The organism is Archangium sp. (assembly GCF_057119385.1).
The window spans coordinates 1-43,967 of the sequence record NZ_DBNGVP010000209.1; the positions used below are offsets into that span (position 1 = coordinate 1).

Below are 43,967 nucleotides of genomic sequence, written 5' to 3' on the forward strand. Positions count from 1 at the left end.
AAGCTGCTGGTGTCGGCCGGCCCGGACGATGTGCGCTCGCTGGTGAGCGACAAGGAGCGGCTGCGCGTGTGCTCGCACCCGCAGAACGATCTGGTCCTCGTGGAGGACCGCACCGCCAGCCGCCACCACTTCGAGATCCAGTACACCGAGCGCGGCCACCTGCTGGTGGACCTCAACTCCACCAACGGCACCTTCCTGGACGGGCGCCGGATTGAGCGGGCCTACCTCTCGCCCGGCTCGCAGATCCGCGCCGGCTCCAGCGTCGTCACCTTCTCGCCCATCGACGAGGAGGTGACCATCGAGCCCGACCGCGACAGCGAGCTGGGCGGCATGGTGGGGCAGAGCGTGAAGATGCGGCAGATCTTCGGGCTCATCAAGCGCATCGCCCCCATGGACGTGTCGGTCATCATCCAGGGAGAGACGGGCACCGGGAAGGAGCTGGTGGCGCGCGCCGTCCACGAGCTGTCCAGCCGCAGCTCGCCCAGCTCGTCCAGGAAGATGGTGCCCCCTTGCGCGCGCTCGAAGGCGCCGGGGCGGCTGGTCATCGCGCCGGTGAAGGCGCCCTTCTCGTGGCCGAACAGCTCGCTCTCGATGAGCTCGTGCGGCACCGCCGCGCAGTTGAGCTTCACGAAGGGCCCGCTCTTGCGCTTGGAGTTCTGGTGCAGCGCCCGGGCGATGAGCTCCTTGCCGGTGCCGTTCTCGCCGGTGATGAGCACCCGGCCCTCGGAGGGCGCCGTGCGCTGGATGAGCGAGAAGATGCGCTGCATGGCCGGGCCGCTGCCCACCATGTCGTAGCGGCCCACCTCCGCGCGCAGGGCCTGCAGCTCCTCGAGCATCGCCTGCTGCTTGAGCGCGTTGCGCAGCGCCACCAGCAGCCTGTCCCGGGCGATGGGCTTCTCCAGGAAGTCGCGTGCCCCCAGCTGCGTGGCCTTCACCGCCGTGTCGATGGTGCCGTGCCCGGACATCATGATGACGGGCAGCTCTGGTTTGAGCTCCATCAACCGGGCCAGGGCCGTCAGCCCGTCCATGTCCGGCATCTTCACGTCCATCAGCACCGCGTCCACCGGGCGCGCGGACACCACGTCCAGGGCCACCTGCCCGCTGGCCGCCAGCTCCGTGCGGTAGCCCGCCAGCTGCAGCGACGTCTGGAGCGTCAGGAGGATGTTCTTCTCGTCATCGACGATGAGCACGGTGGAAGGCATGTCGAAGCACCTGGGGGCAGGGGCCACTGTGGCCGCCGGGCCGCACCGTCCCGGAAATCCTCCGTTCGTTCAAGCTCCAAGCGCCGTGGAGTTTCCTGACTTCTGAGAGCGCGGCACTTCTCGCGACGCCTGGCTGCCAGGCTGCTCTGCTCAAGCCTTTTCTTTGCGTGTCAAAAGGATTGACCTTCAATCAATGGCTTGCATTGTCCGCTTCTTGTCAGTCTTTGCAGGAGTGTGATATTTCATCAGACTCCGGTGGTGGGTAGCGGGCGGGTAACTCCGGCGTTCGCAGGGGACGTTGCCGACAGCGGAGCAGCCACCGGACTTCACCGGGCGGAGCCATGGAAGCAGGCGTGGCCCGCTCGTCGTTCAAGGGGCAAGACCCATGAAGGAATCGGCGTACCGGACTGCCGGTATGCGCGCTCGTGGTGTGTCCACGAGAGTGCTGGGAGTGGCATGGCTCACGACGGCGCTGGCGTGCGGAGGCTCGGGCAACGAGTCCGGACAGCGGCTCGAGGGCTATCGTTCAGATGCGCCGTTCCACAAGGTCCAGCTCAGTGCGCAGAAGGCGGCGGAGCTGGAGAAGCAGGGCGCCAGGGTCCTCGGGGACTATGGCTCCTTCAAGCTGGTGCAGGTGGACACCGCCACGCTGGAGTCGTTGCCGGCCGCGCCGGGCGTGGAGCTGCGTGACGACTATGATCACATCCTGCTGAACGCGGGGAAGATCGACACCACGACCGCGAGCGCGACGTCCCTGCGCGGCATGCGGAAGACGGCGTTCGTGGGCAAGCGCTTCCACCTGGTGCACTTCTCCGGCCCGGTGCGTGCCGAGTGGCTCGCGGAGCTGGAGGCCACGGGCGTCAAGGTGGTGACGTACGTCCCCAACAACGCCTACCTCGTCTATGGAGATGGGGCCGCGCTGAACAGCCTGCAGCGGCACATCACCGCCTCCCCGGCCATCCAGTGGGATGGCGAGTACCTGGAGGACTACAAGCTGGATCCCTCGATCCAGACGATCGACACGCCCACCTACTCCATCCAGCTCATCAAGGATGACGAGGCGAACGCGGAGACGCTGGCGCTCATCCGCGGGCTGCAGGCGCGCGAGGGCGTGGTCCAGGAGGCGATGGACTACGTGAACGTGGTGGCGTGGGTGGACCGGAAGGCGTTGGATCAGATCGTCCAGCGCCCGGATGTGCTGTCCATCCAGCCGCGCCCGCAGCGCAAGAAGTTCGACGAGCGGCAGGACATGATCCTCGCCGGGCAGCTCACCGGCACCGGTCCGACGGGGCCGGGCTACCTGGCGTGGCTGGCGTCCAAGGGCTTCACCCAGGAGCAGTTCACCGCGTCCGGCTTCGGCGTGGACGTGAGTGACAGCGGCCTGGACAACGGCACTCCGGTGCCCAACCACTTCGGCTTGTACGTCAAGGGAGATGTCGGGGCCGCCAGCCGCGTCGTCTACAACCGGCTGGAGGGCACGGCGAACACGGGCAGCACCCTCCAGGGCTGCGATGGCCACGGCAACCTGAACACCCACATCGTGGCGGGTTACGTCAACCTGAGCGGCGCTCCCCACGCGGACACGGCGGGCTTCCTCCATGGCCTGGGCGTGGCGCCCTTCGTGAAGGTGGGCTCCTCGGTGGTGTTCGACCCGAGCAACTTCACGGATCCGGACTACGAGGATCTGCAGTCGCGCGCGTACCGGGACGGCATGCGCATCAGCTCCAACAGCTGGGGCGCCTCCACCGACCTGTACGACGCGGACGCGCAGCGGTTCGACGCGCTGGTGCGCGACGCGCAGCCCGCGGACGCGGCGGTGCCGAACCCGGGCAACCAGGAGATGTTCATCGCCGTCGCGGCGGGTAACGACGGGCCGACCGCGGGCTCCATCGGCTCTCCGGCCACGGCGAAGAACGTCATCGCCGTGGGAGCCTCGGAGAACGTCCGGCCCTTCGGGGGCGATGACGGCTGCGCGACCCCCGACAGCGAGGCCAACAGCCTCTACGACGTGGCGTCGTTCTCCAGCCGCGGTCCCACCGCCGATGGCCGCAAGAAGCCGGACATCCAGGCTCCGGGCACGCACGTGGGAGGCGGCGTGGCCCAGGCCGCGGGCCAGCGCTCCTCCACGCCGGCCAACCCCACTGGCGCGGCGCTCTCCTGCTTCACCAGTCTTGGCGATGGCGTCTGTGGCGGCACCGGCGGCAGCCTCTTCTACCCGTCGTCGGGCCAGCAGTGGTACTCGGCCTCCTCCGGCACCAGCCACTCCACGCCCGCGGTGGCGGGTGCGGCGGCGCTCGTCCGCCAATACTTCATCAACCAGGGCCGCACTCCGCCCAGCCCGGCGATGATGAAGGCCTTCCTGATGGGCTCCACCCGTTACATGACGGGGACGGGGGCCAACGACTCGCTCTACTCCAACAGCCAGGGCACCGGTCTGATGGACCTGGGCATGGCGTTCGACGGGGTCCAACGCCTGCTGGAGGACCAGCGGCCGGACAACCTGCTGCGCACCACGGGCGAGACGCGCACCTTCACCAACCGGGTGGTGGATGCGACCCGGCCCTTCCGTGTGACGCTGGCCTGGACGGACGCTCCGGGCTCCACCACCGGCAGCGCCTGGAAGAACAACCTGGACCTCACCGTGACGGTGGGGGGCAACACGTACAAGGGCAACGTCTTCAGCGGTGGCACGTCCGTGACGGGCGGCAGCGCGGACACCCAGAACAACGTGGAGAGCGTCTTCCTGCCGGCGGGCATCACGGGTCCCTTCACCGTGACGGTGACGGCCACCAACCTCAACTCGGACGGTGTGCCCAACAACGGCGTGGCGGTGGATCAGGACTTCGCGCTCGTCGTCTACAACGTCTGCGGTACTCCGGGTGGCACGCTCTCCGGGGTGACGGCCACCCCGAGTGGCACCAGCCGCGTCGACGTGGATTGGGCGCCCAATGGCGCGACCTCGTACAACGTCTACCGGGCCACGACGCGGGGCGGGCCGTATACGCGCGTGGGCTCCGTGGCGGCGCCGCCGTTCACGGACGCCGGCCTGTCGGGCGGGACGACGTATTACTACGTGGTGCGTGCGGTGGACTGTGTCGAGTCACCGGACTCCAACGAGGCCTCGGTGGTGAGCACGGGCGTGTGCACGCTGCCGCCCACGTTCGCGGGGCTCACCTCCGTCAACAGCGGCGTCTCCAGCACCTGCACCAACACCCTGGCCTGGTCCGCGGCCACGCCGCTGTGCGGTGGCACCCTCAGCTACTCGGTGTACCGGAGCACCACGCCGGGCTTCACCCCCTCGGCGGCCAACCGGATCGCCACCGGGGTGACGGGCACTTCGTTCTCGGATGATTTGAACCTGGCGCAAGGCACCCCGTACTACTACGTGGTGCGCGCCACCGAGACGAGCACGGCCACGTTCGAGGAGACCAACTCGGTGCAGCAGGGGACCACGGTGACCGGCACCGTGACGCCGGGCGTGCGCTACTTCGATGACTTCGACGCCAACCGCCCGGCCAGCGCGTCCGCGTACTGGCTCCCCACGGTCATCACCGGCAGCGCGTCCACCATGAAGATCTTCTCCGGCTGCCACTACCAGTCGGCCACGAACGCGTACCGGATGGCCTCGACGGGCACCACGTGTGGCGGCACCTACTCCAACACCCAGGATCACCTGCTGGTGCTGGGAGGCAACGGCTCGGTGTCGTCCGACATCAACGGCTTCGCCATTCCGTCCAGCCCCCTCAGCCCCCAGATGACGTTCAACGTCTGGTACAACCTGGAGTCCAGGTTCGACGGCGTCTACCTCGTCTACAGCACCACGGGCGCGAGCGGTCCCTGGACCGAGGTGTCCGACACGGTGTCCTCGACGCAGCCGTACCTCTCGGCGGGCCTCTACGACAACCTGCTCAGCGGCACGTCGACCCGCATCTGGACCTACCAGAGCATCAACGCCAACGGCTCGCTCAAGCCAGTGACCGTCAACCTGGGCGCGCTCGCCGGGCAGAAGGTGTGGTTCGGGTTCCGCTTCCACAGTGACGGCTCCAACAGCTACGAGGGCTTCTACGTGGACGATGTGCGCGTCACGGCGGACTCGGTGGTCCGCTGCACCACGAACGTTCCGCCTCCGGGACCGGCCGTGGCCTACAAGGTGACCGGGCTCCCGGCCTCGGTGGCCGCGGGCACGGAGTCGGCCGTGAGCGTGACGGCGTATGACGCCGTGGGCCAGGTGGCCACCGGCTACAATGGCAGCGCGGCGCTCACCAGCTCGGATCCCCGCGCGGTGGTGCTCTCCACCGCGCTCTTCACCGCGGGCGTGGCGAGCGGCCTGCCCGTCACCTTCGGTACCGTGGGCGCGCAGTCCGTCACCGCGACGGACACGGCGAACCCGGGCATCACCGCCGGTGCCAGCACCACCGTCACCCCCGGCCCCGCGGCCCGCCTGGGCTTCACCGTGCAGCCCACCAACGCGGTGGCCGGTGCCTCCCTCTCGCCCGCCGTGAAGGTGGGCCTGACGGATGTGTATGGCAACACGGTGTCCACGGGCTCGTACCTCGTCACCCTGGTGATCGGTGACAACGTGGGCGGTGGCTCGCTGTCCGGCACCGCGAAGGTGGCCATGAGCAGCGGCGTTGCCACCTTCAGCGGCCTGTCCATCGACAAGGTGGGGACGGGCTATACGCTGGCGGCCAGCGCCACCGGCCTCACCGGTACCACCAGCTCCGGCTTCAACATCACCCCGGCCGCGGCCAACAAGCTGGCCATCGTGACCCAGCCTTCCACCGTGGCGGCGGGAGTGCCCATCGCTCCTCCGGTGCAGGTGGCCATCCTGGACAGGTTCGGCAACGTGAGCACGTCCACGGCCAACGTCGTCCTCGCGCTGAGCGCCAGTCCTGGAGGCGCCACGCTCTCCGGCACCACCACGGTGGCGGCGGTGAGCGGTGTGGCCACCTTCTCCAACCTGTCGCTCAACAAGGTGGGCACCGGGAACAAGCTGACGGCCACCTCGGGCACGCTGACCAGCGCGGGCAGCGAGCTGTTCGAGGTGACGCCCGGCGAGCCGTACCGTGCCCTCATCACCCGGCAGCCTTCCGACGTGGCGGTGGGTGCGCCCATCTCCCCGGCCGTGGAGGTCTCCCTGTATGACCGGCTCGGCAACCTGGCGACGCAGGTCAACTCGCCCGTGTCCGTGTCGCTGGCCTACAACGCGAGCGGCGGCGCCCTGGCGGGCACCACCACCGTGAACGCGGCGAGGGGTGTGGCCACCTTCGACGCCCTGACGGTGACGCGCCCCGGCGTCAACTACACGCTGCAGGCGGGCGGCAGTGGACTCTTCCTGGACAGCAGCGTGGGCTTCAACGTCCGCGCGGGTGCTCCGGCCCGGCTGGCGTTCCGCACGCCTCCGGCCAGCGCGGTGGCGGGCGCGACGCTCGCCCCCGTGACGGTGGAGATCCAGGACGTGGAGGGCAACCTCAACACCAGCGCGACGGCGGAAGTGACGCTCTCGCTGGGGGGGCCGGCGGGCGGCTCGCTCGGTGGCACCACCACGGTGGCGGCCGTCAACGGCGTGGCCACCTTCCCGTCGCTCTTCATCCGCCGGGCGGCCGTGGGCTACACGCTGAGCGCGAACGCCACGGGCCTGACGGAGGCCACCAGCCGCGCCTTCGACATCGCTCCGGGCGCGGTGGCGGCACTGGCCTTCTCCGTCCAGCCGGCCAACGTGGCGGCGGGCACGGCCTTCGCCCCGGGGGTGAAGGTCGCCGTCCAGGACGAGTACGGCAACCTCGTGGCGAGCGCGAATGACGAGGTCACCCTGTCCCTGGCGAGCAACCCGGAAGGGGCCTCGCTGGTGGGCACGATGAAGGCGGCGGCCGTCAACGGCGTGGCCTCCTTCAGCGACCTGACCGTCAACCGGGTGGGCGCGGGTTACACGCTGGTCGCGGCCTCGGGCTCGCTCGAGGGCGCGACGAGCGCGGCGTTCGACGTGGAGGCCGGCAAGTCCTCGCGGCTGGTGTTCCGGACGGGTCCGGCCCACACGACGGCGGGCGCGGTGCTCGCCCCGGTCGAGGTGGAGATCCGCGATGCCTTCGGCAACCCGGTGGCGGCGGCCAACAGCATCACCCTGACGCTCCAGGGCGGCACGGGTGCCACGCTGGGCGGCACCACCACGGTGACGGCGAGCGGCGGCGTGGCGGCCTTCGGCGACCTGGCCATCACCCAGGCGGCGGCGGGCTACCGGCTGCTGGCGAAGGCGGACGGGCTGGTGGACGTCACCAGCGGCACGTTCGATGTCTCGCCCGGTGCGGCGGCGGCGCTGGCCTTCACGGTCCAGCCCGGTGCCGCGCAGGCGGGTGCGGCGATGGGCCCGGCGGTGCGCGTGTCCATCCGGGATGCCTTCGGCAACCTCGTCACGGGGGCGTCGGATGCCATCACGCTCTCCCTGGGCTCCAACCCGGGCGGTGCGGTGCTGACGGGCACCACCACGGTGGCGGCCGTCAACGGCGTGGCCACCTTCGAGGACCTGTCGCTCAACCGTCCTGGCCGCGGTTACACGCTCCAGGCGAGCGCGGCCGCGCTGTCCTCGGCGACGAGCTCGGCGTTCGAGGTCTCCACGGGGGCTCCGGCGCGCCTGGTCTTCCGCGGCACGCAGGCCCGGGTCGCGGCGGGTGTCACGCTGGCGCCCATCGAGGTGGAGCTGCAGGACGCCCAGGGCAACGTGCTCTCCGGCGGCAGCGCCCAGGTGACGCTGAGCCTCGGCGCGAACCCGGCGGCCGGCATGCTGCTCGGCGCGGCGCCGGTGTCCGCGGTGAATGGCGTGGCGAAGTTCGACGGCGTGTCCCTGCGCAAGGCCGGCACCGGCTACACGCTGGTGGCGAGCGCCCAGGGCTTCGCGGGTGCGACGAGCACGGCGCTCGAGGTGACGCCGGGCCCGGTGGCCAGCTACGCGCTGTCGCTCCCCGCGAGCGTCACCGCGGGCCAGGAGGTGACGCTCTCCGCCACGGCGTATGACGCGTACGGCAACGTGGCCACCTCCTACGCGGGGGCGGTCCGGGTGGCGAGCTCGGACGGCTCGGGACACCTCCCGGCCAACGCGGCCTTCGTGGACGGGGTGCTCTCCGGCCTGAAGGTGACGTTCATGTCCTCGGGGCTGAGGACGCTCACCCTGACGGACGCCGAGCAGGCCAGCCTGAGCGGCGTCGCGCAGACCAACGTCACGCCCTTCGCACAGCCCACCGTGGCGGTGACGGAGCCCGCGGGCGGCACGGAGGTGTCCGGTGAGGTCCGCATCACCGCCGCGGGTGCGGTGGCCGCGGGCACCACGCCGGCCCGGCTCTCCCTCCTGGTGGATGGGCAGGTGATCGCCACCGGCACGGAGGCGACGCTGACGGCTACCTGGGACAGCTCCAGGGTGGCGGGCGGCACGGCGCACACGGTGACGGCCGTGTTCTCCGACAGCGCGGGCAACGTGGTGGGCTCCGCTCCGGTGGGCATCACCGTGAAGGCCGAGCGTTGCGGCTGCGGCGCCACCTCGGGCGCGGACGCGAGCCTGTACCTGGGGCTGTTCGCCCTGGCGCGGTACGTGTCCCTGCGGCGGCGCCAGACGCGCAAGGAGTCGCGCAAGGAGACGCGCAAGGCCGCCTGAGCGGTGGGGCCCGTCCCGTGCGCGCGCTGACTGGGCGCGCCGGGACGGACCGGTTGCCCTGGAGACGAGCCGGTTGACCGGAACGCGCGGTGTGGGGCACTCCCCCCGCGCGTTCCGCTTTTGGGAAGGCCCGCGGGTGGAGGCCAGGAGGTGCGGCATGGTGTTGCTGACGGCGCAGGTGGGGGCGTGGGCGGTGATGTTGCTGCTGGGCGCGGGCGGGGCGGAGGGGGAGGGCGGCTCGAAATCGAAGCAGCGGGCGGAGAGGCTCGCGAGCGAGGCGCGGGCGCTGGCCAACCCGCGCGGCTGCGAGAAGGTGGAGGAATGCGAGCTGGCGGGATTCGGCCACAAGCCCTGCGGCGGACCGCGTGAGTTCATCGCGTACTGCTCGCGGACCACGGACGTGAAGACGCTGCGGGCCCGGCTCGAGGCGCTCGAGAAGGCCGAGAAGGCGTGGCAGGAGGAGGCGGGGCTCAAGTCCCGCTGTGGCCTGACGCGCAGGCCGCGGCTCCGGTGGGAGGACGGGGTGTGTCTCGCCCAGGAAGGTACGGATGGTCCGGCCCTGTCACAGGGAGTTGAAAGCAACCAGGCCGCCCGGTGGGCCGCGGGGCGGGCGGCCGGGCTCGGTTTCTCGATTTTCTTTTGTCCTATCAAGGGCTTCGAAGGCAGGGTGGAACCTTCCAAAAGGGACAAAAGCCTTTGACTCCACGTTCAAGGGCGGGCTAGACGCGGACGGCTCGTAATTGGGTGTGACTCGTCCTCGGGACGTCCTTTTTTTGGAGGAGAAATGCGTCGGATTTCGATGGTCGCGGGGCTTGCCCTCGCTGTGACGGTGCTGGCCGGCTGCCCGCCGACCTACCCCAAGTGCAACAGCGACGAGACCTGCCAGGAGAAGGGCGAGGTCTGTGTGAACGGCTCCTGCCAGGAGTGCGCCGCCGACGCCAACTGCAAGGAGGGCTTCGCGTGCCAGGAGAACAAGTGCGTTCCCAAGGGCCCGGAGTGCTCGCGTGACGAGCAGTGCACGGGCGGGAAGATCTGCGAGGCCGGCAAGTGCGCCGAGCCGCAGTGCACCTCCAAGGCCCAGTGCCAGGGCGCCCAGGAGTGCCAGAAGGGCCGCTGCGCGCTGCCGCCGGGCGCCTGCAACTCCAACACCGACTGCGGTGGGGACCAGGAGTGCAAGGAGAACAAGTGCGTGGCCGCCGCCGCCCAGAAGACCGAGTGCAACTATGAGCCGCTGCGCTTCGGCTTCAACGAGTCCTCCCTCACCCCCGAGGCCCAGAGCCGCCTGGGCGAGCTGGCCCAGTGCATCAAGGACTCGGGCGCCGGCCGCATCGAGCTCGCCGGGCATGCGGACGAGCGTGGCACCGAGGAGTACAACCTCCAGCTGTCCCAGAAGCGCGCCGCCTCGGTCAAGAAGTACCTGGTGGACCTGGGCGTGCCGGCCAGCCAGCTGAAGACGGTGGGTTACGGCGAGAACAAGCCGGCCGAGCAGGGCGCCACGGAGGAGTCCTGGGCGGCCAACCGTCGCGTCGAGTTCGTGCGCTAGCCGTCCTTGAGGTAGGCTGCGCGCGAAATGGCCTCGACCGAGACCGAGACGCGGCAGTCCTACCTCGTATTCGCCTGTGGCAGCAGCTGGTACGCCGTACCAGCTGAGGTCGCGGCGGAAGTCGTCAGCTTTCCGGAGCTGACGCGGGTGCCCGGCGCCCCCGGGCACCTGTTGGGTGTCTTCGCTCACCGTGGGGAGGTCATCCCCGTGGTGGACATGAGCACGCTGGTGTCCGGCGAGAGCGAGCCCACCCGCCGCGCCGTGCTGGTGCGGCTGACGCGAGGCACCCTGGCCCTCACCGCCAGCCGGGTGGCCGGCGTGTCCCAGGTGGACGGACGCCTGGAGCCCCTGGGGGTCAACGGGGTGCACCTCCACCTGCGCGGGCCCGCCCGCAGCGCCCAACGGGACGTGGCGGTCATCGATCCCGAGGGCCTGTTCGATCACCTCAGCCAGGGAAGCTGAGCCATGGCCACGGGCAGCCGCAGCATCACCGGCATGCTCCTGTGCCGGGCGGGCCACCACCGGGTGGCCTTCTCCGCGCACGAGGTGGCCACCATCGAGTCGCCGGGCACCTTCGGGGGCCGGGCCGGTTCGGCGTGCCAGGCCTTCGGCTCGTGCACCGGGCCCGAGCGCATCCTCGTGGCCGCCTCGGGTGAGGCGGTGGGCGTGGACGCGCTGGAGATCGACTCCGAGCCGCTCTCCCTGTTGCCGGCGCCGGCGCTGCTGGCCCGGGTGGCGGGGGGCAGTCTGCGCGGCTTCGTGCAGGTGCGGGGCGCGCTGTGGCCGTTGATGTCGTTGGTGGACTTCGGGCGTTTCCTGGCGCCCTCCGCCCGGGAGGCCGCGTGAGTGCGCTGGAGGGATTGAAGGGGAGCGTCCCGGAGGGGCTGAAGGGCCTGTCGGCGTGGACCACGCAGCCGTCCTGGCTGGGCGGGGTGGTGGGGCTGGGGCTGGCGCTGTTCTACGGCAGGCTCACGCACTCGGTGCCCGCGGGCCATGGCTGGCTCTTCCTGGGGTTGCTGCTGGCGGTGCTGGTGATGAACGCCGTGCTGTCCGGCGCCCAGGAGCGTCACGCGCTGCGCGTGCTGCGGGCGGTGGAGCAGGGGCGGCTGCCGTCCAATCCGGACAACCTGCGCCGCGCGCTCCAGGAGGTCCGCCGCATCCCCGGGCGCTGCTTCTGGTTCACCCTGCAGGCCTGGGTGGGGGGCGCGCTGATGCTGGCGGTGACGTTCCCGCCCCTGGCGCAGGCGCCGTGGAGCACGGGGATGCGCCTCATGCTGGTGGGCGTGTCGCTCGGCCCGCTGTCCTCCATGCTCGTCTACCTCATGGTGGTGCGCCGGGGCCGCCGGGCCTCCGAGCGCATCGCCGCGCAGGGCCTGTCCCCGCAGGAGGTCATCGCCGCGCTCCCCACCGAGCGGCTGCGGCTGCGGCGCCGGCTGGTGATGTTCACCGCGGTGGCGGTGCTCAGCCCGTCCATCTTCATCCTCGACGTGTCGGTGAGCCGCACGTTGAGCACCTTCGATCGGATCCTGGAGAACCGGGGCGAGCCCGCGGTGCAGAAGCAGGTGGTGCACAAGGCCCGCCACTCCACCGGGATGGCGCTGGTGGTGCTCTCCGGCATGGTGGTGCTGCTGGTGGTGGGCACGGCGTACGTGGCGGGCACGGCGCTGGCCGAGCCCCTGCGCGCCCTGTCCGAGGACGCCACCCGCATCGCCCAGGGCGAGGTGCGCACCCCGCGCTTCATCCCCGCCGAGGACGAGGTGTGGGCGGTGTCCGGCGCCTTCACCCGCATGCAGGCGCAGCTGGCCCAGGCGCTCGTGCAGTTGCAGCGCGCGGGGCTTCAAATCTCCTCCACCACCGAGCAGCTGGTGGCCACCTCGGCGGACCAGGAGTCCGGCGCGGGGGAGCAGGCCATCTCGCTCAACGAGACGCGGGCCACCACCGAGGAACTGGCGCGCTCGGCGCAGCAGATCGCCGTCAACGCCGAGTCGGTGTCCACCATGGCGGAGACGACCTTCGGGGCGGCGCAGAGCGGGCAGCGCAGCGCGGCGGCCTTCCTCGCGGCCATGCACCGCATGAAGGCGGACAACCAGGGCATCGCGGATGCCGTGGTGCGGCTCAACAAGCGGGTGCAGCAGATCGGCAAGGTGGTGGAGTTCATCAACGAGATCGCCGACAAGTCGGACCTGCTGGCGCTCAACGCCGAGCTGGAGGGCACCAAGGCGGGTGAGCCCGGCCGGGGCTTCTCGCTGGTGGCCGCGGAGATGCGGCGGCTGGCGGAGAACGTGCTGTCCTCCACGCTGGCCATCGAGCGGCTGATCGACGAAATCCGCGACGCCACCCAGGCGGCGGTGATGGCCACCGAGGCGGGCCTGAAGACGACGGAGCGCGGCGCCTCGCTGGCGGCGCAGGTGGACCAGAGCCTGGGCCTCATCCTCGAGCTGGCGCGGCAGACGTCCCACGCCGTGCGCTCCATCTCCCTGGCCACCCAGCAGCAGCAGACGGGCACGGATCAGCTCGCCGCCGCCATGGGCGACATCCTGCGCGTCACCGAGGAGAACGCCGAGGCCACCCAGCAGATGGTGGCGGCCAACACGGACCTGTCCGCGCTGGCGAGGGATTTGAAGGCCACGGTGCAGCGCTTCCGCGTGGCGGAGAGGGAAGGGTGATGCGGACCCCCCGCTTCCTGCGCTACCGGCGTCCCTTCAGCCGCCGCCTGGTGATGGCGGTCGTCTACGCCAACGTCACCACCTTCATCCTCAGCAGCCGCTACGCCCAGCTCACCATCGGGGAGCGGCTGGATGACAGCATGCCGCTGTTCCTCAGGCTGATGGGGGCGTTCTCCTTCATCGCCATCGTGGTGCAGGCGGTGCTGTGCCTGCGCCGGCTGCGCGGGCTGCTCGTCGTGGAGGCCGCGCAAGGACCGAGCCAGCCGGAGCTGCTCGGGCAGGCGCTGCGGGAGGTCCACGGGCTGGCGGACTTCACCTTCACCTCCACGCTGGCCATGTGGATGCTCACCTCCGTCCTCGTCAACGTGGGGCTGTGGGTGAGCGGCGCGCCCATGGGCCTCCTGGAGTCCCTGCGCACCGGCCTGCCGGGGTTGATCTTCGGTCCGCTCTCCTCGCTGCTGACGTACTGCATCGTCACGCTGCGGGCCCGGCGCGTGGTGCTGGACATGGGCCCCCTGGGCCTGACGCCCGAGCTGGCCATCTCCGTGGCGCCCCGGCGCTCGCAGATCCGCCTGCGGCTGAGCCTCTTCACCGCCATCGTCGTGGTGACGCCGGCCATGCTCATCTGGGACGTGAGCACGGTGCTGGCCAACCGGGCCTTCGATCAGGTGCTGACGGAGGCCGACCCGAAGCGCCAGGCGGAGCTGGCCGAGCTGCTGCGCACCGAGGCGCTGTGGTCCGGCGGCGCGCTGTGCCTGCTCGTCTTCGGGGTGGCCCTGGCCGCGGCCTACCTGGGCGGCACCCTGCTGGGCCGTCCCATGCGCCAGCTGGGCGAGGACGCCCACCGCATCGCCGAGGGGGACCTGAGCCGCTCGCGCATCATCCCCGCCGAGGACGAGGTGTGGTCCGTCTCGGCCGCCTTCTCCACCATGCGCGCCCACCTGGCGGACGTGCTGGCGCAGCTGCAGCGCGCCGGCTACCGCATCGGCACCACCACCGAGGAGATTCTCTCCACCTCCTCGCGCTACGAGGCCGGTGCCGCCGAGCAGGCCAGCTCGCTGGATGAGACGAGCGCCACCACCGAGGAGCTGGCGCGCTCGGCCCGGCAGATCGCCGAGAACGCCGGCTCGGTGGCGGAGATCGCCCACAAGACGCTCGCGGCGGCCCGCCAGGGACAGGCCAGCGCCGAGGCCTTCCTGGAGACGATGAACCGCATGCGCCACGACAACCAGGCCATCGCCACCGCGGTGGCCCGGTTGAACAAGCGCGTGCAGCAGATCGGCAAGATCGTCGAGTTCATCAACGGCGTGGCCGACAAGTCGGACCTGCTCGCGCTCAACGCCGAGCTGGAGGGCACCAAGGCGGGCGAGGTGGGGCAGGGCTTCTCGCTGGTGGCCGCGGAGATGCGCCGGCTGGCGGAGAACGTCATCGAGTCCACCAAGGAGATAGAGGGGCTCATCGAGGAGGTGCAGGACGCCTCGGGCGGCGCGGTGATGGCCACCGAGGGCGGCGTGCGCGCCACCGAGACGGGCACCGCGCTGGCGCAGCAGGTCTCCGAGTCGCTGCGGCAGATCGTCGAGTTGGCCGGGCGCACGTCGGACGCGGTGCGGGCCATCTCGCTGGCCACGCAGCAGCAGCAGGGCGGCACGGATCTGCTCGCCGAGGCCATGGCGGACATCCTGCGCATCACCCAGCAGAGCCACAACGCCACCAAGCAGGTCATCAGTGCCAATGGCGACCTGTCCACGCTGGCGCGTGATTTGAGAGGGGTGGTGGAGCGCTTCCAGATCGATCCACCCGCGCCAGGGGGCAAGGTGTGAGCGCGCGGGAGAAGTTGCTCAAACAGTTCCGGGAGCTGGTGGGGGTGCGCCTGGAGCGCATCAACCGGCGCATCGTGGAACTGGAGGCGGGCGCGAGCCTGGAGGCCGGCCGCACGGTGCTGCGCGAGCTGCACGGGCTGAAGGGCGAGGCCCGGATGATGGGCTTCGACGCCATCAACTCCGTGGTGCACGAGATGGAGGAGCTGGTGCGCTCCACCGAGCGCGCCGAGCATGCGATGTCCGCCGGCTCCATCGACGCGCTGCTCCAGGCGGGAGACGCGGTGCTGGTGCTGGCCGGGGCGTCGCCCGAGCCGGCCCAGACGCCTCCCGAGGTGGACAAGCTGGTGCGCTGGCTGCAGGAGTGCACCCGCGCCGAGGTCTCCGGTCAGGTGGCGCCCGCCCCCACCCCGAGCCCGGCGCCCCCTCCGGTGCCGCCCGCGCGCAAGGAGGCCCCGGAGAAGGAGCGGGACGAGCGGGACGAGGTCACCCCCGCGTGGGGCTCGGCCCCGCTGAACGTCATGGTGTCCTCGCTGGTGTCCCGGCAGGCGCCGCCCCCGTCGGCTCCTCCCGTGCCGGCTCCCCCGGCGCGGCCTCCCCTGGTGGGTCGCTCAGTGCCGGTGGAGCCTCCGCGCGCGCAGGGGTCCGTGACGGCCACCGCCGCCACCACCATCAGCCGGATGCCGCCGGCCACGCCCGAGGTGCCGGTGCGGACGGGCTCGGCGTCCGGTGTGCGCGCGGGAGACCGGGCGGACGGCTCGGTGCGCATCGGCGTGGCCAGCCTGGATCTGCTCACGAGCGCGGTGACGAACCTCACCCAGGTGTCGCGCCGCCGCGAGCTGGCCACCACCCGGCGGCTGGAGCTGGCGCGGGAGCTGAGCCTGCTGGCGCGGGCCGCGGAGGACCTGGGGCCGGCGGCCGCCGCGCTCTCGGAGCGGCTGGGCAAGGCGAAGGAGCTGGCCGCCGCCCTCCACCGCGAGGCGAAGCTGCTGGCCAACGAGGAGCTGCGCGACCTGGGCTACGTGGCCGAAGAGGTGCAGCGCCTGCGCATGCTGCCGCTCTCCGTGCTCTTCGAGCCCTACCCGCGCATGGTGCGCGATCTGGCGCGCGAACTGGGCAAGGAAGTGGAGCTGGTGGTGGACGGCGAGGACACCCGCGCCGACCGGGCGGTGGTGGAGGCGCTGAGGGATCCCCTGCTGCACCTGGTGCGCAACGCGCTGGACCATGGTCTGGAGTCCCGGGTGGACCGGGTGGCCACGGGCAAGCACCCGCGCGGACGGCTGACGCTGGGGGCCGCGCGGGACGGCAACCGGCTGGTGCTGCGCGTGGAGGACGACGGCGTGGGCCTGGAGCCCGCGCTGCTGCGCCGGGCGGCGGTGCGCAAGGGCTTCCTGGACGAGGCCTCGGCGTCGGCGCTGACGGATCAAGCGGCGCGCGAGCTCATCTTCCTCTCGGGCTTCACCTCGCGCGAGGTGGCCACGGACATCTCCGGACGCGGCGTGGGGCTGGACGCGGTGCGCAGCTCGCTCCGGGCGCTGGGGGGAGACGTGCTGGTGGCTTCCTCGCCGGGCGGGGGCACGCGCTTCGAGCTGCGGGTGCCGGTGTCCCTCACCGTGGCCCCGCTGCTCTTCGTGAAGGTGGGCGAGGAGACGCTCTGCCTGAGCGCCGTCCACGTCTCGCGGGCGGTGAAGGTGGAGGCCTCGCAGATCCGCGAGGTGGCCGGGCGCGCGGTGCTGGAGGTGGATGAGCAGCCCATGCCCTTCGCCTCGTTGGGGGCGCTGCTCGGGCTGGGGCCGGAGGAGGTGGCGGGCGAGGGGGCCCTGGTGCTGGTGGTGCGCAGCCAGGGGGCCACGGCCGCGCTGGCGGTGGACCGCGTCCTGGAGGAGAGCGTCCAGGCCATCCTGCCGTTGAAGGGACTGCTGGCGCGCTTCCCGCACCTCACGGGCGCCACCACCCTGGCGGATGGCCGGCTCGCCATGGTGCTGTCGGCGGCCCACCTCATCGCCAGCGCCCAGGGAGCCATGGGCCCGCGGGTACCCCGCGCGCCCGCTCCCTCCCGTCCACCTCCCGCTCCCCGCCGCCGCATCCTCGTGGTGGACGACTCCCCCCTCACCCGGGAGCTGATCGGCTCCCTGCTGGAGGCCGTGGGGTACGATGTGGTCATGGCCACCGACGGCATGGAGGCCCTGGACATGCTCAACGCGGCCCCCAATGGCCCCAGGGTGGACCTGGTCTGCACGGACCTGGAGATGCCCCGGGTGGACGGGTTGGAGCTGACCCGCCGCCTCAAGGCGCATGCGACCCACAAGGTCCTCCCCGTGGTCATCCTCACCACGCGTGGAGGAGAGGAGGACCGGCAGCGCGGGTTGGCGGCGGGGGCGGACGGCTACATCACCAAGGGTGACCTGGTGCGTCAGGATCTGGTGGACGTGGTGGGCCGGCTCCTGGGCTGACGTGCGCCTGCGGGACTGTGGGCCCAATTGGGTATACTCGGGGCGTCGCGCACGGAGTATGGAAGCCACATGGGCAAGAAAGTGTCAGTGCTGGTCGTCGACGACTCGCACATCTGCCGACAGCTGATCTGCGAAGCTCTGGGCCGGGATCCGGACCTGGAGGTTGTCGGGACTTGCGCCAACGGCAAGGAGGCGCTGGAGGCCGCGCGGGAGCTGCGTCCGCAGGTCATCACCATGGACGTGGAGATGCCGGTGATGGATGGGCTCACGGCCGTGGAGCACATCATGGCCGAGGTGCCCACGCCCATCCTCATGCTGACGGCGGATCCCCGGCAGCAGGCCCCGGAGCTCACGTGCCGGGCGCTGGAGCTGGGCGCGCTGGCGCTGCAGATCAAACCCGCCATCGACGCGGGCACCGAGGCGTGGAACCTGTCGCGCGAGGTGAAGCTGCTGTCCTCGGTGCGCGTCATCCGGCACATCCACAACAGCAAGCAGCGCCGGCCGCCGTTGCCGGGCACGGGTGGGGCGGCGGTGACGCCCGCGCAACCGGTGGGCATGCCGTACGGGGTGCTCGCGGTGGCCAGCTCCACCGGTGGTCCGCAGGTCCTCTTCCGGATGCTCTCGGAGCTGCCGGCGGACTTCCCCACGCCCATCGTCATCGTCCAGCACATCAACGCCGCCTTCTCCGAGTCGCTGGCGGGCTGGCTGGCCAACTCCTCGAAGCTGAAGGTGCGGCTGGCCACGGACGGCGAGCAGCTGCTGCCGGGCAACGTGCTGATCGCCCCGCCGGGGCAGCACATGTCCATCCCCTTCCGGGGGCGGGTGGCGCTGCGGCCGGGCGTGGAGCGGGACGGCCACATGCCCTCGGGCACGGTGCTGCTGGAGAGCGCGGCCAAGGCCTACGGACGGCGCACCCTGGGGCTCATCCTCACCGGCATGGGCGAGGACGGCGCGGATGGCATGCTCGCCATCAAGCAGGCTGGCGGACTGACGCTGGCGCAGAACGAGGAGTCGTGCGTGGTGTTCGGCATGCCGGGCGCGTCGGTGGCGCGCAAGGCGGTGGATCACCTCGTCCACGGTGACGACATCGCGGGAGCGCTGGTACGGCTCGCCCGGGGTGAGATGCTCACCGCGGGGCGCTGATCGCAGGTGGCTCCTTCTTCCGCCTTTCCGCCGGCCTCCAGTCCCTTCCACGCCTTCGTGGCGCGGCGGACGGGCATGGCCTTGAGTGAGTTGCAGTGCCGCCGGCTCGACGAGAAGCTGACGGCACGGCCGGGCGGGTTGACGCCGCAGTACCTGCTGCACCTGCAGACGCCCGCGGGCGCGGCGGACCTGGCCGAGCTCATCGACGCCATCTCCGTGCAGAAGACGGAGCTCTTCCGGGACGAGTCGCAGCTGGCGGCGTTGCGTGCGCACGTGCTGGAGCCGATGGTGGCGAGGATGCGCCGGCCGCTGCGGGTGTGGAGCGCGGGCTGCGCCACGGGCGAGGAGGTGGCCACGCTGCTGGTGCTGCTCGCCGAGGTGGGGGCGGATCCGGACAGCACGGTGCTGGGCACGGACATCTCGGAGTCGGCGATTACTCGGGCGCGGGAGCTGTGCTTCAGCTCGGAGCAGCTCCAGCGGGTGCCCTCGGGCATGCGCGAGCGCTGGTTCCTGCCCGCCCCCGGGGGCCGCTTCACGCTGGTGGGGCACCTCAAGGAGCGGGCCAGCTTCGAGTGCCACAACCTGATGGACTTGCCGTACCCGGTGGCGGCGGAGGGGCAGGGCTTCGACATCATCGTCTGCCGCAACGTCCTCATCTACTTCGCCCCCGACTCCTTCGAGCGGGTGGTGGCGTCGCTGGCGGGGCGGCTGGCTCCGGAGGGGATGTTGGTGCTCTCGGCGGCCGAGCCGTTGCTGCGCGCGCCGCCGAGCCTGCGCACCGTGCGCTTCGAGCAGGCCTTCTTCTACGCGCGGGCGCAGGAGGCCATGGGCTTCACCGACGCGACGCCGCCCGGGGCCCCGAGGACGCCGAGCTCCAGTGGGCTGCCCGCGGTGGGCACCCGCCAGCCCCTGCCGAGGACCGCGATGTCGGGCCGCTTCCCGGCGATCCCCGCCCCGCCGCCGCCACCGGAGGCCCCCGCCGAGGTGCGGCCCGGGGATGCCGGCGCGCACACGGAGGCGGATGCCCTCTTCGCGAAGGTGCTGGAGTGGGCCTCCTCGGGAGGCGAGGCGAGCCCCCAGACGGCGGAGGCGCTGCGGCGCTGCCTCGCGTTGGACCCGGACCTGGCCGCGGCGCGCTACCTGCTGGGGATGTTGCTCGAGCAGCGGGGCGTACCGGCCGAGGCCGCTGTGGAGTACCGGCGGGCCCTGCGCTCGCTGGAGGAGGGGAGGGCGCGCAACACCCCCTTCTTCCTCAACAACGCCCGGCTGCAGGTGGCCTGTGCGCGAGCCATCGAGCGGGTGGAGCGGGGCGCCGGTCCGCCTCCGGCGCGTTGACAGGCGGGCAGGCGGGCCCCGAGGGCCGAAGAAGCCCGCGCGGGCCAGGGGGTTTGACCGTAAGATGCGCCCCCCTATGAGAAGGCTTGCCCTGATAGCCCTCCCGCTCGCGCTCTCCGGCTGCTTCTACCCCGCCGACCGCGGCCGCGCCCTGGAGACCCGTCTCGAGAAGCTCGATGCCTCCCAGGCCCAGCTCCAGGCGGAGCTGAAGCAGACCCGGGAGCAGCTCGACGCCACGCTGCCGAAGATCGACGCGAAGATCGCCGAGGTCTCCAAGGCCCTGCAGAGCCTGGACACGGCCTCGCGCCGCTCGGGCGCGGACATCGGCATCCAACTGCAGAAGACGGTGGAGGATCTGGCGCAGCTGCGCGGCCAGGTGGAGACGTACCTCTACAAGATTGGCGAGCTGGAAGGCGCGCTCTCCAAGACGAGCGAGGAGACGGAGAAGCGGCTGCAGGCGCTCAAGGGCGACGAGGCCCTGAAGGAGGCCGAGGCCCGGAAGAAGGCCGAGGAGCTGAAGCGGCCCACGGACAAGAAGGAGTTCCTCGCGCTGGCCCAGGAGAAGGCGAAGGGCGGCGACATGGCCCTGGCGCGGCAGCTCTACTCGGAGTTCCTCAAGAAGTGGCCCAAGGACGCGCTGGCCGCCGAGGCCCACTTCGGCCTGGGGGAGACGTACTTCTCCGAGGACAAGTGCCGCGAGGCCCTCTACGAGTACGGCAAGCTGCTGCAGGAGCACCCCAAGGCGGACTCCACGCCGGACGCGTACCTGCGCTCGTCGGAGTGCTTCAAGAAGCTGAAGATGCAGGAGGAGTCGCGGCTGGCGCTCGAGGAGCTCGTGAAGGGCTACCCGAAGTCCGATGCGGCCAAGACGGCCAAGGCGCGCCTGGCCGAGCTGGACAAGGCCAAGAAGGCCGAGCCGAAGAAGGGTGGCAAGAAGTGAGCATGCGTCTGACGTTGCTGGCCGTGTTCGCGCTGCTGCTGACGCCCATGGTGTCAAACGCGGCGCCCAGGCAGGTGGTCCTCCTCTTCACCGGAGACAACGGGGGCGAGATCGCCCCCTGTGGTTGACGCCACAACCCGTCTGGCGGTCTGGCCAGACGAAAGACGGCTTTCTCGCGGGAGCGCGCGGGGGACAAGCCGGTGCTGGTGCTGGACGCGGGCAATGCGCTCTTCAAATCCGCCGCGGCGGGGGGTGATCCGAAGGAGAAGGAGCGGGCCGCGCTGCTGCTCGAGTTGATGGACGGGCTGGGCACCACGGCCATGGCCGTGGGCACGCGCGACCTGACGCTCGGGACGGACTTCCTCACCCGGTCCTCGAAGGGCCGGAAGATGAAGCTCCTGTCCGCCAACCTGGTGGACGCGGCGGGCAAGCCGCTCTTCCCGGCCTCCACGGTGGTGACGGTGGGCGGCGTGAAGTTCGGCCTGGTGGGCCTCTCGCCGGAGGGGCCGGTGTCCACGCAGAAGGGCGCGGTGGGCAAGCCTCCCGTGCCCGCCGCCATCACCGAGTCCCGCCGCCTGCGCACCCAGGACAAGGTGGACGTGGTGGTGGTGCTCGCCGCCGTGCCCTACCTGGAGGCCGTCAAGCTCTCCCAGGAGGCGGGCAACGCCGTGGACCTCATCCTCCAGTCCAACGACAACCGGGGACAGGGCACGCCCCAGCGCAACGACTTCGCCACCCTCGTCCCCACGGGCGAGCGGGGGCGGGAGATCGGCCACCTGACCCTCTCCGTGGACGGCAAGGGTCCCTTCGTGGACCTCTCCGAGACGGAGCGGGCCCAGCAGAACCTGAAGATGCTCGACGCCAACCTCCAGCAGGCGAGGCGGAGCCTGGCGGCGGCGAAGGACGAGCGGACCCGGAAGAGCTGGGAGGAGACCATCGCCAGCGTCGAGGCGCGCCGGAAGGCGCTCGCACTGCAGGTGGAACCCGGCAAGCAGGGGAGTGAGCGCACCCTGCGCCTGTCGTACATCGCCCTGGGGGGCAACGTTCAGGATGATCCCGAGGTGAAGAAGCGGGTGGAGCGAATCGAACCCCCGGGGTCCGCATCTCACTAGTCTGGACGGGGCCCGGTCGCGGGCCTTGTGCCAGGGCCGGTCCGCCGTTATAAGCGCCGGCCTACCTCTAGAACGCCAGACCTCCCACCTCCGCGTGGGGGCAAGGCGCAGGGAGTCGTCCAAATGAAGCCCGATCTGCACCCGGTCTACCCGGCCGCCCGTATCACCTGTGCGTGCGGTAACACCGTCGAGACCAAGTCCACGCGCGGCTCGTTCACCGTGGAAGTCTGCTCGAACTGCCACCCCTTCTTCACGGGCAAGTACAAGCTGCTCGACACCGCGGGCCGCGTGGAGAAGTTCCGCAAGAAGTACGCCGCCAAGCCGGCCGAGGGCGCCGCCGCCGAGGGCTCCGCCCCCGCCGCTGCTCCCGCCGAGGGCACCGCCGCGAAGAAGACCGCCAAGAAGGCCAAGGCCTAGTCTCTTCCGCACGACCGCGTAGCACCCGCCGAGCACGGCGCTGGAAGGCCTCGACGAGAGGCACTCCCGCCGTGCTCGCGGCGTTTCGGGCACCCCTGATTCCTGTCAAGTTTCAGGGTGCTACAGATCAGAAATTGGACGTAGCAGCATGTTGCCCGCACATTCCCGCCCGTCACGACGACCCCTGACGGAGGCGAGATGTCCGCGGAAGCCACTGCCCTGAAGCTCGTTCAGCAGCCCTCTCTGCGCGAGAGCCTTTACGCCAAGAGCGATGCGTACCGGCTGTACCAGGGCGACAGCCTGGCGCTGATGGAGCAGTTCGAGCCGGGCACCTTCGACATGGTGTTCGCCGACCCGCCCTACTTCCTGTCCAACGGCGGTTTCACCTGCAAGAACGGCAAGCGCGCCGCGGTGAACAAGGGCGGCTGGGACGTGTCGCGCGGGGTGGACGAGGACCACGCCTTCACCACCGCGTGGCTCAAGGCCTGCCAGCGGGTGCTCAAGCCCACCGGCACCATCTGGGTGAGCGGCACGCAGCACGTCATCTTCTCGGTCGGCTTCGCGATGCAGAAGCTCGGCTACAAGCTGCTGAACACCGTCACCTGGTACAAGCCCAACGCCAGCCCCAACCTGGCGTGCCGCTACTTCACGCACTCCTCCGAGCTGCTCATCTGGGCCTCGCCCAAGCCGGCCTCCAAGCTGCAGCACACCTTCAACTATTCGAAGATGAAGGCGGACAACGGTGGCAAGCAGATGCGCGACGTGTGGGCGCTGCCGCGCACGGGTGACGAGGAGCTGGCCGCCGACGAGTCCGGCCGCGTGTGGACGATGACGGCGCCGCGCCGCGAGGAGAAGGCGCACGGCAGCCACCCCACGCAGAAGCCGGTGTCGCTGCTCGAGCGCGTCATCGAGGCGAGCACCCCCGAGGACGCGCTGGTGTTGGATCCCTTCAACGGCAGTGGCACCACGGGTGTGGCGGCGCTGAAGCTGGGCCGGCGCTACGTGGGCATCGACATGGACGAGCAGTACCTGAAGCTGTCGCAGAAGCGCCTGACCGAGGTCGAGCGCGCTGCTCGCCGGTAGTCCAATCCCATACGCGTCTGTTGTCGCTCGCCAGCTGTCGAAGCGCGAGTCCGGCCGCGAGCAAGAGGTGCTCCCATGCGGGTGGGCGTCAGGGTTCTGGGAGTCCTCTCGGGGGCGGTGCTCCTGGGCCTGGCGGCCGGGTGGTCCTCTACCCACTCCGTGGCGGTCGCTCGGGCCCCGTCCACGCCCGATGGCCAGGTGCCCTCCCGGACCGGCACTCCACGTCCGGCACCCCCCGCCAGGAATGCGCCGGCTCCATCCGAGAACCTCGATGCGCGGGAGCTCGAGCTGCGGATGCGGGTGGCGAACGTCCGGGCCTCGCTGGGCCGGAGCTATGAGCGTGCGTCCTCGCAGGGGGACTTCGCGCTGGCTCCGGGCCACATCCTCGAGAGTCTCCTCGAGCGGCGTTGCGGACTCGTGCGGCTCGGTCTCACCGGATCCAATGCCGGGGAATTCTGCCGGGAGCTGCTCTTCTCGCTGCTCCGGGAGCGGCTCTCCCTGCCCGAGGGGACTTCCCAGGCGCGGTTCTGGGAGTCCCTGACGCGGGTGGACGAGGCCGCGGCTCGGCATGGCCTCGGAGCGTCCCCCGTCTCGGGCGGTGAGGCGTTCCACGTGGCCTACGAGCGCTTCCGGCAGGAGCGCCGGGACATCGTGGGCCCGGACGTCGAGCAGCGGCTCTTCGGGCTCTCGGATGAGCTGGTGCGCCTGCCCTTCCTGGTGGACGAGCTCGTCAATGATTCGCGTCTGTCTCCCGAGCAGCGGATGGCGGCCTATGACGGCCTGCTCCAGAGCATCTCGCGGGACCATGGCGTCGAGCTCGCCTCGGTGGTGGAGCCGCTCGAGCTGGCGAAGAATGCCTTGCGGCTCCACGGGCCGGCGGGGGCCCTCGGGCCCGCGCAACAACAGGCCATCCTGGAGCGGTACGCCGGCCCCGAGGTCACGCGGCTCCACCTCGAGCACCAGCTGGAGCAACAGGACCGGGGCGAGCGCCTGCGAGCCTTCAACCAGGAGCGTGACAGGCTCCTGCGTCAATTGACCCGCGCGGGTCTCACGCCGGAGCAACTGCGCGAGCGGATGCCCGGACTCGATCAACAGCTCTTCGAGAAATACCAACTCAGCCCATGAAGACTCTCGAGAATCAGGGAAGTTTCCGCCTGTTGTTCGCGGTGGTGGCGTTGACGCTCGGAGGCTCGGCGTGGGCCTCCGGGTATGACGCCTATTATTCGAACAGCCCCACTGCCTGGTACGACGCGGTGGCCGAGCTCGAGTACTTCAATCCCTCCCTCACGCCCGCCTGGCAGCTCAACGAGACGTGCGACGACACGGGTTACTTCTCGGTGGCGTCCTACAACATCTTCCACAACGTGCCCTTCGTCTACGACTTCGGAGACGAGATGGAGCAGAGCCTGGGGAAGGTGACGAAGTGCGCGGACGTCGTCCTGTACCAGGAGGCCTGGGATTATGACGACATCATCCAGGACGGACCCAAGCAGAACATGGCCGCGCGCGGCTTCAACCTGCTCACCCCCACTGGTTATTACTGTGATGACACCTGGGGTGGCATCGAGAACGACTGCAGCGGCTTGATGATGTTCTACAAGAGCGGCACCACGCTGGTGAAGGAGCTCACCCTCCAGCCGTTCACCGACTCGAACGGGGCGGACATCCACAAGGAGAAGGGGGTCTGGGGCGCCATCTTCGCCAAGGCGGGCAAGTATTACTATGTCTTCGATACGCACTTCACCTACGGGAACAAGGGGCACCTGGAGGGCGATGCCGCCTCGGACGCCTCGCGTATCTCCAACATGAAGCAGTCGCTGGCCTATATCCGCAACCAGGTGACCGCCAACCAGCTGAGCTATCCGCCGTCGCTCGTTCTCTTCGGGGGTGACTTCAACTCCGACTTCACCAGCACCCACAGCTACTCGCGGGGCTATCAACTCCTCGTCCAGGCCGCCGCCCAGACGTATTTCTATGAGCCGTATGCCTATTCCATGATGAATGCGGTGATGGGCGGCTACGAGACTCCCGGCTTCCAGTCCAACTGGGTGGGGGGCACCGTGGACACGGGCCCCAATGGCATGGCCACGGGAGAGAAGGCGGACTACGACGCCGTGCTGGTGGGCAAGCCCGGTGCCTTCGGGCAATGCGCGCCCATCGAGCTGTCCTACAGCGGCTGGGCTCCCGCGTGGAAGACGACGGCCGGCGTGCGCAAGTGGCCCTTCTATACCCACTCCGATCACTACGGCCGGTGGATCCGGGTGAAGCCCGGCTGTTAGGGCCTGGCCAGCAACTCCTGGGCGGCCCGGTAGTCCCGGAGGCTGGCGTCCGCGGAGACTCCGCCGAGCACCTCCGTCAGGAGCTCGCGGGCCTTCTGCTCCTCGCCGGATTGCGCCAGGAGCCGCGCCAGGCTCGCGGCCGAGCGCAACGCATGGAGCGCCGCGCCGGAATGCCGGGCCAGGGTGAGCGCCTGCTCGAACGAGGCCCGTGCCGCTTCCGTCTCTCCCTTCCGGAGCTGGAACTCTCCCTGGAGCCACAGCAGGTCCGGGTGTGCACGGCGCGCCAGCAGGGGCTCGAGCACCTTCAGTCCCTCCTTCACGGCGGCCAGTCCCTCGTCGATGCGTCCGCTCACGAGATACGCCTTGATGAGACACACCAGGCACGTGGGGTACATGACGAGCGCGCCCATGGCCTGGATGAGCCCGAGGCCCTGCTGGATGAGGGGGATTCCCTTCTCGGCCTCTCCGAGCCGGGCGGTGGCCCAACCCAGCACGCAGTAGCCGATCGCCAGGGTGGACAGGAACCCGTTGCCGGCCGAGACGGCGATCAACCGGTTCGCCATGTCTCGCGCGGCCTCGGGCTCCTCCACCTCGTATTCGATCGACGCACAGTACGAGAGCGTGACCGCCACCGCATACGGGTGCTGCATCGCCTCGGCCAGCGCGAGCGCCTCCTGGTACGCCGCACGGGCCCGGGCGATGTTTCCCAGCATCGACTCGGTGAAGGCCTCGTACAGGGGCGTGTAGAGCACCTGCTCGGAGAAGTAGCTCTCGCTGCCACCGCCGCGGATGCGCGCCAGGGTCTCCAGGGGGTGCTCCTGGCGGATCAACCCTTTCGCCAGCGTGCAGTGCCGCAGGGCCTCGGCGTACGCACCCCGCCAGAACTCCAGCGAGCCGAGCGCGGCATGGATGACCACCTGGGTCGTGGGATCATCGTGGGTCTCGAGGATGCGCTGGAAGCGCGCCTCCACCCGCGCCGCGTCCTCGCGGTTGCCCCGCACCAGCGCGACGACCCAGATTCCCCAGACCACCGACAGGGGGACGTCCCCGTACCGCTCGCAGAGCGCGTGGGCGCGGGTGTAGACCTCCTCCACCTCCCGGGCGGCATAGCCCTTCGTCGCGACGAGCGCCTGGCCGAGCTCGACCCGCAGGCCGATCTCCCGCTCGTCCCGCTCTCGCGAGGCCGGCAGGAGCTCCAATTGCTCCAGGGCCTGGGTCAGGTGGCTGATGGCCTCGGGGAGGGCGGACTTCGCCGCGGCTCGCTGGCCCGCCCTCTGCCACAACGTCACGGCCTGCTCGGCCAGCCCCGCCCGGGTGGCGTGGTTCGCGAGCTGCTCCGGCTGTTCCTCCGCCATCTCGGGGAACCGCTCGCTCAGCACGTGGAAGATCCGGGTGTGGTAGTGCTTGCGCGTGCTCCGTGGCAGCGATTGGTAGGCCGCGTCCTGGACGAGCGCGTGTTTGAAGGCATACGTCAGGTGGGGCGGCCAGCCCTGTTGGAAGAGCAACCCGGCCTGCTCGAGCTGCTCGATGTCCCGCTGCAGCTCGTCCTCCGGGAGGAGCGAGATGGCGCGGAGCACCTCCTGGCCGAACTCCCGGCCCAGCAGGGCGGCGAGCTGCGCCAGCGCCTTCGTCCGGGGCGGGAGGTGGTCGAGCCGCGCCAGGAGCAGCTCGTGCAGGGTGGCCGGAATGCCTCCGGCCGAGCCCCCTTGCTCCAGCACCATCCGGGTCATCTCCTCGATGAAGAGGGGAATGCCATCCGCCCGGGCCACGAGCTGCTCGAGCGTCCCGTCCGGCAGGGTCCCGCCCCGGGCCGTCTCCCGCGCCAGCGTGGCGGTGTCCTCGGACGAGAGGGGCGCGAGCCGCGACTCGTGGTAGCCGGGATGCTCCGCCCAGCGCTGCGTGAGCCCGGGCCGGGAGGTGAGCAGCACGCAGATGCGAAGGCGCGCGAGGTGCTCCAGGAGGTAGCCGAGGAACTGGAGGGTGGAGGGATCGGCCCAGTGCACGTCCTCCACCACGAAGACGAGGGGCCGGTCCTCGGTGAGCCGCTGGAGGAGGGCCGAGAGGGCCTGGACACCGCGCTCCCGCTGGCGCTCGGGAGGCAGCAGGAGGAAGGGCGCACCCGGGGGGAGCGGCAGCGACAGGAGCGAGGCGAGTGGCGGCACGTGCTCCGGGGGCAGGCCGAGGGCGGCGCTACGTTCCTCCAGCATTCGCAGCTTCTGCTGGGCGCTGTCGTGGGGCGAGAGCTCCAGGAAGCGCTGGAGCCAGTCGATGAGCGGATGGAAGGCACTGCTCTTGAATTGAGGCCAGCACTGGCACCGCGCCCAGGTGCTCGAGCCGGGAGTCTCCTGATCATGCAACTCCTGGATGAGGCGGGACTTGCCGATACCCGCCTCGCCCTGGAGCAGGATGAAGGCCCCGTGCTCGCGCGCGGCCTCGTCGCGCAGCTGGCTCAGGCGCCGCAGCTCCCGTTCCCGCCCCACCAACGGTGTCAGGGGGCCCATGACGAGCGCACGATCGAAGCGCGTCACGTTCCTGCGCTCCTGGAGCACCCGGTGGACGCCGAGGAGCTGGCTTCCCGAGGTCCCCTCGAAACACCAGTGGCCCAGCGGCCGGGTCTGGAACCGGCCTCGCACGAGCGCCTGGGTCCGCTCGCTGACGAGCACCGTGTTCGGCTCGGCCTGTGTCGCCAGCCAGGAGGAGATCCTCGGCGCCTCGCCCTGCATGGCGGGGAGCATCCCCTGGAGCTCGGACATGACATTGGCCAGGGCCACCAGATCGGTATGGATGCCCACGCGCACGGACAGGCCGTGACGCCACATGCACAGCATCTCTCGCGGGAGCTGCTCCGTCTGCTGTAGCGCCGCGCGGACCGCGTGCTCCGCGTCATCTTCCCCGGCCCGGGGGTAGCCGAAACACGCGAGCACCTCGCCTCCGACGGCCGTGGTGATGGCCCCGCCGTGCTGGTGGATGATGCGCGTGCAGGCGCGGTGGAAGGCCGCCTCCAGCTCGCTGGCGTCCTCGGGATCCATCCATCCCCCCGGGGCGGGAGCCAGCGCGAGCCGGCAGGACACCAGCGTCACCGGCCGCCGCTCGGCCTGGGCCTTCGGGCGCTCGGGCCGCAGGGCGAGCCGCTCCTGCAGCTCGCACAGCCCCTCGAGCAGCTCGGAGCCATCCGCCGGGCGCTGCGAGGGATCCTTCTCCAATGCCGAGGCGACGAGCCGCTCCACCTCCTGGGGGAGCTCGGGGCGGCGCTCGCGCACCCGCGGCATGGGGCTGGCGGAGAGGACGTACGCCCGGAGCTCCTGGCGCGTCAGCCTCGGGAACGGCAGCTCGCCGGTGAGCAGCTCGAAGAGCAGGACGCCGCAGGACCAGATGTCATCGCGCGCGTGGGGCCTCGCCCGCATCCACTGCTCCGGAGACATGTAGGGGGGCGTTCCCGAGCCACCTGGTTCGTGCGAGGCACCGGCGCCGATCAGCAGCCGTGACAGGCCGAAGTCGAGCAGTTTGGCCCGGCCCGTGGAGTGGATGAAGATGTTGCCCGGCTTGAGGTCCAGGTGGACGAGGTGGCGCTCATGGGCATGCGCCAGGCCCGCCGCCACGTCGATCATGATGCCGAGGACGCGTGGCAGTCCGAGCCGCTCCTGGCGCAGGAGGGCCTGCAGGCTCCTGCCCTCCAGGTGCTCCATCACGAGGAAGGGAATCTTGAAGGGGGAGGGGCCGAGCGCCGGGCGGAAGCCGGTGCTCCACAGGGACACGTCGTGGATCCGGACGATGTTGTCGTGATCCAACCGCGCCGTCGCCTGGGCCTCCTCGCGGACGAGCAGTGCCACCTCCTTCTGGGGAAACTGCAGGAAGGAGAGGAGGAACTTCAGGGCCACCGTCCGCTGCAGCTCATGGTCCAGCGCCCGGAAGACCCGCCCCATGCCTCCTTCGCCGATCAGCTCGAGGATCTCGTACCGGCTCCCATCCAGGCCCCCCAACCGCTCGCCCAGGACGGGCATGGGAACCGGTGGCGCCTGGTGGGAGATCTCCCGGAGGAACGAGTCCTCCCATTCGGAACCCACGTGCGAGGCGGACTCCCCGACGAGGAACGACGCGCTGCGCTCTTCATGACCGATGACCTGTCCCATCTCGTGTCCCAATCCGAGGAAGGCCTGCTCGCGAGATGGCGTGCCCGCCACGGGTCTCCTACGGCAACGTGGGTTCCTCGAAGAGGGCACAGATGATCGCGAGGGGGCGGCGTTCTGATCCTTCCCTGGCGAACACGGCTCCCGCATAGAGCCCCGGGAAGATGCCCTTCTGCTCGCGCACGCTCCTGCCCCTGCCGATGTCGACCAGGGTCACCACCACCCGGTCTCCTTCCGGTGACAGGCGGGCCCGGACGTGTGCCCGGGAGGAGATCGTGCGGCTTCCCGAGACCGGTGGGCCTCCCGCCAGGATGTCATCTCCAACCCGGTAGAGATCGCTCACCTCCGGTGTGACGCCGGGGGGCAGGAAGATGTTCGTCGCCGCGTCGCCTGGGGGGCTGAACTCGGCGTCTCCATCCACGACGAAGAGCAGGGTGGGGAGTGGGTTCTCGCGCCCCGCGGCCAACTGGAACGGGACGGTCGCCAGGTCGATCCACGCGTCCACCATGCCCAGGGTGTCTTGCATCCACTGGGTGGAGTCGTACGTCCCCGCTCTCACCTTCTGGAGGATGCCCGTCCAGCGGCCGAGCTGGTCCTGCCAGAAGGAGGTGGAGGCCTTCAGGAACTCGTCCAACCGATGAACGGCGGTGGTGGTGCCCGTCCCCGAAGGGGCGCTACTGGTGTCACCGGTCGTCGTCGTCATGGCGGGCTCCTTTGTCTAACAATAGAGTTTCTTGACGAGCTCGTTCATCCAGAGCCCCACGACGACTGGCGCCAGATGAGAGAGGATTTGGCCGGAGCCCAGGGCGGCCGGGGGACGGGTCCGTCTGTCCAGGAGGTCCGAGTAGCGGATGTTCTTCACCGTGCGGAGCTGGAAGCGGGGTCCTCCGGCGCGGGGATTGGGGATGGGCGCGACCGTCTGGAAACCGGCGTCCACGTCGATGCCCCGGTCGAACGAGACCACGAAGAGCTCGCTGCCCTCGCACGAGAAGAGCGAGAACCGCATGTCGATCGTCTGGTGGGGCTCGTCCACCGTGTAGTCGATGTTGAGGAAGTTGCGGAACGAGGCGGCGCGGAACGTGTTCCAGTTCCACTCGACGTGCTCGAAGAGCGCTCCGTGCCAATCCGTTCCTCGCAGGGTCGCTTTGGCGGCCGGGACCGGCACGAACCCGCGTCCGTCCGGGGTGGGCTCCACCTGGAAGCATTCGGGCCAGAAGGGCGAGGGGCCCCAGCTCCGTGGATCCAGGGTGCGAGCGAGCAACGCGAAGTCGCATCTGGACTCGGAGGGGATGTCCACGGTCGTGACCAACGTCTCCAGGTCCACCGTGCTCTCGGGTCTCGACGTGAGAAACCGCGCGGCTTGCGGGGCGGAGCGCACCCGGGCCTCCTCGGGTGGCGTGGGCGTCTTGGCCGTCAGGCCCATGACCTGGAGGAGGGCCTTGCGCAGGCCCCTCTCCCGGGTGGGGTACACCGGATAGACCAGCGGGGGGACGGGGGTTTGCTCCGTCGGAGGCGGAGGTTCCGTGGGGGCCGGGTTGGCGAGCCCTCGATAGGCGAAGTTCCTGATGTCGTCATAGCTCAGGAACCGGCCCGGGATCTGGCCGGGAACCGTCTCCTGGATGCTCTCGGTGAGTGCCCTGCGGAAGGCCGCCGGGTCCCCCACCTCCACGCCCAGGAGGTTCGCCAGATGGTGGATGAACTCGTCCCGCTGCTCGACGAGCACCGCGGACGCCAGCTTGAACTCGGCGGTGGCCAGCGCTTCCTCGGTCCGTCCTCCGGGGAGTTGATGGATGAGCTCAATGGCTTCCGAGAGGGGGAGCGGTTGCATCTCCGGAGGAAGGGCCAACGACGCATCGCCCCGGGGATCCGTGTGAAGGAACACGCTGAGCAGGCTCGCCCGGTATTCGTGGACGCCGGGGTCCCGCTCCGGGAGGAAGCTGTCGGATTGTCTGGTGATGGCCATCAATCCCCGCAGTCGCGGCACGCTCGGGCATTGCCCGAGGCCTACTGAGTAGAGAATGAGTCAGGTGGGTGTGATCTCAAGGGCTAGGCGTGCGACGGGGCGTGTGTCTTGTCGTAGGTTGGGGGCGGGGGAACCCGATGCCGATCACCCATCCCTTCCTTCTCTATGGGGCCACGGGCTACACCGGCCGGTTGCTGGCACGAGCGGCGAACGAGCGGGGGCTCCGCCCCATCCTGTGTGGCCGGGACGAGTCCCGGCTCGCGGCCCTGGCCTCGGAGCTGGGTCTGGAGTACCGGGTGGCCCGCCTGGACGCCGGCCTGGACGAGGCCCTGCGGGGAGTCCAGGCCGTCCTCCATGCCGCGGGGCCGTTCTCCTCGACGTGCCGTCCCATGGTCGACGCCTGTCTGCGCGCGGGGGTCCACTACCTCGATCTCAGTGGTGAGGTGGCGGCCATCGAGGGCGTCTTCCAGCGGGGGGCCGAGGCACGCCGGCGCGGCGTCATGCTCATGCCGGGGGCCGGGTTCGACGTCGTCCCATCGGACTGCCTCGCGCTCCACCTGTCGCGCCAGGTGCGGGGGGCCCGGCGGCTCGTGCTGGGCATCTCCGGGCTGGAGATGATCTCCCGTGGCTCGTTCCGGACGCTCGCCGAGGGCGCGGGGCAGTCCATCCTCATTCGCCGGGGCGGGCGCATCCTCGAGCTCGTCCCGGGCTCGCTCCAGCGCGAGCTCGATTTCGGCTCGGGCCCGCGGACGAGCCTCGCCATGAGCTGGGGAGACGTCAGCACCGCGTATTACTCGACGGGCATCCCGGACATCGAGGTGTACTGTGACGCCATCCCCACCCTGTGGATGATGGTGATGGCGAACCGCTGGTTCGGGGGGCTGCTCGCCTCGGACGTGGGGCGGCTCGGGCTCGAGCTCCAGGCGCGGGCACTGCCTGCCGGTCCGACTCCGGAGCAGCGCGCCGGACGCCAGGGCGTCATCGTCGCGGAAGTGGAGGACGCCGCGGGCCGCCGCCTCCGTGGGCGTCTGCGCACCCCGGAGGCCTATACGTTCAGCTGTACCACCGCGCTGGCCCTCGTCGAGCGCGTGCTCGCGGGAGACGTGGAGGCGGGAGCCCAGACGCCCGCGCGAGTCTATGGCCCGGACTTCGTGCTCTCGTTCGCGGGTGTCTTGCGAGAGGAGTTTTGATTGCCCTGGAGTGCAGGGAGGCGTTGGCGGATGGACGCTCCTGCCAGGCGCTGGATTGACGGGCTTCGTGTCTGTCTTCTTCACTGAGCGGTGATGAGCCATGAGCGCCCCATCGACATCGCCATCATCGGAGGGGGTTGCGCGGGCATCGCCGCCGCCTTCGAGCTGACGCGGCCCGAGCACCAGGGCCGCTATCGCGTCACCGTGTACCAGCTCGGCTGGAGGCTGGGGGGCAAGGGCGCGTCGGGCAGGGGGCCGGCGGACCGCATCCAGGAGCATGGGCTCCACCTGTGGATGGGGTTCTACGAGAACGCCTTCCGGTTGATTCGCGAGTGCTACGCGGAGCTGAAGCGGGACCCGGCCACCTGCCGCATCGCCGACTGGAGCGATGCCTTCGTTCCGGATCATTTCAACGGCCTGGCGGACTGGTCCCCACGGGGAGGCTGGTCGCCCTGGACGGCACGGATGCCCCCATTCGAGGGGCTGCCCGGCGATCCTGGCAACGAGGTTCCCCGGTGGACCATCGCCGACTACCTGGCGAGGAGCCTGGAGCTGGTGCGCGCCCTGGTGATGACGGTGTGGGAGCCCGCCAGCGGGACGGCACCCGAGGCACGGCGGGCCCCGGTGGGAGTGGGGACTCCGGAAGCGGTGCTGGAGTCGATGTCGAGCCTCCTCAAGTACGGACAGTTCGCCACGCTCGCCGCGGTGATGGAGGCGCTGGGCTTGATGGAGGTTGCCCTTGGCACGTTGCGCCGCTACCCGGAGAACCTGCTGCTTCGCTTCCATGACGCGGTGGCGGCCGCGCTGCGCGAGCGCTTCGCGAAGCTGATCGACACGGACGATCAGCTCCGCCGCCTCTGGGAGATCATCGACATGATGCTGGCGGTCGTCCGCGGGGGACTGCGCTTCCGCCTGCTGACGGATCCCCGGGGCTTCGACGCCATCGACGATTACGACTGCCGGGAGTGGCTGCGCCTCAACGGGGCCTCCGAGGGGACGATCAACGGCGCCTTCGTCCGGGCGCTCTATGATCTCACCTTCGCCTACGAGGATGGGGACGTGCGCAAACCCCGGGTCGCTGCCGGACAGGGGCTGCGAGGCGCGTTCCGGGCGTTCTTCACCTACCGGGGCGCCTTCTTCTGGAAGATGCAGTCGGGGATGGGGGACGTGGTGTTCGCTCCCTTCTACGAGGTGCTGAAGCGGCGAGGTGTCCGCTTCGCGTTCTTCCATCGCCTGGAGGACGTCCGGCTCGTGGCGCCCGAGCGGCTCGCGCCGGGCGAGCGCCCCCATGTGGAGGCGCTCGAGTTCGACGTGCAGGCCGAGGTCGTGGGTGGAGGGGAGTACCAGCCGCTCGTCGACGTGCGCGGGCTGCCCTGCTGGCCCGCGGCTCCCGACTACCGGCAGCTCGTGGAGGGGGAGCGGCTCGAACGGGAGGGATGGCAGTTCGAGTCCCACTGGGACCGGCGCAAGGTGGGGACGCGGACGCTGCGCGTGGGGGAGGACTTCGATTTCGTCATCCTCGCCGTGGGCGGCGGGGCCATCCCCCATGTCTGCAAGCAATTGGTGGAGAGGGATCCGCGGTGGCGCGCCATGGTCGAGCGCGTCAAGACCGTCCCGACCCAGGCCTGTCAGCTCTGGATGAGCGCGGGCATGAGCGAGCTCGGCTGGAGCGCGCCGCCCATCAACCTCTCGGGCTTCGTCGAGCCCTTCGACACCTGGGCGGACATGTCCCATCTGGCCTCCGAGGAGAGCTGGCCCCGGCCACCGGCGGCGATCGCCTATTTCTGCAACGTGTTGCCGGATGTCCCCGAGGAGGAGCGGCAGCGCCCCGCCTTTCCCCAGGAGCAGCACGAGCGGGTCCGGCGCAATTGCATCCAGTTCCTCCAGCGGGACGTCGTCCACCTGTGGCCCCGGGCTCACGAGGCCTCTGGCGGGTTCCGGTGGGACCTGCTCCTGGATGCGCGGGAGCCGCCGGAGGCCGGTGCGAGCACCACGGGCGAGGCCCGCTTCTCCTCTCAGTATTGGACCGCCAACGTGAACCCCACGGACCGCTACACCCTGTCGCTGCCCGGAAGCTTGAAGTACCGCCTCTCGCCGCTGGACAACACCTACGACAACCTCACCGTCGCGGGTGACTGGACGGACTGTGGCTTCAACCAGGGGTGTGTCGAGGCCGCGGTGATGTCGGGGCGGCTGGCGGCTCATTCCCTCTCGGGCGCACCCCGGCTCGAGGACATCGTGGGGTTCGATCACCCGTGAGCACCATGGATCCTCGCGAGAGAGCGAAGAAGCCGGAGCCCGAGCGCACGCAGCCCATCCGCAACTGGACCGTGCTGTTCCCGGGCACGCCCCCGCGCACGCCACCGCCGGGAGCAGCTCCTCCGTCAGGAGAGGCCGTCTCCCGAGGCGTGGAGATGGGCTACCGGGTCATCGAGGAGTACCTGCGCCAGGGACAGAACGTGGCACGCGCGATGGGGGGTCCCTCGTCCGGAGGAGGGGCTCCGGCCGATGATGGGCTCCAGAACCGCATGGGGGCGATGCTCCGGAGCTTCACGGACTTCGCCAGTCTGTGGATGGAATTGATGGGCAGGATGGGCGCGGGTGGCGCCGGCTCCGCTTCGAGTGTCGCGCCTCCGATGGGGACGGCGGGTCCCTTCCCGGCGGGAGCCGCCCCGGCCGCTTCCGAGCCCCCGAGGGCCGAGGCGCCGGCACCCCCGGTGGTTCCCGAGCCCCAGGCCGTGGCTCCCCTGGGACTCACCCTCGACATCGACTCGCCCCGGCGCGTCGAGGTCTCGCTCGAGCTTCGCCCGCGCTCCTCGGCCCTGCCGCTCGTGGTTCACGACCTGCGCGCTCCCGAGCCGGACAAGCCACGCATCACGGGCGTGGAAATCGAGTGCCTGCCCGAAGAGGAACGGGTGGTCCTCCATCTCCGGGTCGCGGAGGCGCATCCTCCCGGGGTCTACAGCGGGCTCATCGTCGACGAGCGGACGGGCCTTCCGCGCGGCACGCTCACCGTGCGGATTCCTCCCCGGTGACCGGAGGTCTCATGTCCACCACGGCCGCATCGGCGCGAGTCCGGGAGACGCTCGAGGAGTATGGCGCCGCGGCCCGGGCCCGCATGAGGGAGTACCTGCGGGACAGACAGTCCCACCACGCGTTCTATGAGCTCGTCTCGGACTATCCCGAGCGGGGAGGGCGGGCCCTTCGCGCCAGCCTCTGTCTGGCCACCGCGCGGGCCTTCGGGGCTCCGCCCACGGACGCCCTGAACTCGGCCGTGGCGCTCGAGCTGCTCCACAATGCGTTCCTGGTCCACGACGACCTGGAGGACGAGAGCGAGGAGCGGCGTGGCCGTCCGACCCTGCACCTGCGTCACGGCGCTCCCCTGGCCATCAACGCGGGGGACGCCCTGGCCGTGCTGAGCCTGCGTCCGCTCATCGACAACGTGGGCGCGTTGGGCGCCCGGCTCGCCTTGAGGATTCTCGAGGAGGCGGAGCGGATGGCGCGCGAGTCCGTCGAGGGACAGGCCCTCGAGCTGTGGTGGCGCCAGCACCACGTCATCGAGCTGGGGGAGGCCGACTACCTGCGCATGGTCCTGAAGAAGACCTGCTGGTACACCACCATCTATCCGATGCGCGTCGGGGTCCTCATCGGCACCCGGGATGGCGTGGAGTTGGATGGCTATCTCCACTTCGGGTTCTTCGTCGGCGCGGCCTTCCAGATCCAGGACGATCTCCTGAACCTCGTGGGGGACGAGGCGAGCTACGGCAAGGAGCGCGATGGCGACATCTGGGAGGGCAAGCGCACGCTGATGCTCATCCACCTGCTCAACGCGATGGAGCCCGAGGCACGGGCCCGGCTCTCCGGGGTGCTCGGGAGGCCCCGCGCGGAGCGGACGCGGGAAGAGGTCCGGTGGGTCCGGGAGCAGATGGACCGGTACGGGTCCATCGACTACGCGCGGCAGGTCGCCCACGGACTGGCCGGGGCGGCCCTGCACGAGTTCGCGCTCGCCTTCGCGGACGTGCCGGATTCACCGGACAAGGACTTCCTCGCGGCGCTGCCCACCTGGGTCATCGAGCGGGCCTGAGCGCCTGGCGGCTCACTTCGTCACGAGCTGGATGGGTTGCCCCTCCGGCACGTGCTTCATCGCCACCGAGTTCATGCAGTAGCGCAGCCCGGTGGGCGGGGGACCATCCGGGAAGACGTGCCCCAGGTGGCCATCGCACCGGCCGCAGCGGACCTCGGTGCGCAGCATGCCGTACGAGCGATCCTGGTACTCCGTCACCGCGTCCGCCTGGAGGGGCTGGGTGAAGGAGGGCCAGCCGGTCCCGGACTCGAACTTCTCGCCGGACTTGAACAGCGGGTTGCCACAGCCGGCGCAGACGTACGTGCCGGGCGTCTTCGTCCCGAGGAAGCACCCGCTGCCGGGGCGCTCGGTGCCATGGTGCCGCAGCACCCGGTACTCATCGGGCGTCAGGCGCTTGCTCCACTCCTCGTCACTGAGGATGAATTTGTCAGCCATGTCCTCATCCTGCTGTCCGCCGTGTCCGGGAGCAATCCTTCCTTGCGGCGCGGCGCCCGGGGATTGACACAGGGAGTGTGGGTGCCCATCCTGGGCACTTTGGCTCGCGCGGAGGCCGCTGTCGCGGCGGGAGGTGTGCCATGGGACGTGTCGAAAACGGTGTCTCGGGTCTCTCCACGCCGCCGCTCGCGTAGCCGGGCGCGTTCCGTCTCACCGCTGAACGGACCGCTGGCTCCGGTGCTCGGGCACCGGTGTGGAGCCTCGTCTCTTCCTGACGGATGGCGCCGTGCCCCCGTGCGGGTGCGGCGTCCAGGGAACCGTTCGCTCCATGAGCTCGAAGCCTCGCCGTCCCCGCGGCGCGTCGCCACACGACGCGTCTGTTCCGGCGCGTCACCTGCGCCTGCAGTCCTCCATTTTCGAGGAGGTGTCCCTCCTCTTCCGAGGTGAGCTGTCCGATCCGCTGCTCGAGGGCGTCACGGTGACGACGCTCGAGCTGTCGCCGGACGGCCGCCAGGCCCGTATCGGCTTCACCCTTCCGCCCGAGCGCCAGGAGTCCGGCCCCGCTCCGGTGGAGGAGGCCCTCGAGCGCGCGACGGGTTTCATCCGCTCGCAGCTCGCGCTGGGCCTGAACCTCAAGCGCGTGCCGAACCTCTCACGCCCATCGCCGTGCTCAAGGGCTGAGCCCGTGAGGGAGGCGGCGGGAATCCAACCCGCCGCCTGGCATTCCCAGAGCGGAACCAGCCCCGTTGCCCGCCCATACCCGTCAGACGTCCACCCCGGCCGGCTGGGCGGCCCGCGTCACTTGCGGCCGTTCGACCGGTGCCTGGATGCCCAGCTCGCGGCGGGCGAGCGCCACGATCACCCCGACATCGCCGAAGCCGATGATGTCGGCGCGGCCGTCGCCGGTGATGTCCGCCAGGAGGCGTGGGTGCTTCGCCATCTGCCAGCCGGCCTCGGTGCTGAAGCTGACCGTGACGCGCTGTGGCGCTTCGAAGGTCCCGTCGCCGCGGCTCAGCGCCACGTACACGCCGGTGCCGCCGAAGCCGATGATGTCGGCGCGGCCGTCCCCGGTGATGTCCGCCAGGAAGCGCAGGTGCTGCTCCACCCGCCAGCCAGCGTCATAACCGAAGTCGGAGAGGACGAGCCGCGGCGCTTCGAAGCTCCCGTCGCCCCGGTTCCGCGCCACGTACACGCCAGCGTTGCCGAAGCCGATGATGTCGGCGCGGCCGTCGCCGGTGATGTCCGCCAGGAAGCGGGGATGCTTCTCCACCCGCCACCCTCCGGCGTCATAACCGAAGTCGGAGAGGACGAGCTTCGAGGCGGTGAAGGTCCCGTCGCCGCGGCTCAGCGCCACGAGCACGCCAGTGTCGCCGAAACCGACGATGTCGGCGCGGCCGTCGCCGGTGATGTCCGCGAGGATGCGGAGGTGCTTCTCCACCCGCCACCCGCCGGCCTCGTGCCCGAAGTCCGAGAGGACGAGGACCGGGGTCTCGAACAATCCCCTCGTGAACTCGCCCGTGTCTCCGGAGATTCCGTGGGCGCCCTGGTCGGGGTAGTGCTCACGCTCGGCCTGGATGATGGCGTCGCCCATGGGACGCGACTCCGTCAGCACCATCCTCCAGAAGGCCTTGGCGACCTCCTCCGAGGGACCGATCAGCAGGTCGAGCCTGCCCCCGACGAAGGTGCGTGCGCCCGCGTCCATGATGGCTGGCTGGAGGGGTGGATTGAACACCTCGCAGGAATTGAAATAGACGGCCGCCGGAAATACCGGGCGCGAGGTCAACGACTCGAACCAGTCGGACGTGAGCATCCCATCGTCGAGGGCGATGCAGTAGTTGTTGCCGTGGCCGACGTTCAGGAACCCTTTCAGCTTTCCGGAGGAAAGGAAGGCCTGGTAATTGGCGACGGAGGCGTCCGGACCCAGCAGGATCTGCGTGCGGAGCCCACACGACTCAGCGATGGCGGCAACGGTTTCGACCGCTGTCTTCGCCGTTGGAATATCCGGCACCGGCGTCGCGCACACGAAGTCGATCGCCTCGAAGTCGAAGGCCTTGCGTGCTGGGCCCTCGTCCACTTCCTTGTCGACGTAGTTCTTCTCCTCCGACGTGACGTTGTCGTTGGCGTCGAGGGTCAGTGCGATGACTTCCAGGGAGTAGCAGTCCCTGCGCTGCAGGTAGACGACGAGGGTCTTCTCGTTCGCATACCTGCCCGCCTTCACGCGGATCTTCGCCGACCTGTACGGTTCGCTCCGCTTGAGCAGGACCTGGTCGCGCACGATGGTGCGCAGTTTCGATTCCTCGTCCGCCGTGAGGGGGTAACCCTTCTTGGGAGAAGGCATGAACGAGATGGTCGTGTTCTCGTTGGCATGAGTGGGCATGGCGCGCTCGCTTGATTGTCTTTACCTGCCGTTCTGTACTCCAGCACTAGAACTAGGGTTGGTGATCCTGCCGTGCAATGCCCCCCCCATCCCCAGAGGGTTTTCTCTCGAGGGATGCAAGGCTTTGTCGTTCCTTCGCTGGGTGCTTACGGAGGAGCGTGAGCCTCATCCCCCGGGCCGGAAGGAGCCGAGGAATCAGCCCACGGGCTGGCAGCCGGAGAAAGCGCGCCCCGGAGGAGTGCTCGGAGAGCATCGCGCGCCATACGAGCGGCAGGTTGCCCGTGGAGGTGGAGCGGGGAACTACGATAACCCAACGGCCTCGTGGTAGGGATGGAGCCAATGGCCTCGGCCCACCGCGCAGTCGTTCGCATCACCGGCCCCGGACCGGCCAGGGAGCGTCTCGGAGGTGTCCGGGCTCCTGTTCATCCCCCAAGCAGGAGAGGAGGGGGCGAGCGTGGCACCTGAGAGAGCGGTCAGGAAGGAACCGAAGAAGCAGCGGACGCCGCGAGTGGACTTTCGCGAAGCTGCCGCGCAGGACGGAAAGCGTTGGATGTCTCCACCTGTCGCTGGTGTGGAGGCAGGCGCCGGGTGTTGGCGTCCCTGACGGCCCCCAACGCAGTCCGCGCGATTCTGGAGCACCTGTCACTGCGCACGCGGCCTGCTCCGCAAGCAGATTCTGCGAACGTTGTTTTATAGAACAAGTTTGACCGTGACATTCAACTGGCCGGCGAAGTCAGACCGGGGACGCAGGCACCCACTGGCGGCGATGTTGGTTGAAGGCGACGCCATCCTGCCCCCCCAGGCGCCCGTCGAGAGCCGTGTCATGATCTGCCTTGGGCTGTGGGAGCGCCGGCAGCGCGCGAGGGCCGCCGGCCCGCGTGTTGGAACTCCCCGCCCCAGGTGGACTCCGACTGCATGTGGGCCATGAGCGCCTCGATGAAGGCCTGAACCTTGGGCGAGCCGCGGCGGCTGCCAGGGTAGACGGCGTGGATGGGGACGCTGGGCGGCTTGTACGCGGAGAGCACCTCGACGAGCCGCCCGGCCTCCAGCTCCCGCGCGACGGAGGGGGAGGGAAAGCGCCCGATGCCCAGCCCGGCGAGGACGGCATGCAAGACGAGCGGGAAGGTGTTGGCTCGCAGCGGGCCGGACACCGGCACCACCTCCCGCCCCTTCGCTCCAACGAAAGGCCAGCTCACGCTCGGCTCCCCGTCGGAGAGGGTGATGCAGGCGTGCGCGCGCAGCTCTCGCGGGGCGCGAGGCGCCCCCCGGGCGCGCAGGTACGTCGGGCTGGCGCAGTAGACGGTGCGCGCGGCGCCCAGCGTGCGAGACAGGAGGGAGGAGTCCGCGAGCGGCCCTACCCGCAGGGCGAGGTCGAAGCCCTGGGCGAGCAGGTCCACGCGTCCCCAGGAGGCATGCACCTCCACCTCCACGCCCGGGTAGCGCGCCACGTAGGGGGCCACCACGGGCGCCAGGAGCTCGGCCAGGTGGGGCGTGGCGCTCACGCGCAGGGGGCCGCGGGGCACGGCCTGCGCCTCGCGCAGCGCCTCCTCGGTGCCGCGGGCCTCGGCGACCACGCGGGTGCACCCCTCGTAGTAGCGCTCGCCGGTCTCGGTCAGGCGGAGCTGGCGCGTGGTGCGGTGCAGGAGCGGGACTCCCAGCCGCGCCTCGAGGCCGCTCACGCGGCGGCTCACCGTGGACTTGGGCAACCCCAGCCGCCTCGCTGCCGGGGTGATGCCTCGCGCCTCCACCACCGCCGCGAACACAGCCATGTCATCCAGTCCCAGCGCCAGGGCGTTCCTCATATGGAACAGTCTGTCTCATTGTTGCTCCCTGGTCTACCCACCCGTGAGCGCGTATTCCATGTCTCGAGCGCGGAGCCGGGCAGGCCCGGACGCGCGGGAGATCTGCTCAAGGAGACATGACGATATGAACTTCCCCTCGAAGGTACACCTGCTCGCGCCGCTGCTGGCCCTGCTCACCGCGTCCAGCCTGGGCTGCGGCGAGGAGGTGACACAGCCGGAGCAGCCGCAACCCGCCCCGGCGCCGGCCGGCTTCCGCCATGAGACGGCGCAGGTCAACGGCCTCACCCTCCACTACGTGCGCGGCGGCGCAGGCGCCCCGCTCGTGCTGCTGCATGGGTGGCCTGAGACCTGGTACGAGTGGCACCGGGTCATGCCCTCGCTCGCCGAGCGCTACACCGTCATCGTCCCGGATCTGCGCGGCGCGGGTGAGTCCTCCAAGCCCGCGGAGGGCTACACCAAGAAGCAGATGGCGGAGGACATCTACCAGCTCGTGCGGCAGATTGGCTTCGTGGACCAGCCCATCCACCTGGTGGGGCACGATATTGGAATGATGGTGGCTTACGCGTACGCGGCCCAGTACCCCCAGGCCGTGAGCAAGCTGGTGCTGATGGACGCGCCGCTGCCCGGCATCCAGCCCTTCTGGGACTTCATCCTGCTGGACCCACGCTCGTGGCACTTCGACTTCCATGCGGAGGTGGAGCTCGCCGAGGCGATGGTGAAGGGGCAGGAGCGCGAGTACCTGCAGTCCTTCTACCAGAAGTTCGCGCTCAACAAGACAGCCTTCACCGAGGAGGAGTTGCGCGAAGCAACCCGCGCCTACTCCCAGCCGGGCGCCCTGGCCGCGGGCTTCAAGTGGTACATGACCTTCCCTCTGGATGTGCAGGACAACCAGCTCTTCGCGCAGCGCAAGCTGACGATGCCGGTGTTGGCGCTCGGGGGGGAGGCGAGCGCCGGGCCCTTCATGGTGCCCATGGTGCAGCAGGTGGCGGAGAACGTTACCGGCGGCGCCATCCCCCAGAGCGGCCACTGGATCGCCCAGGAGCAGCCCGAGGAGTTGGTGCGGCGGCTCAAGGACTTCCTCCAATGAGCACGCTTCGCGTTTCCATCTTCGCCGCCGTGCTGACCCTGGCCATGAGCGGCTGCATGGCCTCCACCCAGGAAGTGCCCGAGAGCGAGCAGGCACGCCAGACCGCCCAGAGGGCCTATGAGGCCTTCGCGCAGGGCTGGGCCACGGGTGACTTCGAGCCCTACCTCGCCATGCTGACGCAGGACTTCGAGTTCTCGTTCCCGACCGGCGAGGACCGGGGCCGCTACACCGGCGCCGAGGGCTACCAGCGCATGGTGAACAAGGTCCGCGGGCACTCCACCCGGGGCGAGCGGCTCACGCTGCTGCAGCCGCTGCGCGTGATGTCGGACGGCAAGACCATCGTCTTCGAGTTCGAGAGCCGGGGCCAGTTCGGAGACCACGCGTACCGCGGCCACAACATCATCGGGTTCGACGTGACGGGAGACCGCATCAGCGCGTTCCGGGAGTTCTTCGGCGACGTTGAGCCGGCCCTCCTCTGCGGGGCGCGCTAGAGGCCGGACGCCTGTAGGCGACAGGCCGAGTCGCGGCCCTCCTGGCCATGCGCTTCGCCTTCGGCGTGCCCATCCGCGGCAACCTGGTGTTCCTCTTCGCGATTGCCGTTCCAGAAGGTGACGGCGTGAGCTCTCGCAACCGCCCCCGGGTGAGCCCCAGGGCGGCCTCGGATGGACAGGCGCACCCGAGGGAGGCGGGCGTTGCGCCTCGTGCAACACCGCGTCCACGAATCCGCGTCTCCCGCCTGGTCCCTTGGCCGCCTATGAATCCTCGCCGTGGAGCCCACCGCTGGGTTTCCATCACTGGCTTGGCGCACTGGCTGGGGGACGAGTGTAGACGGCAGCGAAGATCCGACGGAATTTGACGGTCGGGTCAACCGAGCATCCACCCCCAAGACGAGAAAACCCCCGGTCGTTGGCGCGATCGGGGGCGAGGTTCTTCAGGGGCTCAGGCACTCAAGCGGATTTGGAGCTCTTGCGCTTGGGGGCCGGAGCAGTCGGCTGCGGGTCAACGCCCGCGTGCTTCTGCCTCCAGGAGTCCGCGTCGATGTCCAGCACGTGGCAGTGCTGGACGAAGCGGTCCACCAGGGCCGCGACGCACGCCGCACCCGGGAAGACAGTCCCCCACTGTTTGAATGACAAATTGGTGGTGGCGCATAAGAGAAATAGGGGCACGGTTGAGGGCAGAGGGTAGGGGCAGAGAGGCGGGGGAAGGCAGCTGACGGGAGCCCAAGAGGAGTGAGCCATGCCGGTGCACGCAGCGTGCGGCCGCCTTGAGG

Annotated in this window: 30 protein-coding genes and 3 pseudogenes; 25 read left to right on the forward strand and 8 right to left on the reverse strand. The window is 70.0% G+C overall.

The genetic code is table 11. The features are described 5' to 3' along the window. A pseudogene (locus AC16DP_RS47675) lies at positions 1-480 on the forward strand (FHA domain-containing protein); the annotation flags it as partial. On the opposite strand, the pseudogene AC16DP_RS47680 reads toward AC16DP_RS47675, so the two are convergent. Beyond that, positions 474-1,202: pseudogene (locus AC16DP_RS47680) on the reverse strand (sigma-54-dependent transcriptional regulator); the annotation flags it as partial. The pseudogenes AC16DP_RS47675 and AC16DP_RS47680 overlap by 7 nt on opposite strands. A gap of 451 nt (positions 1,203-1,653) precedes the next feature. Here AC16DP_RS47680 and AC16DP_RS47685 point away from each other — a divergent pair. From AC16DP_RS47685 to AC16DP_RS47765, 17 genes are all read left to right on the forward strand, one after another. Further along, positions 1,654-8,844 carry a S8 family serine peptidase gene (locus AC16DP_RS47685; protein WP_329730643.1) on the forward strand — a complete coding sequence of 2,397 codons (7,191 nt, stop codon included), beginning with the start codon at positions 1,654-1,656 and terminating at the stop codon, positions 8,842-8,844. A 157-nt stretch (positions 8,845-9,001) separates the two neighbouring features. Next, positions 9,002-9,544: a hypothetical protein gene (locus AC16DP_RS47690; protein WP_329730642.1), complete on the forward strand. Its 543-nt coding sequence runs from the start codon at positions 9,002-9,004 to the stop codon at positions 9,542-9,544. Between the two features lie 84 nt (positions 9,545-9,628). After that, complete coding sequence (locus tag AC16DP_RS47695; protein WP_329730641.1) at positions 9,629-10,387, forward strand: OmpA family protein; 759 nt, start codon at positions 9,629-9,631, stop codon at positions 10,385-10,387. A gap of 27 nt (positions 10,388-10,414) precedes the next feature. Continuing rightward, a complete protein-coding gene (locus AC16DP_RS47700; protein ID WP_329730640.1) occupies positions 10,415-10,849 on the forward strand; it encodes a chemotaxis protein CheW in 435 nt (144 codons plus the stop codon). Positions 10,850-10,852: 3 nt separating this feature from the next. Continuing rightward, positions 10,853-11,233, forward strand: a complete 381-nt coding sequence (locus AC16DP_RS47705) for a protein CrdC (RefSeq protein WP_329730639.1) — start codon at positions 10,853-10,855, stop codon at positions 11,231-11,233. Further along, a complete protein-coding gene (locus AC16DP_RS47710; protein WP_329730638.1) occupies positions 11,230-13,053 on the forward strand; it encodes a methyl-accepting chemotaxis protein in 1,824 nt (607 codons plus the stop codon). Before AC16DP_RS47705 ends, AC16DP_RS47710 begins: the two co-directional genes overlap by 4 nt. Then, entirely contained in the window at positions 13,053-14,873 is a 1,821-nt protein-coding gene (locus AC16DP_RS47715) for a methyl-accepting chemotaxis protein (protein ID WP_329730735.1), read from the forward strand. Before AC16DP_RS47710 ends, AC16DP_RS47715 begins: the two co-directional genes overlap by 1 nt. Then, positions 14,870-17,323: a hybrid sensor histidine kinase/response regulator gene (locus AC16DP_RS47720; RefSeq protein ID WP_329730637.1), complete on the forward strand. Its 2,454-nt coding sequence runs from the start codon at positions 14,870-14,872 to the stop codon at positions 17,321-17,323. Before AC16DP_RS47715 ends, AC16DP_RS47720 begins: the two co-directional genes overlap by 4 nt. A 69-nt stretch (positions 17,324-17,392) precedes the next feature. After that, a complete protein-coding gene (cheB, locus tag AC16DP_RS47725; protein WP_329730636.1) occupies positions 17,393-18,466 on the forward strand; it encodes a chemotaxis-specific protein-glutamate methyltransferase CheB in 1,074 nt (357 codons plus the stop codon). Between the two features lie 6 nt (positions 18,467-18,472). Further along, the gene (locus tag AC16DP_RS47730) at positions 18,473-19,801 is read left to right on the forward strand and encodes a CheR family methyltransferase (RefSeq protein ID WP_329730635.1); all 1,329 of its coding nucleotides are present in this window, start codon (positions 18,473-18,475) and stop codon (positions 19,799-19,801) included. A 76-nt stretch (positions 19,802-19,877) separates the two neighbouring features. Beyond that, positions 19,878-20,741: a tetratricopeptide repeat protein gene (locus AC16DP_RS47735; protein WP_329730634.1), complete on the forward strand. Its 864-nt coding sequence runs from the start codon at positions 19,878-19,880 to the stop codon at positions 20,739-20,741. Between the two features lie 2 nt (positions 20,742-20,743). Then, entirely contained in the window at positions 20,744-20,869 is a 126-nt protein-coding gene (locus AC16DP_RS47740) for a hypothetical protein (RefSeq protein ID WP_329730633.1), read from the forward strand. Positions 20,870-20,941: 72 nt separating this feature from the next. Beyond that, positions 20,942-21,853 (forward strand): bifunctional UDP-sugar hydrolase/5'-nucleotidase, encoded by a 912-nt coding sequence (locus AC16DP_RS47745; RefSeq protein WP_329730632.1) that lies wholly within the window; start codon positions 20,942-20,944, stop codon positions 21,851-21,853. 123 nt (positions 21,854-21,976) lie between these two features. Then, entirely contained in the window at positions 21,977-22,270 is a 294-nt protein-coding gene (gene rpmE, locus AC16DP_RS47750) for a 50S ribosomal protein L31 (protein ID WP_329730631.1), read from the forward strand. Between the two features lie 198 nt (positions 22,271-22,468). After that, the gene (locus AC16DP_RS47755; RefSeq protein WP_329730630.1) at positions 22,469-23,353 is read left to right on the forward strand and encodes a DNA-methyltransferase; all 885 of its coding nucleotides are present in this window, start codon (positions 22,469-22,471) and stop codon (positions 23,351-23,353) included. Positions 23,354-23,428: 75 nt separating this feature from the next. After that, positions 23,429-24,478 carry a lipase secretion chaperone gene (locus tag AC16DP_RS47760; RefSeq protein ID WP_329730629.1) on the forward strand — a complete coding sequence of 350 codons (1,050 nt, stop codon included), beginning with the start codon at positions 23,429-23,431 and terminating at the stop codon, positions 24,476-24,478. Further along, positions 24,475-25,632 carry an exonuclease/endonuclease/phosphatase family protein gene (locus AC16DP_RS47765; RefSeq protein WP_329730628.1) on the forward strand — a complete coding sequence of 386 codons (1,158 nt, stop codon included), beginning with the start codon at positions 24,475-24,477 and terminating at the stop codon, positions 25,630-25,632. Before AC16DP_RS47760 ends, AC16DP_RS47765 begins: the two co-directional genes overlap by 4 nt. On the opposite strand, the gene AC16DP_RS47770 is transcribed toward AC16DP_RS47765, so the two are convergent. From AC16DP_RS47770 to AC16DP_RS47780, 3 genes are read right to left on the reverse strand one after another with little or no spacing between them, the layout of a single operon-like run. Next, a complete protein-coding gene (locus AC16DP_RS47770) occupies positions 25,629-29,813 on the reverse strand; it encodes a protein kinase domain-containing protein (RefSeq protein WP_329730627.1) in 4,185 nt (1,394 codons plus the stop codon). The two genes, AC16DP_RS47765 and AC16DP_RS47770, sit on opposite strands and share 4 nt — an antisense overlap. 7 nt (positions 29,814-29,820) lie before the next feature. After that, a complete protein-coding gene (locus AC16DP_RS47775; protein ID WP_329730626.1) occupies positions 29,821-30,462 on the reverse strand; it encodes a hypothetical protein in 642 nt (213 codons plus the stop codon). Positions 30,463-30,477: 15 nt separating this feature from the next. After that, a complete protein-coding gene (locus tag AC16DP_RS47780) occupies positions 30,478-31,743 on the reverse strand; it encodes a hypothetical protein (RefSeq protein ID WP_329730625.1) in 1,266 nt (421 codons plus the stop codon). 116 nt (positions 31,744-31,859) lie between these two features. Here AC16DP_RS47780 and AC16DP_RS47785 point away from each other — a divergent pair, with 116 nt between their 5' ends. From AC16DP_RS47785 to AC16DP_RS47800, 4 genes are all read left to right on the forward strand, one after another. Beyond that, entirely contained in the window at positions 31,860-32,912 is a 1,053-nt protein-coding gene (locus tag AC16DP_RS47785) for a saccharopine dehydrogenase family protein (RefSeq protein WP_329730624.1), read from the forward strand. A gap of 93 nt (positions 32,913-33,005) precedes the next feature. Beyond that, positions 33,006-35,171 carry an FAD-dependent oxidoreductase gene (locus tag AC16DP_RS47790; RefSeq protein ID WP_329730623.1) on the forward strand — a complete coding sequence of 722 codons (2,166 nt, stop codon included), beginning with the start codon at positions 33,006-33,008 and terminating at the stop codon, positions 35,169-35,171. Continuing rightward, positions 35,168-35,947, forward strand: a complete 780-nt coding sequence (locus AC16DP_RS47795; protein ID WP_329730622.1) for a hypothetical protein — start codon at positions 35,168-35,170, stop codon at positions 35,945-35,947. Before AC16DP_RS47790 ends, AC16DP_RS47795 begins: the two co-directional genes overlap by 4 nt. Positions 35,948-35,958: 11 nt before the next feature. Beyond that, complete coding sequence (locus tag AC16DP_RS47800; RefSeq protein ID WP_329730621.1) at positions 35,959-36,996, forward strand: polyprenyl synthetase family protein; 1,038 nt, start codon at positions 35,959-35,961, stop codon at positions 36,994-36,996. Between the two features lie 12 nt (positions 36,997-37,008). Here AC16DP_RS47800 and msrB read toward each other — a convergent pair whose 3' ends face one another. Beyond that, the gene (gene msrB / locus AC16DP_RS47805; protein ID WP_047856455.1) at positions 37,009-37,431 is read right to left on the reverse strand and encodes a peptide-methionine (R)-S-oxide reductase MsrB; all 423 of its coding nucleotides are present in this window, start codon (positions 37,429-37,431) and stop codon (positions 37,009-37,011) included. 328 nt (positions 37,432-37,759) lie between these two features. Between msrB and AC16DP_RS47810 the strand changes: the two are divergent. Beyond that, positions 37,760-38,071, forward strand: a pseudogene (locus AC16DP_RS47810) (ribosome-binding factor A); the annotation flags it as partial. A 123-nt stretch (positions 38,072-38,194) separates the two neighbouring features. On the opposite strand, the gene AC16DP_RS47815 reads toward AC16DP_RS47810, so the two are convergent. Together AC16DP_RS47815 and AC16DP_RS47820 are read right to left on the reverse strand one after the other, a co-directional pair. Continuing rightward, positions 38,195-39,808: an FG-GAP repeat domain-containing protein gene (locus AC16DP_RS47815; RefSeq protein WP_329730620.1), complete on the reverse strand. Its 1,614-nt coding sequence runs from the start codon at positions 39,806-39,808 to the stop codon at positions 38,195-38,197. Positions 39,809-40,629: 821 nt separating this feature from the next. Next, positions 40,630-41,610: a LysR family transcriptional regulator gene (locus AC16DP_RS47820; protein ID WP_329730619.1), complete on the reverse strand. Its 981-nt coding sequence runs from the start codon at positions 41,608-41,610 to the stop codon at positions 40,630-40,632. 124 nt (positions 41,611-41,734) lie between these two features. On the opposite strand from AC16DP_RS47820, the gene AC16DP_RS47825 reads away from it, so the two are divergent. Both AC16DP_RS47825 and AC16DP_RS47830 read left to right on the forward strand, forming a co-directional pair. Then, on the forward strand, positions 41,735-42,697 hold the full coding sequence (locus AC16DP_RS47825; RefSeq protein ID WP_329730618.1) for an alpha/beta fold hydrolase: 963 nt from the start codon (positions 41,735-41,737) through the stop codon (positions 42,695-42,697). Beyond that, entirely contained in the window at positions 42,694-43,188 is a 495-nt protein-coding gene (locus tag AC16DP_RS47830) for a nuclear transport factor 2 family protein (protein ID WP_329730617.1), read from the forward strand. Before AC16DP_RS47825 ends, AC16DP_RS47830 begins: the two co-directional genes overlap by 4 nt. A gap of 456 nt (positions 43,189-43,644) precedes the next feature. Here the strand turns inward: AC16DP_RS47830 and AC16DP_RS47835 are convergent, their stop codons facing one another. Then, positions 43,645-43,830, reverse strand: coding sequence for an ATP-binding protein (locus tag AC16DP_RS47835; protein WP_329730616.1), 186 nt, complete (start codon positions 43,828-43,830; stop codon positions 43,645-43,647). Positions 43,831-43,967 lie beyond the last annotated feature (137 nt).

What these genes read in the sequence shown, in the direction of transcription:
- AC16DP_RS47690 (WP_329730642.1), top strand. Translation starts at nt 9,002, where the DNA reads ATGGTGTTGCTGACGGCGCAGGTGGGGGCGTGGGCGGTGATGTTGCTG.
- AC16DP_RS47695 (WP_329730641.1), top strand. Translation starts at nt 9,629, where the DNA reads ATGCGTCGGATTTCGATGGTCGCGGGGCTTGCCCTCGCTGTGACGGTG.
- AC16DP_RS47700 (WP_329730640.1), top strand. Translation starts at nt 10,415, where the DNA reads ATGGCCTCGACCGAGACCGAGACGCGGCAGTCCTACCTCGTATTCGCC.
- AC16DP_RS47705 (WP_329730639.1), top strand. Translation starts at nt 10,853, where the DNA reads ATGGCCACGGGCAGCCGCAGCATCACCGGCATGCTCCTGTGCCGGGCG.
- AC16DP_RS47715 (WP_329730735.1), top strand. Translation starts at nt 13,053, where the DNA reads ATGCGGACCCCCCGCTTCCTGCGCTACCGGCGTCCCTTCAGCCGCCGC.
- cheB (WP_329730636.1), top strand. Translation starts at nt 17,393, where the DNA reads ATGGGCAAGAAAGTGTCAGTGCTGGTCGTCGACGACTCGCACATCTGC.
- AC16DP_RS47735 (WP_329730634.1), top strand. Translation starts at nt 19,878, where the DNA reads ATGAGAAGGCTTGCCCTGATAGCCCTCCCGCTCGCGCTCTCCGGCTGC.
- AC16DP_RS47740 (WP_329730633.1), top strand. Translation starts at nt 20,744, where the DNA reads ATGCGTCTGACGTTGCTGGCCGTGTTCGCGCTGCTGCTGACGCCCATG.
- rpmE (WP_329730631.1), top strand. Translation starts at nt 21,977, where the DNA reads ATGAAGCCCGATCTGCACCCGGTCTACCCGGCCGCCCGTATCACCTGT.
- AC16DP_RS47755 (WP_329730630.1), top strand. Translation starts at nt 22,469, where the DNA reads ATGTCCGCGGAAGCCACTGCCCTGAAGCTCGTTCAGCAGCCCTCTCTG.
- AC16DP_RS47760 (WP_329730629.1), top strand. Translation starts at nt 23,429, where the DNA reads ATGCGGGTGGGCGTCAGGGTTCTGGGAGTCCTCTCGGGGGCGGTGCTC.
- AC16DP_RS47765 (WP_329730628.1), top strand. Translation starts at nt 24,475, where the DNA reads ATGAAGACTCTCGAGAATCAGGGAAGTTTCCGCCTGTTGTTCGCGGTG.
- AC16DP_RS47775 (WP_329730626.1), bottom strand. Translation starts at nt 30,462, where the DNA reads ATGACGACGACGACCGGTGACACCAGTAGCGCCCCTTCGGGGACGGGC.
- AC16DP_RS47785 (WP_329730624.1), top strand. Translation starts at nt 31,860, where the DNA reads ATGCCGATCACCCATCCCTTCCTTCTCTATGGGGCCACGGGCTACACC.
- AC16DP_RS47790 (WP_329730623.1), top strand. Translation starts at nt 33,006, where the DNA reads ATGAGCCATGAGCGCCCCATCGACATCGCCATCATCGGAGGGGGTTGC.
- AC16DP_RS47800 (WP_329730621.1), top strand. Translation starts at nt 35,959, where the DNA reads ATGTCCACCACGGCCGCATCGGCGCGAGTCCGGGAGACGCTCGAGGAG.
- msrB (WP_047856455.1), bottom strand. Translation starts at nt 37,431, where the DNA reads ATGGCTGACAAATTCATCCTCAGTGACGAGGAGTGGAGCAAGCGCCTG.
- AC16DP_RS47815 (WP_329730620.1), bottom strand. Translation starts at nt 39,808, where the DNA reads ATGCCCACTCATGCCAACGAGAACACGACCATCTCGTTCATGCCTTCT.
- AC16DP_RS47820 (WP_329730619.1), bottom strand. Translation starts at nt 41,610, where the DNA reads ATGAGGAACGCCCTGGCGCTGGGACTGGATGACATGGCTGTGTTCGCG.
- AC16DP_RS47825 (WP_329730618.1), top strand. Translation starts at nt 41,735, where the DNA reads ATGAACTTCCCCTCGAAGGTACACCTGCTCGCGCCGCTGCTGGCCCTG.
- AC16DP_RS47830 (WP_329730617.1), top strand. Translation starts at nt 42,694, where the DNA reads ATGAGCACGCTTCGCGTTTCCATCTTCGCCGCCGTGCTGACCCTGGCC.